This is a genomic window from Microbispora sp. CSR-4 (assembly GCF_008033685.1).
Taxonomy (GTDB): Bacteria; Actinomycetota; Actinomycetes; order Streptosporangiales; family Streptosporangiaceae; genus Microbispora.
The window spans coordinates 1-52,836 of sequence record NZ_VJVX01000059.1 but is presented as its reverse complement, the minus strand read 5'-3'; the positions used below and the strand labels follow the sequence as shown (position 1 = coordinate 52,836).

General features: G+C 72.6%; 54 protein-coding genes, 1 pseudogene and 1 riboswitch. Of the genes and pseudogenes, 28 read left to right on the top strand and 27 right to left on the bottom strand.

The window, feature by feature from the left end; all coding sequences use genetic code 11:
* Window positions 1-360: 360 nt before the first annotated feature.
* From FLV34_RS32505 to FLV34_RS32495, 3 genes are all read right to left on the bottom strand, one after another.
* Entirely contained in the window at window positions 361-678 is a 318-nt protein-coding gene (locus FLV34_RS32505; RefSeq protein WP_147944905.1) for a DUF952 domain-containing protein, read from the bottom strand.
* On the bottom strand, window positions 675-1,352 hold the full coding sequence (locus FLV34_RS40860) for a TetR/AcrR family transcriptional regulator (protein WP_168066420.1): 678 nt from the start codon (window positions 1,350-1,352) through the stop codon (window positions 675-677). Before FLV34_RS40860 ends, FLV34_RS32505 begins: the two co-directional genes overlap by 4 nt.
* A gap of 106 nt (window positions 1,353-1,458) precedes the next feature.
* Entirely contained in the window at window positions 1,459-1,782 is a 324-nt protein-coding gene (locus tag FLV34_RS32495; RefSeq protein ID WP_142650994.1) for a multidrug efflux SMR transporter, read from the bottom strand.
* A gap of 64 nt (window positions 1,783-1,846) precedes the next feature.
* Here FLV34_RS32495 and FLV34_RS32490 point away from each other — a divergent pair, with 64 nt between their 5' ends.
* The 3 genes from FLV34_RS32490 to FLV34_RS32480 all read left to right on the top strand — a co-directional run bounded on the left by FLV34_RS32490 (window position 1,847) and on the right by FLV34_RS32480 (window position 5,652).
* Entirely contained in the window at window positions 1,847-2,758 is a 912-nt protein-coding gene (locus tag FLV34_RS32490) for a hypothetical protein (RefSeq protein WP_142650995.1), read from the top strand.
* Between the two features lie 396 nt (window positions 2,759-3,154).
* Window positions 3,155-4,231, top strand: a complete 1,077-nt coding sequence (locus tag FLV34_RS32485; RefSeq protein WP_147944904.1) for a radical SAM protein — start codon at window positions 3,155-3,157, stop codon at window positions 4,229-4,231.
* A 272-nt stretch (window positions 4,232-4,503) separates the two neighbouring features.
* A complete protein-coding gene (locus FLV34_RS32480) occupies window positions 4,504-5,652 on the top strand; it encodes an epoxide hydrolase family protein (RefSeq protein ID WP_142650997.1) in 1,149 nt (382 codons plus the stop codon).
* A 157-nt stretch (window positions 5,653-5,809) separates the two neighbouring features.
* Here the strand turns inward: FLV34_RS32480 and FLV34_RS32475 are convergent, their stop codons facing one another.
* The gene (locus FLV34_RS32475; RefSeq protein WP_142650998.1) at window positions 5,810-6,694 is read right to left on the bottom strand and encodes a sigma-70 family RNA polymerase sigma factor; all 885 of its coding nucleotides are present in this window, start codon (window positions 6,692-6,694) and stop codon (window positions 5,810-5,812) included.
* An 82-nt stretch (window positions 6,695-6,776) separates the two neighbouring features.
* On the opposite strand from FLV34_RS32475, the gene FLV34_RS32470 reads away from it, so the two are divergent.
* The 4 genes from FLV34_RS32470 (at window position 6,777) to FLV34_RS32455 (ending at window position 9,071) form a co-directional block, all read left to right on the top strand.
* Window positions 6,777-7,226 carry a carboxymuconolactone decarboxylase family protein gene (locus FLV34_RS32470; RefSeq protein WP_147944903.1) on the top strand — a complete coding sequence of 150 codons (450 nt, stop codon included), beginning with the start codon at window positions 6,777-6,779 and terminating at the stop codon, window positions 7,224-7,226.
* A gap of 137 nt (window positions 7,227-7,363) precedes the next feature.
* A complete protein-coding gene (locus tag FLV34_RS32465) occupies window positions 7,364-7,804 on the top strand; it encodes an Hsp20/alpha crystallin family protein (RefSeq protein ID WP_142651000.1) in 441 nt (146 codons plus the stop codon).
* Between the two features lie 62 nt (window positions 7,805-7,866).
* Window positions 7,867-8,184, top strand: a complete 318-nt coding sequence (locus FLV34_RS32460; protein ID WP_142651001.1) for a MerR family transcriptional regulator — start codon at window positions 7,867-7,869, stop codon at window positions 8,182-8,184.
* 125 nt (window positions 8,185-8,309) lie between these two features.
* Window positions 8,310-9,071 carry a mitomycin antibiotics/polyketide fumonisin biosynthesis protein gene (locus FLV34_RS32455; RefSeq protein ID WP_142651002.1) on the top strand — a complete coding sequence of 254 codons (762 nt, stop codon included), beginning with the start codon at window positions 8,310-8,312 and terminating at the stop codon, window positions 9,069-9,071.
* 113 nt (window positions 9,072-9,184) lie between these two features.
* Here FLV34_RS32455 and FLV34_RS40855 read toward each other — a convergent pair whose 3' ends face one another.
* Window positions 9,185-9,331 carry a hypothetical protein gene (locus FLV34_RS40855; RefSeq protein ID WP_168066422.1) on the bottom strand — a complete coding sequence of 49 codons (147 nt, stop codon included), beginning with the start codon at window positions 9,329-9,331 and terminating at the stop codon, window positions 9,185-9,187.
* 15 nt (window positions 9,332-9,346) lie between these two features.
* Window positions 9,347-9,784 (bottom strand): MerR family transcriptional regulator, encoded by a 438-nt coding sequence (locus tag FLV34_RS32445; RefSeq protein WP_142651003.1) that lies wholly within the window; start codon window positions 9,782-9,784, stop codon window positions 9,347-9,349.
* 70 nt (window positions 9,785-9,854) lie between these two features.
* On the opposite strand from FLV34_RS32445, the gene FLV34_RS32440 reads away from it, so the two are divergent.
* On the top strand, window positions 9,855-10,475 hold the full coding sequence (locus FLV34_RS32440) for a class I SAM-dependent methyltransferase (protein WP_221890001.1): 621 nt from the start codon (window positions 9,855-9,857) through the stop codon (window positions 10,473-10,475).
* On the opposite strand, the gene rox is transcribed toward FLV34_RS32440, so the two are convergent.
* On the bottom strand, window positions 10,470-11,969 hold the full coding sequence (gene rox, locus FLV34_RS32435; RefSeq protein WP_147944902.1) for a rifampin monooxygenase: 1,500 nt from the start codon (window positions 11,967-11,969) through the stop codon (window positions 10,470-10,472). The genes FLV34_RS32440 and rox overlap by 6 nt on opposite strands.
* Window positions 11,970-12,236: 267 nt before the next feature.
* On the opposite strand from rox, the gene FLV34_RS32425 reads away from it, so the two are divergent.
* Window positions 12,237-12,416: a hypothetical protein gene (locus tag FLV34_RS32425; RefSeq protein ID WP_142623945.1), complete on the top strand. Its 180-nt coding sequence runs from the start codon at window positions 12,237-12,239 to the stop codon at window positions 12,414-12,416.
* Between the two features lie 15 nt (window positions 12,417-12,431).
* On the opposite strand, the gene FLV34_RS32420 is transcribed toward FLV34_RS32425, so the two are convergent.
* From FLV34_RS32420 to FLV34_RS32400, 5 genes are all read right to left on the bottom strand, one after another.
* Window positions 12,432-13,337 carry a TIGR03620 family F420-dependent LLM class oxidoreductase gene (locus FLV34_RS32420; protein WP_142651007.1) on the bottom strand — a complete coding sequence of 302 codons (906 nt, stop codon included), beginning with the start codon at window positions 13,335-13,337 and terminating at the stop codon, window positions 12,432-12,434.
* A 101-nt stretch (window positions 13,338-13,438) separates the two neighbouring features.
* Window positions 13,439-13,771 carry a helix-turn-helix transcriptional regulator gene (locus tag FLV34_RS32415; RefSeq protein WP_142651008.1) on the bottom strand — a complete coding sequence of 111 codons (333 nt, stop codon included), beginning with the start codon at window positions 13,769-13,771 and terminating at the stop codon, window positions 13,439-13,441.
* A gap of 59 nt (window positions 13,772-13,830) precedes the next feature.
* Window positions 13,831-14,985, bottom strand: coding sequence for an Ig-like domain-containing protein (locus FLV34_RS32410; protein WP_260617479.1), 1,155 nt, complete (start codon window positions 14,983-14,985; stop codon window positions 13,831-13,833).
* Between the two features lie 208 nt (window positions 14,986-15,193).
* Complete coding sequence (locus FLV34_RS32405; protein WP_147944901.1) at window positions 15,194-15,982, bottom strand: isocitrate lyase/phosphoenolpyruvate mutase family protein; 789 nt, start codon at window positions 15,980-15,982, stop codon at window positions 15,194-15,196.
* The gene (locus FLV34_RS32400; RefSeq protein WP_147944900.1) at window positions 15,979-17,091 is read right to left on the bottom strand and encodes a cytochrome P450; all 1,113 of its coding nucleotides are present in this window, start codon (window positions 17,089-17,091) and stop codon (window positions 15,979-15,981) included. The genes FLV34_RS32405 and FLV34_RS32400 overlap by 4 nt, the downstream gene beginning before the upstream one ends.
* A gap of 315 nt (window positions 17,092-17,406) precedes the next feature.
* Here FLV34_RS32400 and FLV34_RS32395 point away from each other — a divergent pair, with 315 nt between their 5' ends.
* Window positions 17,407-18,498: a hypothetical protein gene (locus FLV34_RS32395; protein ID WP_142651011.1), complete on the top strand. Its 1,092-nt coding sequence runs from the start codon at window positions 17,407-17,409 to the stop codon at window positions 18,496-18,498.
* A gap of 53 nt (window positions 18,499-18,551) precedes the next feature.
* Here the strand turns inward: FLV34_RS32395 and FLV34_RS32390 are convergent, their stop codons facing one another.
* Together FLV34_RS32390 and FLV34_RS32385 are read right to left on the bottom strand one after the other, a co-directional pair.
* On the bottom strand, window positions 18,552-20,798 hold the full coding sequence (locus tag FLV34_RS32390) for an ATP-dependent RecD-like DNA helicase (protein WP_147944899.1): 2,247 nt from the start codon (window positions 20,796-20,798) through the stop codon (window positions 18,552-18,554).
* A 73-nt stretch (window positions 20,799-20,871) separates the two neighbouring features.
* Window positions 20,872-22,308 carry a serine hydrolase gene (locus FLV34_RS32385; protein ID WP_222709698.1) on the bottom strand — a complete coding sequence of 479 codons (1,437 nt, stop codon included), beginning with the start codon at window positions 22,306-22,308 and terminating at the stop codon, window positions 20,872-20,874.
* Between the two features lie 89 nt (window positions 22,309-22,397).
* On the opposite strand from FLV34_RS32385, the gene FLV34_RS32380 reads away from it, so the two are divergent.
* Complete coding sequence (locus FLV34_RS32380; protein WP_261985981.1) at window positions 22,398-23,228, top strand: AraC family transcriptional regulator; 831 nt, start codon at window positions 22,398-22,400, stop codon at window positions 23,226-23,228.
* Between the two features lie 65 nt (window positions 23,229-23,293).
* On the opposite strand, the gene FLV34_RS32375 is transcribed toward FLV34_RS32380, so the two are convergent.
* Window positions 23,294-23,884, bottom strand: coding sequence for a TetR/AcrR family transcriptional regulator (locus FLV34_RS32375; protein WP_142651013.1), 591 nt, complete (start codon window positions 23,882-23,884; stop codon window positions 23,294-23,296).
* Window positions 23,885-24,109: 225 nt separating this feature from the next.
* Between FLV34_RS32375 and FLV34_RS32370 the strand changes: the two genes are divergently transcribed.
* From FLV34_RS32370 to FLV34_RS32345, 5 genes are all read left to right on the top strand, one after another.
* The gene (locus FLV34_RS32370) at window positions 24,110-25,054 is read left to right on the top strand and encodes a chlorophyllase (RefSeq protein WP_147944898.1); all 945 of its coding nucleotides are present in this window, start codon (window positions 24,110-24,112) and stop codon (window positions 25,052-25,054) included.
* A gap of 287 nt (window positions 25,055-25,341) precedes the next feature.
* Window positions 25,342-25,779 (top strand): MarR family winged helix-turn-helix transcriptional regulator, encoded by a 438-nt coding sequence (locus FLV34_RS32360; protein ID WP_142651014.1) that lies wholly within the window; start codon window positions 25,342-25,344, stop codon window positions 25,777-25,779.
* Between the two features lie 101 nt (window positions 25,780-25,880).
* Window positions 25,881-26,621, top strand: coding sequence for an alpha/beta fold hydrolase (locus FLV34_RS32355; protein WP_168066424.1), 741 nt, complete (start codon window positions 25,881-25,883; stop codon window positions 26,619-26,621).
* 162 nt (window positions 26,622-26,783) lie between these two features.
* A complete protein-coding gene (gene add, locus FLV34_RS32350; protein WP_187280791.1) occupies window positions 26,784-27,731 on the top strand; it encodes an adenosine deaminase in 948 nt (315 codons plus the stop codon).
* Window positions 27,732-27,835: 104 nt separating this feature from the next.
* The gene (locus FLV34_RS32345) at window positions 27,836-29,188 is read left to right on the top strand and encodes a serine hydrolase (protein ID WP_147944896.1); all 1,353 of its coding nucleotides are present in this window, start codon (window positions 27,836-27,838) and stop codon (window positions 29,186-29,188) included.
* Between the two features lie 4 nt (window positions 29,189-29,192).
* Here FLV34_RS32345 and FLV34_RS32340 read toward each other — a convergent pair whose 3' ends face one another.
* The 4 genes from FLV34_RS32340 to FLV34_RS32325 are packed head-to-tail and all read right to left on the bottom strand — an operon-like array spanning window position 29,193 to window position 32,750.
* On the bottom strand, window positions 29,193-30,389 hold the full coding sequence (locus FLV34_RS32340) for an ABC transporter permease (protein WP_147944895.1): 1,197 nt from the start codon (window positions 30,387-30,389) through the stop codon (window positions 29,193-29,195).
* Window positions 30,386-31,177, bottom strand: coding sequence for an ABC transporter ATP-binding protein (locus tag FLV34_RS32335; RefSeq protein ID WP_142651018.1), 792 nt, complete (start codon window positions 31,175-31,177; stop codon window positions 30,386-30,388). The genes FLV34_RS32340 and FLV34_RS32335 overlap by 4 nt, the downstream gene beginning before the upstream one ends.
* Window positions 31,174-32,238 (bottom strand): efflux RND transporter periplasmic adaptor subunit, encoded by a 1,065-nt coding sequence (locus FLV34_RS32330; RefSeq protein WP_260617481.1) that lies wholly within the window; start codon window positions 32,236-32,238, stop codon window positions 31,174-31,176. Before FLV34_RS32330 ends, FLV34_RS32335 begins: the two co-directional genes overlap by 4 nt.
* Window positions 32,235-32,750, bottom strand: coding sequence for a hypothetical protein (locus tag FLV34_RS32325; RefSeq protein WP_142651019.1), 516 nt, complete (start codon window positions 32,748-32,750; stop codon window positions 32,235-32,237). Before FLV34_RS32325 ends, FLV34_RS32330 begins: the two co-directional genes overlap by 4 nt.
* A gap of 156 nt (window positions 32,751-32,906) precedes the next feature.
* Here FLV34_RS32325 and FLV34_RS32320 point away from each other — a divergent pair, with 156 nt between their 5' ends.
* Together FLV34_RS32320 and FLV34_RS32315 are read left to right on the top strand one after the other, a co-directional pair.
* Window positions 32,907-33,560 carry a response regulator transcription factor gene (locus FLV34_RS32320; RefSeq protein WP_142651045.1) on the top strand — a complete coding sequence of 218 codons (654 nt, stop codon included), beginning with the start codon at window positions 32,907-32,909 and terminating at the stop codon, window positions 33,558-33,560.
* Window positions 33,557-34,732: a cell wall metabolism sensor histidine kinase WalK gene (locus FLV34_RS32315; RefSeq protein ID WP_260617482.1), complete on the top strand. Its 1,176-nt coding sequence runs from the start codon at window positions 33,557-33,559 to the stop codon at window positions 34,730-34,732. The genes FLV34_RS32320 and FLV34_RS32315 overlap by 4 nt, the downstream gene beginning before the upstream one ends.
* A 37-nt stretch (window positions 34,733-34,769) precedes the next feature.
* Here the strand turns inward: FLV34_RS32315 and FLV34_RS32310 are convergent, their stop codons facing one another.
* A complete protein-coding gene (locus FLV34_RS32310) occupies window positions 34,770-35,342 on the bottom strand; it encodes a TetR/AcrR family transcriptional regulator (RefSeq protein WP_142651020.1) in 573 nt (190 codons plus the stop codon).
* A gap of 126 nt (window positions 35,343-35,468) precedes the next feature.
* Between FLV34_RS32310 and FLV34_RS32305 the strand changes: the two genes are divergently transcribed.
* From FLV34_RS32305 to FLV34_RS32290, 4 genes are all read left to right on the top strand, one after another.
* Complete coding sequence (locus tag FLV34_RS32305; protein ID WP_142651021.1) at window positions 35,469-36,368, top strand: SDR family oxidoreductase; 900 nt, start codon at window positions 35,469-35,471, stop codon at window positions 36,366-36,368.
* A 322-nt stretch (window positions 36,369-36,690) separates the two neighbouring features.
* Window positions 36,691-36,824: riboswitch (cyclic di-AMP (ydaO/yuaA leader) on the top strand.
* Window positions 36,825-36,838: 14 nt separating this feature from the next.
* The gene (locus FLV34_RS32300; protein ID WP_142651022.1) at window positions 36,839-37,513 is read left to right on the top strand and encodes a CHAP domain-containing protein; all 675 of its coding nucleotides are present in this window, start codon (window positions 36,839-36,841) and stop codon (window positions 37,511-37,513) included.
* A gap of 148 nt (window positions 37,514-37,661) precedes the next feature.
* On the top strand, window positions 37,662-38,009 hold the full coding sequence (locus tag FLV34_RS32295; RefSeq protein ID WP_142651023.1) for a helix-turn-helix transcriptional regulator: 348 nt from the start codon (window positions 37,662-37,664) through the stop codon (window positions 38,007-38,009).
* Window positions 38,010-38,101: 92 nt separating this feature from the next.
* On the top strand, window positions 38,102-38,863 hold the full coding sequence (locus FLV34_RS32290; RefSeq protein ID WP_147944894.1) for an SDR family NAD(P)-dependent oxidoreductase: 762 nt from the start codon (window positions 38,102-38,104) through the stop codon (window positions 38,861-38,863).
* A gap of 300 nt (window positions 38,864-39,163) precedes the next feature.
* Here FLV34_RS32290 and FLV34_RS32285 read toward each other — a convergent pair whose 3' ends face one another.
* The 4 genes from FLV34_RS32285 to FLV34_RS32270 all read right to left on the bottom strand — a co-directional run bounded on the left by FLV34_RS32285 (window position 39,164) and on the right by FLV34_RS32270 (window position 43,508).
* Complete coding sequence (locus FLV34_RS32285; protein WP_147944893.1) at window positions 39,164-41,554, bottom strand: excinuclease ABC subunit UvrA; 2,391 nt, start codon at window positions 41,552-41,554, stop codon at window positions 39,164-39,166.
* A 138-nt stretch (window positions 41,555-41,692) separates the two neighbouring features.
* Window positions 41,693-42,103, bottom strand: a complete 411-nt coding sequence (locus FLV34_RS32280; RefSeq protein WP_147944892.1) for a VOC family protein — start codon at window positions 42,101-42,103, stop codon at window positions 41,693-41,695.
* A gap of 5 nt (window positions 42,104-42,108) precedes the next feature.
* Window positions 42,109-42,558 carry a helix-turn-helix transcriptional regulator gene (locus tag FLV34_RS32275; RefSeq protein ID WP_147944891.1) on the bottom strand — a complete coding sequence of 150 codons (450 nt, stop codon included), beginning with the start codon at window positions 42,556-42,558 and terminating at the stop codon, window positions 42,109-42,111.
* Window positions 42,559-42,860: 302 nt separating this feature from the next.
* Window positions 42,861-43,508 (bottom strand): TetR/AcrR family transcriptional regulator, encoded by a 648-nt coding sequence (locus tag FLV34_RS32270; RefSeq protein ID WP_142651027.1) that lies wholly within the window; start codon window positions 43,506-43,508, stop codon window positions 42,861-42,863.
* Between the two features lie 67 nt (window positions 43,509-43,575).
* Here FLV34_RS32270 and FLV34_RS32265 point away from each other — a divergent pair.
* Window positions 43,576-43,740 (top strand): annotated as a pseudogene (locus FLV34_RS32265) (NADPH-dependent FMN reductase); the annotation flags it as partial.
* A 102-nt stretch (window positions 43,741-43,842) separates the two neighbouring features.
* Here FLV34_RS32265 and FLV34_RS41875 read toward each other — a convergent pair.
* A complete protein-coding gene (locus FLV34_RS41875) occupies window positions 43,843-44,028 on the bottom strand; it encodes a hypothetical protein (protein ID WP_222709699.1) in 186 nt (61 codons plus the stop codon).
* A 155-nt stretch (window positions 44,029-44,183) separates the two neighbouring features.
* On the opposite strand from FLV34_RS41875, the gene FLV34_RS32260 reads away from it, so the two are divergent.
* Window positions 44,184-45,038, top strand: coding sequence for a hypothetical protein (locus tag FLV34_RS32260; RefSeq protein WP_222709696.1), 855 nt, complete (start codon window positions 44,184-44,186; stop codon window positions 45,036-45,038).
* Here FLV34_RS32260 and FLV34_RS32255 read toward each other — a convergent pair.
* Window positions 44,995-45,924 carry a LysR family transcriptional regulator gene (locus tag FLV34_RS32255; RefSeq protein WP_142651028.1) on the bottom strand — a complete coding sequence of 310 codons (930 nt, stop codon included), beginning with the start codon at window positions 45,922-45,924 and terminating at the stop codon, window positions 44,995-44,997. The genes FLV34_RS32260 and FLV34_RS32255 overlap by 44 nt on opposite strands.
* A gap of 122 nt (window positions 45,925-46,046) precedes the next feature.
* Between FLV34_RS32255 and FLV34_RS32250 the strand changes: the two genes are divergently transcribed.
* The 4 genes from FLV34_RS32250 (at window position 46,047) to FLV34_RS32235 (ending at window position 51,119) form a co-directional block, all read left to right on the top strand.
* Window positions 46,047-47,426, top strand: coding sequence for an MFS transporter (locus FLV34_RS32250; RefSeq protein WP_261985980.1), 1,380 nt, complete (start codon window positions 46,047-46,049; stop codon window positions 47,424-47,426).
* A gap of 197 nt (window positions 47,427-47,623) precedes the next feature.
* Entirely contained in the window at window positions 47,624-48,829 is a 1,206-nt protein-coding gene (locus FLV34_RS32245) for a cell wall metabolism sensor histidine kinase WalK (protein WP_187280790.1), read from the top strand.
* 52 nt (window positions 48,830-48,881) lie between these two features.
* Window positions 48,882-49,823, top strand: coding sequence for an RNA polymerase sigma-70 factor (locus FLV34_RS32240; protein WP_147944889.1), 942 nt, complete (start codon window positions 48,882-48,884; stop codon window positions 49,821-49,823).
* Window positions 49,824-49,916: 93 nt separating this feature from the next.
* The gene (locus FLV34_RS32235) at window positions 49,917-51,119 is read left to right on the top strand and encodes an NAD(P)/FAD-dependent oxidoreductase (RefSeq protein WP_147944888.1); all 1,203 of its coding nucleotides are present in this window, start codon (window positions 49,917-49,919) and stop codon (window positions 51,117-51,119) included.
* Window positions 51,120-51,144: 25 nt separating this feature from the next.
* On the opposite strand, the gene FLV34_RS32230 is transcribed toward FLV34_RS32235, so the two are convergent.
* Window positions 51,145-52,341, bottom strand: coding sequence for a hypothetical protein (locus tag FLV34_RS32230; RefSeq protein ID WP_147944887.1), 1,197 nt, complete (start codon window positions 52,339-52,341; stop codon window positions 51,145-51,147).
* Window positions 52,342-52,836: the final 495 nt, after the last annotated feature.

The following is a 52,836-nucleotide window of genomic DNA, read 5'->3' as shown; positions in this document are numbered from 1 at the left end:
CGCCGACCTGTACAAGGAACGCAACACCGTCGAGCGCCTGATCAACAAGCTGAAGGCCTGGCGAGGCATCGCCACCCGCTACGACAAACCCCCTGCGAGCTACCTCGCCGGCCTCCACCTCCGCGCCGCGATGATCTGGATTAAAGACCTCACCCAGGCCACCCCTTGATCACAACCAAATACACGCCCTAGTGGAGGAGACCTTCTCCGAGGTCCCCGCCGCGCTCGCCTGCCCCGCCTGACGATCTCGTGCGACCACGCCGGTGACGTGGGGCTCGGCGAAGGCGGGGCAGGCGGCCGTGCCGGTCACGACCGAGGACCACGGCGGGCGGTGGCCGGACGTGTCGGGACGCCGGCGGGTCAGTGGGAGAAGGGCGTGACGGCCGTGACGGCGGCCACCGGGATCGGCCCGTAGATGTGGGGGAACGCCTCGTCGGCCCCCTCGGGCACCTCCAGCCTGACCGGGCAGCCGAGCCGGTCCTCGTCGATCTCCAGCAGCACCAGGGGCTCGGTGACGTGCCCGTAGTTGCGGCCCGCCACACCGCGCGCCTGGCCGAGGTCGGCCGAGGCGTGGATGAAGCCCTCCTCCTCCAGCGTCCGGCCGAGGGTGGAGACGCGGTATTCGCCCGCCGGGACGGCCGCGTCCCAGTCGGCGGCCAGCGCGAGATGGAAGATCATGAGCCGACCCTAGCGGGCGGGGCCAGCGCGGCCAGCGCCCGGGCCACCGCCTCCCGTGCCCGCTGCCTGCCGTCGGGGCGGGCCTCGACGACCTCCTCCACCCACAGTCCCGACAGCAGCCCGGCGACGAAACGCACCTCCCCGGGCCCGCAGGGGTAGCCGGCGCCGCCCAGCACCGCGGCGACGATGTCGTCGCAGCCGTCGGTCCAGGCGCGGGCGATGGCCTGCAGCGCCGGGTCGCGGCCCGCCTGCAGGTACAGCTCCCACAGGCCGAGCTGGCGCAGCCGGTCGGAGGCGTACACGCCGGTGAGCGTCTCGGCGACCGCGAGCGGCGTACGGCCGGCGAGGTGGTCCACCGCCGCCCGCATGCGGGCCAGTTCGCGCTCGACCAGCAGGGCGAACGCCTCGGCCAGCAACTGGTCGCGGCTGGTGAAGTAGTAGGAGGTGGCGGCGAGGGGCAGCCCGGCCCGGCGGGCGACGGCCCGGTGCGTCACGGCGGCGAACCCGCCGTCGCCGAGCAGGTCGACGGCGGCGTCCAGCAGCGCCTCCCTGCGGCGTACGGCACGCTCCTGCGGGCGCCGCGGCTGGGACGAGACGGGCGCGACGGCCCGCGCGGCGACGCCGCGTGAGCGGGCCGCCGCCGGGACGGGTGCGGGCCGGTCCTGATCGGGCACGCCGTGTTCCTCCCCTGGATCGTCGGGGCTCCCCGCGGGCCGGGGATCCGTAGGGATCACGCTTAGCGGGCACGCGCCGCCGGGTCAAACGACCGGCGCCGATCGATCAGTGGGCGCCGGCGAGGTTGAGGACGGCGACCCCGGCGATGATCAGGGCGATGCCGGCCGCCTTCACGAGGTTCATGTTCTCGCCGAGGAACAACGCGCCGATCAGCGCGATCGCCGCGGTCCCGGTGCCCGCCCACACCGCGTACGCGATGCCGACGGGCATGCGGAGCTTGAGCGCCCAGGCCAGCAGCAGGAACGAGGCGATGTAGCCGACGGCGACCACGATGGTCCAGCCCCAGCGGGTCAGGCCGTCGCTGAGTTTGAGCGCGGAGGTGGCCAGGACCTCCGAGGCGATCGCGCCGACGAGCAGGAGCCAGGCCATGGGAACCCCATTGATAAAAACGGTACGCTTGTCCCAATTTTACGCTCCATGGCGCGGCAAAGCCATGGGCGGGCCGACCAGGGGCTCCAGGCTTGTCGGCCCGATCCCGCTGCTGCTGTCGTTCGTGCTGTTCCCCGCCGCTGTCGGGATCGCGATCGTGCGGCACGGGCTGCTCGACATCCGGCTCGTGCTCTCACGCGCCCTGCTGTACGGCCTGGCGGTGTCGGCCGTGATCGCCGCCTATGCCGGGATCGTCACCGGACTGTCGCTGCTGGTGCCCGCCAACGCCGATCGCGGCGTGTCGATCGCGGCGGCCATCGTGGTGGCGATCGTGGTGGCGATCGGATCCACACCGGTACGGCCGGCCTTCCAGCGCCTGATCGACCGGGCCCTGTACGGGCTGCGTTCCGAACCGTGGACGGCCGCGGCCAGCATCGGCGAGCGGCTGCAGCACGACGACGACCTCGCCGCAGCGCTCGACAGAACCCGTACCGCGCCGCGGCTGCCCTGGCTGGCCCTGCACGGGCTGCCCGAGCCGGTCCCCTCGGGAACACCCGCCGCCGAGCACGCCGAGCTGCCCCTGCTGTACGGCGGCCAGACCGTCGGCACCCTGGTGGTCGGGTTACGCGCGGGCGAGCACGCCCTGCACGCCGCCGACCGCCGTGCTCTCGACCTGGTCGCGACCCCACTGGCGGTCGCCCTGCACGCCACCATGCTCAGCCGGCAGGTCTCGCAAGCCCGAACCGCCGTGGTGGAGGCGACAGCGGCCGAACGAGTCCGGCTCCAGCGCGAGCTGCATGACGGCCTGGGGCCCGACCTGACCATCACCGTGCGCGACGACGGCACCCCGGCGTCGTCGTGGCAGCCCGGCGTCGGCCTGCGCTCGCTCGTCGAACGGGCCGAGGAGGTAGGCGGCCGGGCCAGCGCGGGGCCCACGCCGTACGGCTGGCAGGTCAGGGCCACGCTCCCGCTGTAGCTCACGTCACTGTGCCTGATTGCCGCCCTACGCCACCGCCACCCGGATCTGCTGGGCTTCCCAAGCCGGCTGGACCAAGGCGGCGCCGAAGCCATCGCCACACTCCTCGAAGGCTGACCCCTCCGCGGCCCCGGGCGCCGCGCCGCGCCGACCGCCACGCCCGACCGCCTCGCCAGGCCGCCGTGCTCCAAGCGCCGAGCTTCGACCCCCCCCGCCGGCCCCGGCCGTCGCGGGGCCTGCACGGGCGGGGCGCGTGCGGGCGTGGACACTTGGCGTGAGCGTCGAATGCGTGTTCTACTGAACCTCATGCGTCGCGACGCCACTTCCCGTGCGGAGGACCAGCCCGCTGCGCGGCCACGCGGGCAGCAGCAGACGGTGCAGGAACCCGGGCAGCCCATGCGACAACCCGCACCGTCCGAACAGCACCAGACCCGGCACCCTGCGCAGCCCAGTCCCCGGCCTGGACAGTCGAGACGGTCCGCGCAGGCCGGGCAGCCTGAGCAGCAGTCGCTCGTCGTCGAGGGGCCCGCACGCCCGCGCATCGAGCGGCAGGCCGTCACCCGCGTCTTCGACGGCATCACCTGCTATGAGGTGCCGGCACGCGTGGCGATCGAGCGGGTCCCCGAGGCGGCCGAGCTGCCCTTCATGTACGGCGCGAGCCCCTATCGCGGCTGCGAGTCGGGCTGCGGCTACTGCACCGCCCGGCGCGGCCACCGCTACCTGGGGCTGGATCCGGGCCGCGACTTCTCCACGAAGATCGTCGTCAAGACCGACCTGGCCCGGCGGTTGCGGCGCGAGCTGGGCTCCCCGCGCTGGAGCGGCGAGCCGGTCGCGCTGGGTCTCACCGGCGACTGCTACCAGCCGGCCGAGGAGATCTACCACCTGATGCCCGGCGTCATCCGGGCCCTCGCCGACGCGGCCAACCCGTTCACCGTGCTCACCAAGAGCCCCCTCGTCCTGCGTGATCTCGACCTGTTACGCGACGCCGCGAAGGTGACCCAGGTCGGCGCCCTGGTGTCGGTCGGCTTCGTCGACGACCGCCTGCGGCGCGCCGTCGAGCCGGGGGCCGCGACACCGCAGCGGCGCCTGGAGATCTGCGCGACGCTGAACGACGCAGGCATCCCCTGCGGTGTGCTGATGGCGCCGATCCTGCCGCTCATCACCGACTCCACCGATCACCTCATGGCGACCGTACGGCGGGCGGCCGAGGCGGGCGCGGTCAGCGTGACGCCCGTCGTGCTGCGCCTGCCCGCGGGCGCGCGGGAGTGGTACATGGGGTGGCTGGAGCGTGAGCACCCCGGTCTCGTGCCGCGTTACCAGGCGCTGTACGGCAAGGGCCAGGTCGCCGAGGACGGCTACCGGCGGCGGATCGCCGAGCAGGTGCGCGTCCTCGCCGAGACCTACGGCATCGGCAGGGACGCCCGGCGGTGGCGGCGGCGCCGGTCCCCCGCCCGCCAGCTCGCCCTCGTCTGACTCCCCAGGCGGCCCGGGCCACCGGTCCCGTACCGCCCGGGGCCGTGGCAGCACCAGGCCGTGGCAGGACCGGGCCGTTCAAGCGACGGGACGGACGACGCGTTGTGGACGACCCGTTGTGGACGACCCGTTGTGGACGGCGTCGGAAATCGGCACGCTTGCCCGCATCGCCCCGGCCCGCGGTCAGAGCGTCCCGGCCGTGGCGTTTTTCATCCGCTTCGTGCCGGACGTAGAGGACGGTGGCTGTCCTCCACGCGGGGCAGGCTGACGCCGTGAGCACACCACGACCGTTTCGCATCGACATCCCGCAGGCCGATCTCGACGACCTGGCCGGTCGTCTGGCCCGCACTCGCTGGCCCGACGAGCTTCCCGGCGTCGGCTGGTCCTACGGGGTGAACAAGGACTACCTCATGGGGCTGGTCGACCACTGGCGCACCGGTTATGACTGGCGCGAGCACGAGGCCCGCCTCAACGAGGTGCCGCAGTTCACCACCGAGATCGACGGCCAGAACGTCCACTTCCTGCACGTACGCTCCCCCGAGCCCGGCGCCACCCCGCTGATCGTCACGCACGGCTGGCCGAGCACGGTGTACGACTTCCTGGACATCCTCGGGCCGCTGACCGACCCCCGGGCGTACGGCGGGGATCCGGCGGACGCCTTCCACGTCGTCGCGCCCTCGGTGCCGGGTTTCGCGTTCTCCGGGCCGACCCGTGAGACCGGCTGGGGGGCCGCCCGCGTCGCCCGGGCCTGGGCCGAGCTCATGCGGCGCCTGGGATACGAGCGGTACGGCGCTCAAGGGGGCGACTTCGGCAGCATCGTCTCCCCCGAGCTCGGCCGGATCGCGCCGGAGCGCGTGATCGGCGTGCACGTCAACGCGCTGGCCACCGCCTCGACACCGATCGGCCCCGGCGAGCTGGACAGGCTCACCGATGACGAGCGCGAGCAGGCCAGGTCGAACCAGGCGTGGTGGTACGGCCGCTCCGGCTACGCCACCCAGATGTCCACCCGGCCGCAGACCCTGGCGTACGCGCTCAACGACTCCCCGGCCGGCCAGCTCGCCTGGAACCTGGAGTGGTTCGTCGACTGGGATCCCACCCGCACCGAGCGAACCCCCGTCGACCGCGACACCATCCTGACCAACGTCACGATCTTCTGGCTGACCGCCACGGCGGGGTCGGCCGCGCGGATGTACCTGGAGACCGCGTCGGAGGCGTGGGGCCGGCGGCCCGCGCCCCCGCCGGTGCCGACGGGAGTGGCGAACTTCCTCGGCGACCGGGCGATCCGCGGGCTGGCCGAGCTGTCCAACACCGTCGTCCACTGGTCGCGGTTCCCCCGCGGCGGGCACTTCGCCTCACTGCAGGCACCGGACCTCCTGGTCGCCGACATCCGGGACTTCTTCCGGAAACTCAAGGCCCGGTAGGCGGCAGGCGGGTACGGCCGCGCGCGCCGCGGACACCTTGCGGCCCGAAGACACACAGCGCAGCGAAGACACAGCGCAGCGAGGACACACAGCGCAGCCGGACGACGCCGCGCAGCCGGAAGACACAGCGCACGTGGAGCCGATCTCCGGTGGGGGCTCACTCCGGCTGCGGCAGGTCGATGGCCGCGAGCTTGGCCGGGTCGGCCACGATCGCGATGTCGGTGATCCGGCCGCCGGTGATGGTGAACGCCATGACCGACAGCGGGGCGCCGTCCTCGCGCCATGCCACGTACCCGGGGAGGCCGTTGACGAGCACCGCCCGGCCTCGCACGGCCAGGCCTGCGGCCATGCGGCTCTGCGCGCCGGCGGCGACCTCGGTGGCGCCGAGGACGACGACCACACCGTGAGAGAGATCGGCGGTCAGCTTCACCTCGGGGTCGAGCACCCGCAGCAACCCCTCGAAGTCGCCGTCGCGCGCCGCCGCGAGGAACGCCTGGACCACCTCGCGCTGCTCTCGTCCGCCGGCAGCCGGATGCTCGGCCGTCTGCACCTTCCTGCGGGCGCGGCTGGCGAGCATCTTGGCGGCGGCGGTGGACCTGCCGAGGATCTTGCCGATCTCGTCGAACGAGACCGCGAACAGGTCGTGCAGCACGAACGCCAGCCGCTCGCTCGGCCCGAGCGACTCCAGGACGACGAGGAGCGCCAGCCCGACCGAGTCGGCGAGCGCCACGTCGTCGTCGGGCGCCGGGCCGGCGTCGACCGTCACGACGAGCGCGGGCAGCCGGTCGTCGTAGGACGCCTCGGGCCGGGCCTGACGCGACCGCAGGACGTCGAGGCTGATCCGGCCGACCACGGTGGTCAGCCAGCCGGCGACGTTGTGGATGGTCGCCGTGTCCTGGCGGGACAACCGCAGCCAGGCCTCCTGGACCACGTCTTCGGCGTCGGCGTGCGACCCGAGCATGCGATAGGCGACCGCGCGCAGCCGGTCGCGCTGGGCTTCGAACGCCTCGGTCACCGGGTCCGCGGGGCTGGTGTCGGACATGTTGTTACCTCCCTCGGATCTGCTCCGTCATGGGGATGACGGGCCCGGACGGGCCGAGGTAACCGACGAAGGAGCACCACCGATGGAAGCACGCATGAAGAGCCCGGCGAACCCCGACGTGACCACCGCGATCCAGCACCTGTTCAAGGCCGTCCACTCCAGCGGCGTGGACCCGCGCGTCCTCGAACTGGTTCACCTGCGGGCCAGCCAGATCAACGGCTGCAGCGCCTGCGTGTTCGCCGGGGTCGCGTCGGCCAAGAAGCACGGGGAGACCGACGAGCGGCTGCACAACGTGGTCGCCTGGCGCGAGGCGCCGTTCTTCACCGAGGCCGAGCGGGCGGCGCTCGCGCTGACCGAGGCCGCCACCCGGATCCAGGACGGCGCGCCGGGCGTGACCGACGAGATCTGGGACGACGCTACCGCCCACTTCGACGAGAGTGAGCTGTCGGCGATCATCTTGAACATCGCGCTCACCAACTTCTTCAACCGGATCAACCGTACGGTCCGGGAGCCGGCCGGCAAGGCCTGGTGACGCCGGGCGGAGACGCCGCTGCGGCGCGAACCCGAGGTCGCGGCGCCGCCGTCCGGACAGCTTGCATCCTGCGCGCAAGTAACTTATAAATGAAGTAGAAGGTTTCCTCCTATGGGAGTAACAAGAAGGAGGTTGCGATGCTGCTCACGTCGATCGACCCCTTCGTCCAGGAGTTCGAGCGGCAGTTCGACCGCATCGCCCGCTCCGCGTTCGGTGCGACCGACGGCGGCGGGGGTGTGATGCCCCTGGACGGCGTCCGCCGCAAGGATGACGTCGTGCTCCGGTTCGACCTTCCGGGCGTCGATCCCGACAGCATCGACGTCACCGTCGACCGCGGCGTGCTGACCGTCAGCGCCCGCCGCGAGGAGGAGCTCGGCGACGACGACCGGGTGTTCGTCAGGGAGCGCACGATGGGGCAGTTCACCCGCCGCGTCTACCTGCCGGAGCACCTGGACAGCGAGCGGATCGAGGCCGGCTACCACAACGGAGTCCTGACGCTGCGGATCCCGGTCCTGGAGCAGGCCAAGCCGCGCAAGATCGAGATCAGGAGCGGGGAGCGCAGGGCCATCAAGGCCTGAGCACCCGACCACCCGCGGGCCGGCGTCCTTGGTACGCCGGCCCGCCGCCGTACCCGGAGGTGATGATGCCCCGCCTGCCCATCGACGACGAGCACGCGCCTCTGTATTCGGTCGGCCAGGTCGCCGAGATGCTCGACGTCCAGCAGGCGTTCCTGCGCCGGCTGGACGAGTTCGCGGTGGTCCGGCCCCGCCGGTCGGCCGGCGGGCAGCGGCGCTACTCCCGCCACGACATCGGACAGGTGCGCTACGTGGTGGGCCTCGTCACCGAGGGCATGACCCTCGCGTCCATCCGCCGCATCCTCGAACTGGAGCGGGAGGTCGCGCGCCTCACCGGCGAGCTGGAGGCGGCCCTGCGCCGCCTGTCCGAGCTCGGCGGATGAGGCGCCGAGCGGTTCAAGCCGAGGGGTTCCGCCGATGGGCTCACGCCGAGGGGTTCCGTCGATGGGCTCACGCCGGGGGGTTTAATCGGTCGACATCGGTCGCCGGGCCTCGCTAGCGTCCCGCCATGGTTGCTTTCACCGACGCCGACCTCGACCGTTTCGTCACCGAGGGCTTCCTCAAGATCGAGCAGGCGTTCCCGCGCGAGACCGGCGACCGGATCAGAGACCTGCTGTGGCGGCAGATCGGGCTGTCCCCCGACCGGCCGGAAGACTGGACGAAGCCGGTGGTGTGGGCCGCCCCCGACCCCGCGGGGCGGGGCCCGTTCGGAGAGGCGATGCGCGCCCCGGCACTCGCCGAGGCGCTGGACCTCGTGGCGGGCAAGGACGGATGGGCGCCGCGCGGCACCATCGGCAACACGCCGGTGCGCTTCCCCCACCCCGACGACGCCGGGGACACCGGCTGGCACATCGACCAGAACGACCCCGGACCGGACGGCGCCTGGGGGAAGGTCGTTCTCGCGTCCCGCACGATGCTCGTGCTGGCGCTGCTGTCGGAGGTCGGTCCCGGCGACGCGCCCACCCGCATCAGGGTCGGCTCCCATCTCGACACGGTCCGCGTCCTGGAACCGTACGGCGAGCAGGGGCTGGAGTTCTTCGCCTCCGGCCCGGTGCTGGACGAGGCGAGCGCGCACCGCCCCGAGGCACTCGCCACGGGACTGCCCGGCGATGTCTACCTGTGCCATCCGCACCTCGTCCACGCCGCTCAGCCTCATCACGGCACCCGGCCGCGCTTCATGTCCCAGATGCCGTTCTTCCTGGCCGAGCCGCTGACCGCCGGCGACGCCACCCCTCTCGCCCGGGCCGTACGGCTCGGCCTCGGCGGCTGACCGGCCGCGACGGCCCGGCCCGCCGATGCGATGCCGGCCGGGCAGACCCACACCGGCCGGGCGGGGTCGCCGCAGGACATCGCCGAGACCGTGCACTGGCTCGCCTCGCCAGGTCACGCGAACGCCGCGAGCAGCTTTCCGATCTGCTGCGCGAGCTGCTCGCCGGACTCGGCGGCCCGAGCCTGACCGGGCAGGTGGGGGGGCCGACCCCGCACCAGTTCCTGCGGTGAGATGATCCCGGAGGTCGTCGAGCGGGCCATCGTGAGCGGCGGGAGTCAGTCCGAGTGGATCTGTTCGTGGACCTCTTTGAGAGTGCCTCCCGCGAGGATCGCCTCGATCCCCTTGGCGAAGTTGGGGCACTCGAAGATCTTCTCGTGCGGGCAGGCCAGGCCGTGGGCGATGGCGGTGCGTGCCACCTGCGCCCGGGCGATCCGCTGGTCCAGCTCGGCGAGCTTGCGTTCGTACAGTTCCCGCCAGCCGTCGTCGTCCAGGGAACGGGAGTCGACGAACGCCTTGGCCTCCCGCAGGGTGAACCCGACGTCCTGCAGCATCAGGATGAGGCCGACCAGCCCGACCGCCGAGGGCGGGTAGCGCCGCTGCCCCGAGACCCGGGCGGGCGGCGGCAGCAGGCCGAGCTCCTCCCAGTAGCGCAGCGCGGAGGTGGCGACGCCCGTGCGGCGCGCCAGCTCGCCGATCGTCAACTGCTCGTCCATTGACTTCAAGCGTACTTGAAGCCGTTGACTGGCGGGCATGCGGACAACAGGGACATCTTTCAAGCAACGCGTGATCGGATATCTGGTGGGCCAGGCGCATCGCCCGAGGGGCGTCGTCGGGTGGGCGAACGGGTGGCTGTTCGCCCTTCGCCCCTCCAACCGCAAGCGCAACGTCTGGGCGGTGGCGTTGCTGGACGTGCGGCCCACCGACCGGGTGCTGGAGATCGGCTTCGGCCCCGGCATCGCCATCGCCGCGTTCGCCGCCCGCGCCGTGCGGGGCCAGGTCTTCGGCGTGGACCACTCGCAGGCCATGGTGCGGCAGGCGGCCCGCCGCAACGCCGCCGCCATCCGCGCCGGCCGCGTGCACCTCACGCAGGCATCCGTGGCGGAGTTGCCGAGCTTCGGCGACCCGCTGGACGCGATCCTCGCGGTCAACTCGGTGGGGTTCTGGCCCGAGCCGGTGGAGCGGCTCGGCGAGCTGCGCCGCCTGCTCCGCCCCGGAGGGCGCATCGCGCTCGTCAGCCAGCCCCGCTGTCCCGGCGCCACCCGGGACACCACGGCCCGGGCCGCGCAGGAGCTGGGGGGCCTGCTCACCCGGGCCGGGTTCACCCGTCCGCGGGTCGAGACCCTCGACCTCGACCCGCCCGCCGCGTGTGTGCTCGCCGTCAATCCGGCCGGCGGGCCGTCATGACCGGTCCCCACGTGAGCCGGCGGGCTCGCCGAACCAGCGGCGGAGGTGGACGTCCAGGTCCCGCTGGTCGTCGCCGATCCAGGCGACGTGGCCGTCGGGCCGGAGCAGGACACCCGGAACGTCCAGCGCCGCCGCAGGATCGGCGAGGTGGTCGACCCGGTCCGGCCAGCCGCCGGCGGTCAGGCGTCCGGTGCGGTCCAGCAGCAGGCCGCGCCCGCGACGCAGCAGGTCGTAGAGGCGGCCCTGTTTCACCTCGATGTCGGGCAGACGGCGGCCGAGCAGGCCGGGGCCCTCGCCGAAGTCGTAGCGGACGCCGATCGCGGTGATCTTCTCGATGAGATATCGGTTCACCTCCTCGAAGTCCATCAGCTCGGTGAGCAGCCTGCGTACGGCCTGCGCGCCCGGCTCGGGGGACATCAGTTCCCGCTGGGCGCGGGTGTTGTCCAGCACGTCCGCGGCGACCGGGCGGCGTTCGGCCTGGTAGGTGTCGAGCAGGGTGTCCGGCGCCCAGCCGCGGACCTGCGCGGCCAGTTTCCAGCCGAGGTTCACCGCGTCCTGGACGCCGAGGTTGAGGCCCTGCCCGCCGATGGGCGGATGGATGTGCGCCGCGTCGCCGGCCAGCAGCACCCGCCCGGCCCGATAACGCTCGGCCAGCCGGGTGGCGTCGCCGAAGCGGGACAGCCAGCGCGGGGAGTGCACGCCGAAGTCGGTTCCGGCGATGGCGCGCAGCGCCTGCCGGAAATCCTCGAGGGTGGGCGGTTCCGCCCGGTCACCGGTTCCCAGGGCGGGGACGAGGACGCTGTAGACACCACCGCCGAACGGCCTGAGCCAGAACGACCTCGGGGTCTCGCGGATGCCGGCCATCGTGGCGGTGATCTCCTCCTGCGGCACCCCCACGTGCATCTCGCCCATCAGCGTCTCGTTCCGCGAGGGTTCGCCGGGGAAGCCGACGCCGAGCAGTTTGCGCACCGTGCTGCGCGCGCCGTCACAGCCGACGAGATAGCGCGAGCGCAGCCGTAGCCCGTCGGACAGCTCGACGGTCACGCCCTCGTCGTCCTGCTCGAAACCGGCCACCGCACAGCCGCGCCGGACCTGCGCGCCCAGCTCGGTCGCGTGTTCTTCGAGCAGGCGCTCGATGACCGGCTGCGGGATGCCCAGCAGATAGGCGTGCGCGGAGTCCAGGCCCGTGGGCGCGGGTTTGTCGATGGCGGCGAAGAAGCCGCCCGCCGGGCGCCGTCGCCCGTGCGGGAGGATCCGCTCCAGCAGTCCGCGCATGGCCATCAGCTCGATGCTGCGGATGTGCAGGCCGACGATGCGGACGAACGACTTGGGCTCTGTCTCCTTGTCCACGACGAGCACCCGCACGTCGTGGAGCCGCAGCTCGGCGGCCAGCATCGCGCCGGTCGGCCCGCACCCGGCGATGACCACGTCGTACGCGGGCGCGTGATCGGCATCGGAGGCGGGAGACGGGTCGCCGGTGAATGAAGTACGCATAGGTGGTGCCTTTCGGGAGTGCCTCGGCGCTCCCGGCGACACCTACGTCGATCGCCCGGCCGTGACGGGAAGGGGGAGCACCCACATCGATACAGCGTTCATGGGTCTCACCTCCTCGGGCGGTGTCACGGTCGACGGCACGCTACAAGCCCGATCACGATCTCGTCCAATCCTTTTCCCCGCCCTCTGATCACGACCCGGCCGCGGCGGCCCGCCGCTCCCGGTGATCGGAGATGGGCCGGGCGGCACGGGTAGTAATCTGCCTTCATGTTCCACCGCAAACCCATCGAAGAGCGCATCGCCGAGCGCGTGGCGAAGCGGCCTCCGTTGAAGGAGGGCAAGCACTTCGAGCACCGCCCCGCGCTGATCGTGTTCTGCGTGGTCATCGCGCTCGTCGCGCTGAAGATCGTGGGCGCCTTCGCCCTCATGAAGTGGGGCGTGCAGTAGGACCCCGGCCGCCCCTCAGGCCGTGCGCCGTACGCCGGCCTGCTGGGGCAGCAGCGCGTCGCCGAGCATCCGCCAGTGCGGCATCGCGGATTTCCCCGGCTCGACGCCGATGACCTGGATCGCGACGTGGTCGGCTCCGGCGTCGCGGTGGGCGCCGAGCTTGGTCACGATCGTGTCGAGGTCCCCCCAGAACACCAGGTCGTCCACGAGGCGGTCGCTGCCGCCGCCGGTGAAGTCCTCGTCCGTGTAGCCCAGCCGCCGGAATTTGGCGATGTTGTACGGTGTGTTCAGGTAGCGGTGGAGGTGCTCGCGCGCGGTCGCGCGGGCCCGTGCGGGATCGGATTCGAACAGCACCGCGTGCTCGACGCCCAGGAACGCGTCCGGCCCGAGAATCTCCCGTGCCCGGGCGGTGTGCGCCACCGTGACGTGGTAGGTGAGGGCGCCGGCGGAGCGCTCACGGGCCAGCTCGAGCATCTTGGGCCCGTACGCCGCCAGGATGCGGCGCATCGGCGTGCGCGGCAGCGGGTTGGGCGTCGTCAGCGCGTCCATCTCGTCGAGATATCCGGCCATCGCCGCGAGCGGCGTGGTCCCCGGCCGTGGCACGCCGCCGAATCCCAGGCCGAGCACGTGCCGTCCGGGGTAGGCGTCGGCCAGGAGCAGCGCGGCGCCGTACGCCCGCGGGGCCTCGCGCGACCAGATCTGCGCGATGCCGTTGATCACGGTGATCCGCCGGGTGCAGGACAGCAGATAAGCGGCGTGTGTGAACGCCTCACGCCCCACCAGCTCCGGGATCCAGAACGCGGGCCATCCTCGATCCTCCAGTTCCTGGACCGACTCGCGAATCAGCGCGGCGGGCTGATGCTCGAAGTCGAAGGTGTAGATGCCGAACCCGCCCAGGTCCAGGCCGCCGAGGTCGCCCATCGGTGATCTCCTCACGCTCGCCTCATATCAACATATCGAAGTATCGCAGATCTTCGATATGAAGGTCCACGCTAGGGCCACGCCATCCGGCGTCACGGTTTCTAGAGGGTCTCTCCGAGCGTGGCGACGAGCCGGGCGATGCGCTGCTCGTCGCGCTTGTAGTGGGTCCACTTGCCGACCCGCGTGGCCTTCACCAGGCCCGCCCGCTGCAGCTCGGCCATGTAGGCCGACACCGTCGACTGCGCGAGACCCGTCCTGGCCTGGATGTGGCTCACGCACACCCCGACCTCGGCCGGGTCGGCGATCGCCTCCTCCAGCGGGAAGTGCCGCTCGGGCTCACGCAGCCACATCAGCAGCTGCAACCGCATCGGGTTCGACAGCGCACGCAACGCCTCCACCAGCCCGGGATCCGGCAATGCCACGGTCTCCGCCATGAACCCAGGCTACCGCCCACCCACCGAGGTATCGGGATTCCTCGATGCAAGCGAGGGCATCACGATTCGAGGGCGCTACCCTGCTGCCACTTGCTGAACGGCATCTGCCAGAAGCCCCAGCCGTTGTTCCACTCCAGGATCCGGTTCGTACCGACGATCTTGACGACGTCGCCCCGGTGGAAGTTGTCGTAGAACCACTTGGCCTGGGAGGGGCTGGCGTTGATGCACCCGTGGCTCACGTTGGCCCGGCCCTGCGAGCCCACCGACCAGGGCGCGCTGTGCACGTACTCGCCGCTGTTGGAGATGCGCACCGCGTGGTTGACGACCTCCTTGTAGTAGCCGGGGTCGCCCTCCTTCTTGCCCGGGGAGATCATCGTGACCGGGTTGCCGCGTTCCATGGTCAGGTGGATGCCGCTGGTGGTTGTGTACTCGCGGGTGGTCGCCATGCCGGCGCTGATCTTCATGGTCTGCACGACCTTGCCGTCGCGCCGGACCACCATCATGTGGGTCTTGGTGCTGACCGAGCTGATCCAGGCGGCGCCGATCTTGATGGTGGTGCTGTGGTCCTCCATGCCGTACGTGTCCGGCCCGGCCTTCACACCGGTCAGGTGCGCGGTGAACTTGACCTTCTGGTGCGCGGGCCAGTATTTGGCGGTGCGGTAGATGACGTACCTGTCGTCGATCCACCGCCAGGCGCCCTTGACCGGCTTCTCCGCGTCCACCTCCAGGGCCTGCTCCACGGCGGCCTTGTCCTGCACCGGCGCGTTGAACCTGACCATGATCGGCATGCCGACGCCGACGGTCTCCCCCTTGATGCCGGGGGTGACGTCCACGACCTCCAGCCCGACCTTGGGTTTGAGCGTGGTGAAGCGGCTGGTCGCGGTCGCCGGGCCGCCCTCGCCGGTGGCCTTGGCCGAGACCGTGTATTTGGCGGAGGGCTTCAGCGGTTCCTTGGAGGTCCACTTGGTGTGCGTGGAGTCGAACTCGCCGTCGAGCGTCTTGCCGCCCGCCCTGACGGTGACCTCCTCCAGCTCGCCGTCCGAGGCAGTGACGACCACGGTCTTGTCGGGGCGCACCTTCGCGCTGCCCGTCGCCGGGCTGATCGTGATTTTCGGGGCCGGGATGGCGGGCGCGGCGTCGCCGGAGTTCCCGCCCGTCGAGTCCGGCGTGCTGGATCCACCGGAGCATGCCGACAGAGATGCGGCCAAGACCACGGCGACTCCGGCGATCGGCCACCTCGAACGACTTCCAGTGCTCAGCACAACTACTCCCCCATGAGCGCGAAGGGCACCATAAGACCTTATTCGGGGTTGCCTCCTATGTTGGCATTTTCTCCGGTGCTTAGGTCACATTTCGGTCGCTGTTCACTGTGCCCGTCCCAAGAAACGGTAAGGTGCGCGTCAAGTCTGATCAAGCGGCGGGTCATGCGCCCGTCGTGGCGAGGACCTGCACGTCCTCGTACGAGGGAAGGCCTGTGGGGATCCGCTCACCCGTGGCGACCGCCCGGGCGGTCTCGGCCACCGCGTGCAGTGCGGCCCGCAGCAACAGCGATCCGGTGCTGATCCGGCGCACGCCGAGCGCGGCCAGACCCGCGACGGTGTGACGGCCGGGCAGGAACAGCACGTTGAGCGGCAGGTCGACCGCCTCCACCAGCGCCCGGATGTCGTCGCCGCCGGCGACCCCGGGGACGAACACCCCGTCGGCCCCGGCCTCGGCGAAGGCCCGCAGCCGTCCGACGGTCGCGGCCAGGTCCCCGGCGCCCAGCCAGTAGGTGTCGGTGCGGGCGTTGACGAACAGCCCCGGCGCCTTCGTCTTGACCGCCGCGATCGTCTCGCACCGCTCGCCGAGGTCCGCCAGCGTCCCGTCCGGCCGGCCGTCCTCGATGTTGACGCCGGCCACGCCGAGCCCGGCCAGCTCGGCGGTGATCTCGGCCACCCCTTCCGGCGTGTCCGCGAAGCCGCCCTCGATGTCCACCGACACCGGGCACGGCAGCCCGGCCAGCCGCCGGGCCAGCGCCAGCGTCTCCGCCGCGGTGGCGCCGGTCGCGTCGGGCTTGCCCGCGGCCGCGGCGACACCGAGGCTCGTGGTCCCGATCGCGGCGAACCCGGCGGCGGCCATGACCGCCGCCGAGGCGTGATCCCACGCGTTGGGCAGCACCAGCGGCTGGTTCGCGTGGTGAAGGGCACGGAAGGTTTCGGCGTGGGTGCTCATCGGGGTCCTTTCACGGTGGCGGCGCTCTCCAGGTGGAGGCAGGCGGGGACGCGCAGGTTCGGCGACGGCTCGTAGGGGATCTCGGGGTCGGCGAGGCGGTGCGCGAGAGCGGCCTCCACGACGCCCGCCGCCAGGGCGAGCGCGGCCCCCTCCCCCGGGCAGGGCCGGATCCCGCTGCCGAACCCCAGATGCCCGCCGCCCCGACCATCCGAGTCGACACGGGCGGGATCGACACGGGCGGGATCGAAACGGTGCGGGTCGGGGAAGACCTCGGGGTCGCGGTTGGCCGCCGCCAGGTCCAGCACGACGACGGCACCCGCAGGCACGAGGACTCCTCCGGCCGTGGCGTCCTCGGCCGCCACCCGGCGCGTGAGCCGTACAGGCGGGTCCCATCGGAGGGTCTCGGTGAGCAGCGCCTCGACCGGCCACCGTACGGACAGGTCGGCGGGCAGGCGGGTCACGACGGCGAGGGTGTTGCCCACCAGGCCGGCGGTGGCGTCGCACGCCTGGATCAGCGCCGCCGCCACCGCGGCCAGCAGGCCGGGGTCCGGCTGTCGCCCGTCGCCCAGCCCGTCGCCCAGCGCGCCGGCCAGCACGGCCACCGCCGCGTTGTCAGGAGACACAGCCCCGGGAGACACAGCCCCGGGAGACGCAGCCTCAGGAGACGCGGCGCCGGTCGTCGTACTGGGCGCGGGAGGGAGGTGGTAGGCGGCGGCCATGGCCGTCACCGCCTCGGCCACCTCCTCCCGCCGGCCCTGCGGTACACCGAGCGCGGTGGCGAGGACGCCGACCGGGACGCGGCGGGGGATCCTCGCCATCACGTCCACCCGGGCGCCGCCCGCCAGTTCGGCCACGGCCCGCTCGCGGGCCTCGCGGCGCAGCCGTACGGGGTCGAGGGCGTCGATCAACTCCGCGACACGCGCGCGGCGGTGGGCGTGCTCGGCTCCGTTGCTGAATCTGCTGACCGCTCCCCGCAGCCACGCCATCCCCGATCCCGGTTGCGCGGCGGGGGCGGCGGGGACCAGGAAGCGGGGATCGGCGAGCACGGCGCGCACGTCCGCGTGCCGGGTGAGCCGCCGTTCCGGTGTGGCGGGCTGATCTGCTGTCATCGGTGGCCGGGGGCGCGTGGAGGCCGCCCCCTCCCCCCTTCCGATGGTGGTCGTCGTCTCCCCGGCAGGCTAGGGCCGTGATCTTTCGGCGACCGTCGAAAGATGAACGTTTCACGCCTAAATGTGCGATGTGCGAGGTCTGGGCCATTGGGTCTTCTCAACGAGCGGTCCCCGGGTTATCACAGGGCGGGAGGCCGCTGGTGATCCCCGCGCCCCACTAGAACGTTCCACGGCTCCACGAATGGGCACCACGCGCCGGAAACCCGGCGTCGACATCTCGTACGCCCACTGGGCACCACCGCGATGGAGGACGGCATGCGTCTGTTACACTCCGTGTTCACCCGATTACTACTGTTGTGCGCGCTGGTCGGCGGCGGCGCCGTCGCCGGGGCGGGGGCCGCGAACGCGGCGGTTCCCGACGTGTGGGGGTTCGCCTACGTCGACACCAGCTCCGGCGTGCCGAACCTGTCCTACCAGGCCGGCAGCTGGACGTCCGGCGCGGTCACCGTCTCCCCCGGCGTCCCCGGGGAGTACTACGTGCGGTTCCCGAACATCGGCATCCCCACGGGCGGAATCGCGCACGTGACCGCGATCTCGCAGACGGCCGAGTGGTGCCAGATCGAGAAGTGGGGCCAGTCCGGCCCCGACGAGATCGTCGTGGTGCGGTGCTACCGGTTCGGCGGAGGCCCGGCCAAGGCGCTGTTCTCTCTCGTCTTCGCCAGCAGCAGCGGTGCGCTGTCCTCGGCCTCGCAGGCGTTCGGCTACGTCTACTGGGACGGCAGCTCCATCGCCTCCGACTACAACTCCTCGCTCGGCGCCAACGCCGTCTTCCCCGGCTCTACCGGCGTGTGGACCGTCTGGCTGCCCGGGCTGGGCTCGTCCGTGGCGGCGGGCGACATCCAGGTCACGGCGGTGGACTCGACCCAGCCGGCGCGGTGCAAGGTGGGCGCCTGGAGCTGGGCGCCGTCCGGGCAGAAGATCCAGGTGCTGTGCCACGACGCCACCGTCAACCCGCTCGACACCGGCTGGACCCTCACCTACCAGCGTGAGCGGGCCATCACCGGAGCGTTCGCGCCGCCGAAGCTGTTCGCCTACACCTTCGACAACGTCCCGGCCAACCCCGGGCCGTACGCGCCGGTTCCCCCGCAGATCAACTTCAACTACCCCGGCGCGGTCAACACGGTCCAGTCGGCCGGCCTCGGCCTGCGCCTGGTGACCTTCCCCAAGGTCGGGGCGCTGCCCAACAACGTGCAGGTCACGGCGTACGGGCCAGGTCCTGAGTTCTGCAACCTGCTCACCCTGTGGACGACCGCGGGCTCCGACGTCTACGTCCGCGACGTCGCCTGCTACAAGGCCACCACCAGGGTCAACGAGGCGTCGTTCGTGACGTACACCTCGGTGTACTGACCAGGCAGGGGCGGGCGCGCCGGCCAGGCCGTGAGAGATCAGGGCACGGCGGATCAGGGCACGCGGAGGCGGTGGGTCAGCCCCGTGTGGCGGCGGCCCGCCCCCCGCGTGCGTACGGCCTGGCCGAGCGCCCGCCGCGACCCGACGATGACCACGAGCTTCTTGGCACGCGTGATGGCGGTGTAGAGAAGGTTGCGCTGCAACATCATCCAGGCGCTGGTGGCCAGCGGGATGACGACCGCCGGATACTCGCTGCCCTGGGAGCGGTGGATGCTGACCGCGTAGGCGTGGGCGAGTTCGTCGAGCTCGTCGAAGGAGTAGTCGACGTTCTCGTCCTCGTCGGTCAGCACGGTCAGCTTGCTCTCCTCGGGGGTGATGGCGGTGACGACGCCGACCGTGCCGTTGAACACCCCGGCCGCGCCCTTGTCGTAGTTGTTGCGCAGCTGGGTGCCCTTGTCGCCGACGCGGAAGACCCGCCCGCCGTAGCGGCGCTCCGGCATGCCCTCGCGGGAGGGGGTCAGCGCCTCCTGCAGGGCGATGTTGAGCGCGCCGGCGCCGGCCGCGCCGCGGTGCATGGGCGCCAGCACCTGGATGTCCCTGCGCGGGTTGAGCCCGAACTTGCGGGGAATGCGCCGGGCGACCACGTCCACGGTCAGCGCGGCGATCTCCTCGGGCTCCTCGCAGGAGAACAGGAAGAAGTCGGGGAACTCGCGGACCAGCGGGTGCTGGCCGGTGTTGACGCGGTGCGCGTTGACGACCACGCCCGACTCCTGCGCCTGGCGGAAGATCTGCGTCAGGCGCACCCGGGGGATGCCGGGGGCGGCCAGCAGGTCGCGCAGCACCTCTCCGGCACCGACCGAGGGAAGCTGGTCGACGTCGCCGACGAACAGCAGGTGCGCGCCCGGGGCGACCGCCTTGGCCAGCTTGTTGGCCAGCAGCAGGTCGAGCATGGACGCCTCGTCCACGACGACCAGGTCGGCGTCGAGCGGGTTGTCGCGGTCGAAGGTGGGGTCGCCGCCGGGGCGGAGCTGGAGCAGCCGGTGCACGGTGGTGGCCTCGTGGCCGGTCAGCTCGGCCAGCCGCTTGGCCGCCCGGCCGGTCGGGGCGGCGAGGATGACCTTGGCCCGCTTCGCGCGGGCCAGCGTCACCACCGAGCGCACGGTGAAGCTCTTGCCGCAGCCGGGGCCGCCGGTCAGCACGGCCACCTTCTCCGTCAGCGCGAGCCGTACGGCCTCGGCCTGCTCGGGCGCGAGGTCGGCGCCGGTGCGGCCGCGCAGCCAGTCGAAGGCGGCCGGCCAGTCCACGTCGGCGAACGCCTTGAGCCGGTCGTGGCCGGCGGTCAGCAGGGTGCGCAGGGTGCCGGCCAGCGACAGCTCGGCGCGGTGGAAGGGGACGAGGTAGATCGCGGGGACGGTGCTCTCGTCGTCTTGCTCGCCGTTTCCCCTGGCGGGGATCTCCTCGCGGACCACGCCCTCCTCGGCGACGAGCTCCTCCAGGCAGGCGGTGGTCAGGTCGGGCGGCACCTCAAGGATCTTGACGGCGTCGGCGACCAGGTTGGGGGCGGGCAGATAGCAGTGGCCGTCGTCGGCGGCCTGCGACAGCGTGTAGCGCAACCCGGCCTTGACCCGCTCGGGGCTGTCGTGCGGGATGCCGACGGCCTGGGCGATGGTGTCGGCGGTCTTGAAGCCGATGCCCCACACGTCGTCGGCGAGCCGGTAGGGCTCCTTGCGGACCACGTCGATGGAGTCCTCGCCGTACTGCTTGAAGATGCGCACGGCGATGGAGGTGGACACCCCGACGCCCTGCAGGAAGATCATCACCTCCTTGATGATCTTCTGCTCCTCCCAGGCCGCGGCGATCATCTTGGTCCGCTTGGGCCCGAGGCCGGGCACCTCGACCAGGCGCTTGGGCTCCTCCTCGATGACCCGCAGCGTGTCGGTGCCGAAGTGGTCCACGATCCGCTCGGCCATCTTCGGGCCGATGCCCTTGATCAGCCCGGAGCCCAGGTAGCGCTGGATGCCCTGGATCGTCGCCGGCAGGACGGTGGTGTAGGACCACACCTCGAACTGCCTGCCGTACTTGGGGTGGGAGCCCCAGCGGCCGGTGAGCCGCAGCGACTCGCCCACCTGCGCCCCGAGCAGCGGGCCGACGACGGTCAGCAGCTCGGTGCCGGACCGTTCGGTGGCGACCCTGGCGATCGTGTAACCGGTCTCCTCGTTGGCATAGGTGATCCGCTCCAGCACGGCGTCGAGCTGGACGCCGGGCGGCCTGCCCGCGGCGCCCCCGGGAGGATTCGTCATGGGTCGCATTGTCTCCCACCCGGCGGCCCCCGCCGGACGCGACCGCAGCCGCGGGGGACGAAGCGCGGGCCTCCTACGCGACGTCGGGCCGGGTCATCAGCGGCGACCGCACGTGGACCGCCAGATCGGGGCCGGTCAGGGGCACGATGTTCCACGTCGCCACCGCCGTCCCCGCGCCGGCGTCGACCACCAGCCGCACCCGGTGAGGAGTGGTGATGACGAAAAGGTCGGCGACGAACGTGTCGCCCTGCCAGGCGCCGGCCGCCACGACAGGGCGGCCGAGCGGCGAGCTCTCCCGCCATGCGCCGTGACCGGCCTCGACGTCGAGCGCCGGCCCCACCCGCAGGAGCCAGCCACCGTCCACGGGATCGACGGTCACCGTGGTGCCGCCGGGCAGCGGCGAATCCCCGGCGGATGCGTCGACCTTCGCCGTGACGCCGCGCTGCGGGGCGGCCGATCCCGGCACCGGCGCGAACGACAGCCGCCGCAGCCGCTCGGCGAGGATCTCGTCGTCCCGGGCGCTGTCCGCCCGGTCCACGCCGGAGATCAGGCACTCCCAGATCGGGTCGAGTATCTGCGCCCCCTCCGTCGCGGCGGCGGTGACGGCGACCACGAGATCATGCGACGGGACGACCACGCACAGCTGGCCGAACGCGCCGTCGCCTCGATAACCGTGCTGCGACATCCAGAACTGGTAGCCGTATCCGCACAGCGTGTCGAGGCTCTCCGACCAGCCCTCGACCTGCTGGGTGGCGATGTGCCGCCGGGTCGCGAGCTCCACCCACTCGCGCGGGACGAGCCGCCGGTCGCCCCACAGTCCTCCGCGCAGCAGCAGTTCGCCGAAGGCGGCCACGGCCTCGGTCGTGAGGTGCAGCCCGTGGAACCCGAAGGCGGCGCCGCTCGCCACCCGGTCCCATTCGGCGTGGTCGACGCCCATCGGCCCGAAGAGACGCTCGTCGAGCAACTCGGGGAGGCCGCGGCCCGTGACCCGTTCCACCATCCGGGCCAGGACGAAGGTGGTCGGATTGTCGTAGGCGTGCCGGGTGCCCTCGGGCTCGGGGAACGGCACGCGCAGGAAGCCCTTCACCAGGTCGCCCGGTTCGAGCTCCCACGCCTCGGCGAGGCTGTCGTCGCGGTGCCCGGCCGTCATGGACAGCAGGTGGTGAACGGTGATGCGGCGTCCCTGCTCGCAGACGCCGGCCGGAACGTGGTCGGGCAGCACGTCGACCACCCGGTCGTCCAGCGCGAGCAGCCCGTCGCTGATGGCGAGCCCCACGGCGACCGAGGTGAACGACTTGGTCAGCGAGTAGAGAAGGTGCGGGCGTCCGGCCGAGTACGGCGCCCACCACCCTTCGGCGACGACGTGACCGTGGCGTACGACCATGAGGGAGTGGCACTCGACGAATCGTCCGTCGAGCCGGTCCAGCAGCGCGGCGATCGAGCGGGACGACATCCCCGAGGCCGCCGGTGCCGAGCGCGGCAGCAGGGCGCGCTGAGAGGGGGAGGGCATGCGGACACCGTAACAAGGCCGCGCAAGCGGATTCCGGGACCGGGCGAGGCCCGCCGATCATGCGGCCCGGGGGTGATTAGGCTGGTCGTATGCCGTCGGCGGGGACGTCATACGACTGGGCGTGGGTGGACGTCGCGGTCCCGCGCATGCCGGGCCGGCTGCCGGGGGTGAGCATGGCCGGGTTCCGCCAGCGCTCCCCCGCACTGTGGGACATCCGCATGGTCGCCTATCCGTTCGTCACCCTGTTCGTCGACCTGAGCGACACCGAGACCGTCGTCTACGACGCCCGTGGCCGGACCCGGCGCGGCAGCGTCGTCGCCGGGCTCCTTCCCGGCGACTTCCGGGCGGCCGGTCGCCGGGTCGAGTGCCTCCAGATCCGGCTGGAGCCGATCGTGGCGGCCGCCGTGTTCGGGGGATCGGCCGAGCTCAGCGGGGCGGTGCTCGCTCTGGAAGACCTCTGGGGACGCGACGCCGCCCGCGCCGAAGACAGGCTGCGCGCCACCACGTCGTGGGACGAACGGTTCACGATCGCGAGGGACATCATCGGCCGGCGGCTGGAGGCCCGTCCGCAGGTCGATCCGGAGGTCGCGCACGTCTGGCGGCGAACCCTCGCCCGCCGGGGGCGGGTGCGGGTCGACGGCCTTGCGGACGAGGTGGGCTGGAGCCGCAAGCGCCTGTGGTCGCGCTTCCGGTCCCAGCTCGGCATCACTCCCAAACGCGCCGCCCAGCTGGTGCGGTTCGACCACGCCGCCCACCTGCTCGCGGCGGGGCACGGTGCGGCCGGTGTCGCCGCGGAAAGCGGCTACGTCGACCAGTCCCACCTCACCCGCGAGGTCAAGGCGTTCGCCGGGCTCACGCCCGCGGCCGTGGCCGAGGCGCCGTGGCTCGCGATCGACGACGTCGCCTGGCCGTCGCACTGAGCACATCGCACCGGGCACATCGCACCGGGCACGTCGCACTGGGGACGTCGCGGCACGGACATGACCTAGCCCGGCAGGCGCAGCCCGGCGATGAGCAGCCCGGCCAGCCGTCGGGCGTCGTAGTGGGGATCGTGCTCGGCGCCGATGCAGAGGTTCCCGACGCCGTGCATGAGCTGGAGGGCCGGGACGTCGGAGCGGATCTCACCGGCGGCGGCCGCGGCGTCCAGCAGCCGGGTGCACACGGGCACGAGCCGGTCGAGGAAGTAGGCGTGCAGCGCCTCGAACCCGGGCTCGTCGGAGCGCAGCACGGCGGCCAGCCCGTGCTTGGTGACCAGGAAGTCGACGAACAGGCCGATCCAGCGTCGCAGTGCTTCGTAGGGCGTCGCGCTGGACTCCAGCAGGGCCGGTCCGGCCTCGGCGCAGGCCTCCACCTGGTGCCGGTAGACGGCGATGATGAGATCCGCCCGCGTCGGGAAGTGGCGATAGATGGTGGCCGTCCCGACGCCGGCCTTGGCCGCGATGTCGCGTACGGGCGCGTCCACGCCCGATGCGACGAAGACCTCGGCGGCCGCGTCGAGCAGGGTCTTCTCGTTGCGCCGTGCGTCCGCCCGTCTGGGCCGGGCCGCCCGTCCCGCGCCCCGGTCGCTGTCGTTCATCGCGCGGCTCCCTCCATCGACTTGCTAAACGGGACATGGTTCCGTATCGTCAAAACGGGACACGGTCCCGTTTGCTCATGATGCCAGAGCAGCGGGCCTGCGACCAATCCATGCGTCCTCCCCGCACTTCCCTTTCCGCCCGGCCGCCGTCGGCGCACTCATCCCGCGCCGCCGGTGGCGCCGGCGACCCCGTTGAGATGTGGCATCTGAGAGGAAGACCATCCCATGAGTGAGACAACTGTGGCGGTTCCCGGCCTGGCCGTCGGCACCCCGTCCCCGGTCATCGCGGTGCGGCCGGTCGTGCTGCCGGCCCCCGGCCGCGGCGAGGACCTGCGCGTACGCGTGTCCGCGCCGGCGACCGGAAACGAACTGCCGGTCATCGTCTTCTCGCACGGTTTCGGGGAGTCGATGGACGGCTACGCCCCGCTGGTCGACTTCTGGACCGCCCACGGCTTCGCGGTGATCCAGCCCACCCATCTCGACTCGAGGACGCTGAACCTCCCTCCCGACGACCCTCGTACGTCTCTGATCTGGCGGCTCCGCGTCGAGGACCTCACGCGCGTCCTCGACGGGCTGGATTTCGTCGAAGCCGCCGCTCCCGGCCTCGCCGGGCGGCTCGACCGGAGCCGCATCGCCGTGGCCGGGCACTCCTGGGGCGCCCAGACGGCGAGCATGCTCCTCGGGGCGCGTGTCCTCGGCCCGGAAGGCGAGCCGGGAGAGGACCTGTCCGACCCGCGGATCACGGCGGGTGTGCTGCTCGCCGTCCCCGGCACGGGCGGAGCCGACCTGACTCCGTTCGCCGCCGAGCACTTCCCGTTCATGAACCCGGGCTTCGCGGAGATGACCACACCGGCCCTCGTGGTCGCGGGAGATCACGACCAGTCCCTGCTGTCGGTCCGGGGGCCAGACTGGTTCACCGACGCGTACGTCCAGAGCCCACACGGCAAGAGCCTGCTCACTGTGTTCGGTGCGGAACACTCGCTTGGCGGGATCTCCGGCTACAACGTCACGGAGACCACGGACGAGAACCCCGAGCGGGTCGCCCTGATCCAGCGGCTCACCTGGGCCTACCTCCGCACCGCGCTCGGCGTCGACGGCTCCGCCTGGCCGGCGGCGCGTGCCGCTCTGGCCGCGGCCGGCGATCCGCTGGGCCGGATCGAGTCCAGGTGATTCCCCGGGCGGGCGGCCGGACCGCCGCTCCGGCCGCCCGCCCGGCAGAAGGGACGCCCCAATAGGGGGACGCCACGTTGTTCTCGGCCCAGCGCTTCTCGGCGTCGGAGCCCGCCGGAGGCGGCGCGATCCCGTCGATCAGTGAACTGCGTGGCCAGGTGATCGCCACTCACCCCCGGCCGCATCGGACGGCGCACCGACCGGTACCGCGCCGTGAGAGGTCTCCAGACGCTCGCTCGCGTAGCCGCATCTTGCCTTAGCTAAGTTAGCTTGTTAAGTTAGCGGGCATGGAGCGGAACCTCAGCCTCAACCTGCATGTGCTCACCGCTCGGCTGGACCGGGCCGCCGACCGCATACTCCGGGCGGAGCACGACATCTCCTACAGCCGGTTCCTGGCCCTGACCCTGGTGGGGGAACTGGGGGCCTCGACACAGCGGACCCTCGCCGAATACCTCGGCGTCACCGAGCCGTCGGTGAGCCGCATGACCGGCGTCCTGGCCGCCGACGGTCTCCTCGACGTCCAGCCCGACCCCGCCGGGGGCAACCGGCGGCGACTGAGCCTCACCGACGAGGGAAAGCGGCTTGTGGCCTCGATCCGGCAGGAGTTCGAAGATCGGCTCGCCGCCGTCGTCGCCGAGAGCGGCGTGCCGTACGCCGAGTACGCCGAGCACACCGCGCGGCTGCTGACCACGTTCGACCGGCTCGAGCGGGAGGCGGGCAAGTGAGCCGGAACACCGATACTCCGCCCTTACACGAGCACACGGCAGTTTCGGCCGATGGCACGGCGATCGCTTACCGAACCCTGGGCGCAGGACCGGACCTGATCGTGGTCGGCGGCAACCTGAGCACCTCCGACGACTACCTGCCGCTGGCCCGCCTGCTGGCCCGCTCCTTCACCGTGCACGTCGTCGACCGGCGCGGACGCGGCGCCAGCGGCCCCCAGGGATCGGAGTATTCGCTGGCCAAGGAAGTCGAGGACCTGCACGCCGTCCAGGCCGCGACCGGGGCCCGCCTGGCCTTCGGGCACAGTTATGGCGGGCTCGTCGTCCTGGAGGCCGCACGCTCCTTGCCGCTGTTCGACCGCATCGCGGTCTACGAGCCGGGAGTGCCCTGCGCCCCCGTCCCCACCGCGTGGATGGCGCCGTTCCGGGAACGGCTGGCCGCAGGCGACCACTACGGCGCGTTCGTCCACTTCATCCAAGGCTCTGGCGGAGCGCCGGCCTTCATGGCCAAGCTGCCGCACTGGTATCTGCGCACCGTGATGCGCGTCGTGTTGCGCGGGCCGAGATGGGAGCGCATGCGATCCCTGCTGACGGCATGCCTGGCCGAGCACGAGCAGCTCGCCGCCCAGTATGGCCGGCTCCCCGAGTTCGCCGATGTCACCGCCCCGGTGCTGCTCCTCGTCGGCGGCCGCTCCAGGCCCGAGCACCGAGCGGAGTTCACCATGCTCCGCGACGCCCTTCCCGACGCCAGTCTCGAAACCGTCGACGGCCTCGGCCACCTGTCACCGACGGAACCGAAATCGGGCCCCGTCGTGGTCGCGCGGGCACTGCCGTTCCTCCTGTGACGATGAGGCGGACGCTCGGTCGCCGGATCACGCTCGGAATCAACGAGCAGGCTCCGCTGCCCAGCACGTTGCCCACAGCGACCGCCGCCCCGAGCGGGGTCGCCGTCGCCGCGCTGGAAAATGTGTGGGTGCCGCGGGCGCCGATTGCCTAGGGTGCTGCCGGTGAGAGACCTCCGCCTGCTGCCCAAGGCTCACCTGCACACTCACCTGGAAAGCACCGTCCGTCCCGCGACGATCCGCGAGCTGGGCGGCGACCCACCGGTGCAGGACCGGCCGTTCCGGGACTTCCGGGAGTTCGCCGACCAGCGTGCCCAGGTGCGCGCGCTGCTGCGCGAGCCCGGGCACTTCCGCCGCATCGCCGAGGAGTTCTGCCAGGACGAGGCGGCCCAGGGCGTCCGCTACGCGGAGGTCACCTTCACCGCGGCGGCCCACGGCGAGCGGGTCGGCGATCCGGACATGCCGCTGGAGGCCGTGCTGGAGGGCCTCGCCGCCGGTGCGGAGCGGTACGGCATCCGGACGCGGGTGATCCTGGACCACTCCCGCCGCCGTCCCGCCGAACGGCTGTGGCACAGCCTCAAGCTGGCCGTACGGCACCCGCAGGTGGTGGCCATCGGCCTGGCCGGGGACGAGTCCCACCCGGCGGCGCCGTTCGCCGAGGTGTTGCAGGCCGCCCGCGAGGCGGGGGTGCACCTGGTGCACCACGCCGGGGGGACGGCAGGACCGGCCAGCGTGCGGGAGGCGTTGACGGTGGGGCACGCGGAGCGGATCGGCCACGGCATCCGCGTGCTGGAGGACCCGGAGCTGGTGGCCGAGCTGCGGAGCCGCCGCGTGCCGCTGGAGGTCTGCCCCTTCTCGAACGTCCTGCTCGGGCTGGTCCCGTCGCTGGCCGAGCACCCGCTGCCGCGCCTGGTCGAAGCCGGTCTGACGGTCACCCTGAACACGGACGGGGAGACATCGCTGGCCGCGGAATACCAGCGCGCCCGGGAGGTCTTCGGGTGCAGCGACGCCGAGCTGGCGGACCTGGCCCGCGCCTCGGTCGAGTGCGGCTTCGCCCCTGCGGAGGTGAAGGCGCAGGTCTGTGCCGAGATCGGCCGGTGGCTCGACGGCTGAGAACCCGGCTTCTTTGGGGCGATGCGCGGCCTGGGCCGAGTCCCGGGCCGCGCGGGCACAGGAACGCTAGCCTGGTGCGGATCACGGAAAGGGGACGACCAAAAATGGTGCTGGAGGGGACGGCCCGCGCACTGCTGCGCCGGCTGGCGGCCGAGCAGGCCGAGGCGCGGCTGCCGTCGGTGGTGGCGGCGATCGTGCGGGACGGCGAGATCGCCTGGTTCGGGGCGCGCGGCCGGGTCGGCGGGGAGCCGCCCACGCGGGACACCCAGTACCGCATCGGGTCCATCACCAAGACCTTCGTGGCGGTCGTCGTCATGCGGCTGCGCGACGAGGGCAGGCTCGACCTGCTGGATCCCCTGGACAAGCACGTCCCCGGCACGCCGCTGGGCGACGTCACGGTCGCCCAGTTGCTGTCGCACAGCGGCGGGCTGACCGCCGAGTCTCCCGGCCAGTGGTGGGAGCGCACCCCGGGCGTGCCGGTGGCCGACCTGATCGCCGCGCTCGGCCCCGAGTCGTCCCGGCACCGGCCCGGCCGCCGCTACCACTACTCCAACCTCGGGTTCGCCCTGCTCGGCGAGCTGGTCGCGCGCAAGCGGTCGGCGCCGTGGGACGAGGTCGTACGCGAGGAGATCCTGGAGCCGCTCGGCATGCGCGACACCACCCCGCGCCCGCGCGCGCCGCACGCCACCGGGTATGCCGTGCACCCGTGGGCCGACACGCTGCTGCCGGAGCCGGAGAACGACCACGGCGCGATGGCCCCGGCCGGGCAGATGTGGTCCACGGCCGCCGACCTGGCCCGGTGGGCGGCATTCATCGGCGGCGACACCGGCGAGGTGCTGCGCCCGGCCACCGTGGCCGAGATGCGCGAGCCGGCCGTCGTGGACGACGGCGACACCTGGACCCGCGGCTACGGGCTGGGCCTCCAGCTCGCCCGGCACACCGGGCCCGGCGGCCCGCGCCGGCTGGCCGGTCACACCGGGTCGATGCCCGGTTTCCTGGCCACCGTGTGGGCCGACCCCGCCGACGGCACGGCCGTGCTGTGGATGGCCAACACCACCTCGGGCGTGCGCAACCTCGACACCTCCCTGCTGGACATCCTGGCCGAGCACGAGCCGCCGCTGCCGGCCGAGTGGTCGCCCTCCCCCGTGGACGAGGACCTGCTGGCGCTGACCGGGCCCTGGTATTGGGGGCCGACGCCGTACGTGCTGCGGGTCCTGCCGCAGCGGGGCCTGTCGCTGACCCCGGTGAGCGGCCAGGGGCGGGCCTCCCGGTTCACCGCCCGGCCCGACGGCACCTGGCTGGGGCTCGACGGCTACTACGCCGGGGAGACCCTGCGGGTGGTCCGCTCCCCCGGCGGGGTGACCCACCTCGACCTCAACACGTTCATCTTCACGCGTGAGCCGTACGACCCGGCGGCGCCGGTGCCGGGCGGCGTCGACCCGGACGGCTGGAGGTGACCCGTCAGGTGGTGGCCAGCGCCACCGTCGGCGACAGACGGGCCGCGCGCATCGCCGGGTAGAGACCGGCGAGGGTGCCGATGACGAGCGTGGCGCCGACGGCGCCCGCGAACGCCCAGGGCGGGACCACCGCCGGCCAGCCGCGCGACAGCGCGTAGCCGGCGGTGGCCAGGCCGCCCAGCACCGCGCCCGCCACCCCGCCGAGCGCCGACAGCAGCAGCGACTCGGCGAGGAACTGCAGGCGCACCTGGCCGCGGGTGGCGCCCAGCGAGCGGCGCAGGCCGATCTCCTTGCGCCGCTCCAGCACCGAGATCACCATGGTGTTGGCCACGCCGACGCCGCCGACCAGCAGCGCGACCGCGCCGAGCCCGAGCAGCAGGTTGGTGAACGCGCTCGCGGCCGCCGCCCGGGCCGCCAGCGCGTCGGAGGGCCTGCTGACCGTGACCTCCTCCGGGTTCTCCGGGTTGACCGTGCGCGGCAGCACGGCGCGTACGGCCTCCACCGATTCCTCGGCGGACCGCTCGTAGATGGTCGTCGGGTGGCCGTCGAAGCCGAGGTATTTCTCGGCGGCGGGGAACCCGACGAGCGCCGAGCGCTCGATCTCCGGGGCGAGCGGCATCGCGCCGAGGACGCCGACGACGGTGAACCACCGTTCGCCCATCCAGACCTGTACGCCCGTCCTGGTGATGCCGAGCCGCTCCGCGGCCTTGGCGCCCAGCACGACGGCGGGCCGCGTCTCGGTGGCGGCGTTCAGCCAGGCGCCGGTGACGACCCGGCCCTCCAGCGTGGTGAGCAGGTCGGCGGTCGCGGCCTGGACGGCGATGCCGCCGGTCACGGCCTTGGGGATGCGGTCGGTGCGCCGGATCGTGGTGTCGACCGTGCCGGTGGCCGAGGCGGTGCGCACCGGCCCGATGCGCCGGACCATGCCGAGCGCCTCCTCGGGCAGCTTGGCCTGCTCGCCGAACATCGTCTGCCCCGGCGCGACGGTCAGCAGGTTGGTGCCGAGCCGGTCGAGCTGGCGCAGCAGTTGCTCGCGGGAGGACGACGAGATGCCCAGCACCGCGATCATCGTGGCGATGCCGATGGCGATGCCGAGCGCGGACAGGATCACCCGCGCGGGGCGGGTGCGCAGCCCGGCCGCGCCGGTCCGCAGGATGTCGGACGGCCCGAGCCGGGCGGGGGTCAGCCGCTGACGGGTCATCGTGGTGCTCCCTTCGCCGCCCACGCCGTTTCGGGGCCGGCGGGGGCTTTCGGGCCGGCTTTGGGGTTGGGCCCGGGTGGCCGGCGTCCGGCGCCCGCCCCGGCGTCGGCGACGACCCGGCCGTCGCGTACGCGCACCTGTCGGGGGCACCACGCGGCGATCTCGGGGTCGTGGGTGATGACCACGATCGTGGTGCCTGCGGCGTGCAGGTCGCGCAGGACGTTCAGCACCTCGGCGCCCGCCGCCGAGTCGAGGTTGCCGGTCGGCTCGTCGGCCAGCAGCAGCGGCGGGTCGCCCGCCACGGCGCGGGCCACCGCGACCCGCTGCTGCTCCCCGCCCGACAGCTGATCGGGCCGGTGGCCGAGCCGGTGGCCGAGGCCCACCCGTTCCAGCGCGGCGGCGGCGCGTTCGCGCCGCGCCCGCAGCGGCGTGCCGGTGTAGAGCAGGCCGTCGGCGACGTTGTCCAGCGCGCTCACCCCCGGTGCGAGGTGGAACTGCTGGAAGACGAAGCCCAGGTGGCGGGCGCGCAGCGCGGAAAGCTCCCGGTCGGACAGCCCGGCCACGTCGTGCCCGGCGATCCGTACGGTGCCCGTGGTGGGCCGGTCGAGGGTCCCGATGAGGTGCAGCAGGGTCGACTTGCCGGATCCGGACGGGCCGGCGACGGCGACCAGCTCGCCGCGTCCGACCAGCAGGTCCACGCCGCGCAGGGCCCGCACGCCGGCGCCGTACACCTTGGTCACCTCGCGCAGCTCCACCACGGCGGGCTGCTCGGGCTGCGGGATGCTCATGTGGCGGGCACCCCGACCTTCATGCCCTCGGCGAGGCCGGCGCCGGTGATCTCGACCATGCCGCCGCCGAAGGCGCCGAGCTCGACCGGGACCACGCGGGTGGAGGCGCCCTCGACCACCTCGACGCCGAAGCCGCCCTCGCGCAGGGCCAGCAGCGCCTCCACCGGCACGGCCAGCACGTTCTCGCGCCGCTCGCTGACCAGCTCGACCTCGACCGGGGCCTTGTCGAGCCGTGTCTTGGGCGGCTTGCTCAAGGTGATGTCGACGTCGATGGTGCTGCCCTGGTCCTGGCCCTGCCCGGACGAGACGGCCTTGGCCACCGTGCCGACCGAGGTGATCTTCCCGGTGACCCGCTCGCCGCCCGGCAGTTCGACGGTGACCTTGGCGCCCTTCCTGGCCAGCGACTGGTCGTCGGTGGACAGGTCCACGTGCACCAGCCGCCGTACGCCCGTGACGGTCAGGACCGGACGTCCGGGAGTGCTCCTGTCGCCGACCTCGACCCTGGCGTCGGTCACCCGGGCGGCGGCCGGCAGGAAGACCACCTGGGAGGCGTCCACCTGCCCGGTCTCGGGGAGCCCGGCGGCTTCCTGCCACTCCTTGACGGCCAGATAGGTGGCGTAGCTGAAGTGGTCGTCCACGGTCAGGTCGTCGCCGTAGCCGAGGACCTTGAGGTTGCGTTCGAGCTGCTCGACGTCCGGGCCGTCGTCGACGCCCTGCCGCAGCGGGCGATACATGGGCAGCGATCCGTACATGAGGACCACCGGCCTGCGGTCGATCTTGAGCAGCGGGCGGCCGCGCCGGACGACCGCGCCCTCGGCGGGCGTCCAGGTCACGGTGCCGGCGGCGTCGGCGGTCACCTGCCGCTCGCCGGAGTAGGTCAGCGCCCCCTCCACGGTCTTGGTGTCGATCAGGTCCTGACGCGTGATCGACGCGGTGGCGGGCACCGGGGGCGGGGACGGCTCGGCCGCTCCCGCGCCGTCGCCGCCCGCCATGGCGACGGCCGTTCCGGCGGCGGCCAGGGCGAGGACGCCGGCGCCCGCGATCACCAGGCCCTTCCTCACGGCTTCCTCCCCGGCGCGAACTCCTCGCAGGCCTTCTGGGCCTCTTCCAGCGTCTTCCGCTGACCCGGCTTGATCTTGATCTGGATGCCCTGGCCGGGGGCCGGGTCGGGCATGTCGATGCCGTGCTCGCGCATGCACTGGGCGAACTTGACCATCCGGTCACGCGCCTCGGGATCGCCGCCGCCGGCCTTGTCGCCGATCGCGTCCTTCATGAAGTGCCGGCAGTCCTGCATGGCCTTTTCCGTCGCGGCCTGGTCGCCCTTCTTGCTCGTGATGCGGATGCGGCCGTCCGGGCCGGGGTCGGGCATGTCCACGCCGTGCTCGCGCATGCACTGGGCGAACTTGAGCTGGGCGTCCTGCCGGTCCACCGGGGCCGACGCCGATGCCGCCGGTCCGGCCGTGGCGCCGCCCGCGCTGGCGATCCCGTCGTCCGCGGGGGCCGCGCCGCAGCCGGCCAGCGCCAGTGCGAGCCCTAATGCCGGGCCCAGGGCGCGCAGTGGTCGTGAGCGCATAGGTCCTTCCTCCTCCGTCGCTTCTCCTCGTCCGGGGCGTTCGCCCGGGACGGGGCCCAACTCCAGCGGAGGCGGTGCTAAACGCGGATAAGCGAGATCGGCTTATCCATGGCTAACACCGGCTGCGCCACCCTCGAACCCGAGCGGGAGGTTCGGATGCGGGTGCTCGTGGTCGAGGACGAGGAACAGCTGGCCGAGGCCGTCGCCCGGGGGCTGCGGCTGCACGCCATCGCGGTGGACGTGGCCTACGACGGTCAGGAGGCGCTGAAGCTGGCCTCCTACGTCGACTACGACGTGGTCGTGCTCGACCGCGACCTGCCCGAGGTGCACGGCGACGACGTGTGCCGGGAGCTGGTCACGGCCGCCGGGGCGAGCCGCATCCTCATGCTGACGGCGGCCGGGCGGGTGCGTGACCGGGTCGGGGGCCTGTCCCTGGGCGCCGACGACTACCTGGTCAAGCCGTTCGCGTTCGCCGAGCTGGTGGCCCGCATCCGGGCCCTGGCCCGGCGCTCGCCCCGGGCGGTGCGGCCCGTGCTGGAGCGGGCCGGGATCCGGCTCGACCCCGCCCGCCGTACGGTGGTGCGCGACGGGCGGCAGGTGGCGCTGGGCCGCAGGGAGTTCGACGTGCTGCACGAGCTCATGCGCGCCGGCGGAGGGCTGGTCAGCTCGGCCCGGCTGCGCGCGAGCGTGTGGGACGAGCACGCCGACGCGGGCACGGGCGTGCTGCGCGTCACCATCACCTCGCTGCGCCGCAAGCTGGGCGAGCCGCCGGTGATCGAGAACGTGCCGGGCCGGGGGTATCGGCTGTGAGGCGTGTGCTGTCCCTGTGGAGCAGGCTCGGCCTGCGGATGCGGCTCACCCTGCTGTACGGCGGGCTGTTCTTCCTGGCGGGGTCGGTGCTGCTGTGGTTCACCCACCTGCTGACCGCGCGGGCGCTCAACCAGCGGTTCGTGGTGGCGGTGGCGTCGAAGGTGACCGGCGTCGGCGCCCCCGGGGCCGTCATGGGGACCACGCTGCCCGACAGCGACACGCTCGCGCAGCGGGTGCGCACCAACGTCGAGCAGGGGGCGGCCGACGTGCTGAGCGACGTGCTCCGCTCCTCGGTGGTCGTCATGGTCCTCGTCGGCGCCGTCGCGGTGGTGGTGGGCTACCTGGTGGCCGACCGCGCGCTGCGCCCGCTCGACCGGGTGACCGAGACCGCGCAGCGGCTGTCGGAGAGCACGCTGCACGAGCGGATCGCGCTGCGCGGCCCCCAGGACGAGGTCAAGCGGCTCGCCGACACCTTCGACGCGATGCTCGACCGGCTGCACCGGGTGTTCGACGCCCAGCGCCGGTTCATCGCCAACGCCTCCCACGAGCTGCGCACCCCGCTGGCGATCAACCGTACGGTGCTGGAGGTGTCGCTGGAGGAGCCGGCGGCCTCGGAGGACCTCAAGGCGCTGGCCCGCGCGCTGCTCGGCACCAACGCGAGGTATGAGCGGCTGATCGAGGGCCTGCTCATGCTGGCGCAGTCGGAGCAGGAGGTGACCGCGCGCAAGCCGGTCGACCTGCGGCAGGTCGTCCGTACGGCGATGGAGCAGATCGACCTGCAGCCGCGCCGCAGGAAGGTCATCGTGCACGAGGACCTGTGCCCGGTGGTCGCGCACGGCGATCCGCTGTTCCTCGAACGCTGTGTGTTCAACCTGCTGGAGAACGCGATCAAGTACAACGTGCGGGACGGGGAGGTCTGGGTCCGCTTGCGGGAGGACGAGGCGGGGGTGAGCGTGACGGTGGAGAACACCGGGCCGCCGGTTCCGCCGTACGAGGTGGACGACCTGTTCGAGCCGTTCCGCCGGCTCGGGGGCGACCGGGTCCGCTCCGCCCGCGGGGCGGGCCTGGGCCTGTCGATCGTCCGGGCCATCGCGGTGGCACACGGCGGCGGGGTGGAGGCGCTGGCCCGGCCCGAGGGCGGCCTGGTGGTGACCGTACGCCTGCCGAAGTAAGCCGTGCGGCCGTGCGCGCCGTGACCCCGCGGGTCGCTCAGGCCTGGTCGCGGGTCAGGGCCAGCAGTTCGCGCAGCATGTCCTCCGCGAGGGCGGCGAGGGAGCGCTGCTCGTCCTCGCGGAGCCACTGAACGAAAGCGATCTTGAACACGGTGACGCCCGACTCCGCCGCCAGGGTGGCCGCGGGCTCGTCCACGCCTCGCGCGCGCAGGGCGCCCGCGACCGCCTCGGCGAGGGTGGCGAGCTTGTGCCGCTCGCGTTCCTGCAGCGCGGGGTTCTGGTCGATCACGGACTGCCGGGTTCGCGAATGATGCCGGCGCTCGTCCGGGAAGAAGGACGTCGCGGACCGCAGGGCGCAGGCGACGATCTCGATCGGCGACGCGTCCGGCGGCGCGGCCTCCACACCGGCGAGGAACGCCTGGGTGAACAGGTGCTGGTTGTGGAAGAGGACCTCGCGCTTGTCGCTGAAGTGGCGGTAGAAGGTGCGCTCGGTCAGGCCGACGGACTGTGCGATGTCCGTGGCGGTCGTCTGCTCGAACCCGTGGGTCGCGAACAGTTCGAGCGCGGCCTCCTGCAGCCGCTCGGCGGCCCCGGGCGCCCAACGCGTCATGCGATCAAGTGTAGTGATGACGGCCACGAAGGAGTACCGTGATGTCTGTGACTGACGTCAGTCACAGACATCAGTTTTTCGGGAAGTCGCTCCGCCCTGCCGGCGGTGCGCCGAAGGAGATTCCTCATGCGTGTTTTCGTCACCGGAGCCTCCGGATGGATCGGCTCCGCGGTGACCGATGAGCTGCTCGCCGCCGGTCACGAGGTCATCGGACTGGCGAGGTCGGACGCGTCCGCCGCCGCCCTGGAGGGCAAGGGGGCCCGGGTCCGCCGCGGCGACCTCGACGATCTCGACGGCATCCGCCTGGGCGCCCGGGACGCCGACGCCGTCATCCATCTCGCGAACAAGCACGACTGGTCCGACCCGGCCGGCACGGCGGCGACCGAACGAGCCGCCGTGCAGACCATCGGCGAGGCGCTGGAGGGAACCGGTCGTCCGTTCCTGCTCGCCTCGGGACTCGCCGGTTTCGCCCCGGGCCGGCCCGCCACCGAGGACGACCCGTCGCCGTTCCACGGCCCCGATTCGCCCCGCGGCGGGAGCGAGAACCTGGCGCTGGAGTTCGTCGAGCGTGGCGTGCACACCGTGAGCCTGCGCTTCGCGCCGACCGTGCACGGCACCGGCGACCACGGCTTCATCGCGATCCTCGCCGCGATCGCCCGCGAGAAGGGCGTTTCGGGTTACCCGGGCGACGGCGCCAACCGCTGGTCCGCCGTGCACGTGCGCGACGCCGCCCGCATGGTCGCACTCGGCCTGGAGAAGGCGCCCGCGGGCGCGCGGCTGCACGCCGTCGCCGAGGAAGGCGTCCCGACCCGCGTGATCGCGGAGGCGATCGGCCGCGCGTTCGGCCTTCCCGTCGCCTCGATCGCCCCCGGAGACGTGCCGGACCACTTCGGGTGGATCGGCAACTTCTTCGGCATGGACCTCGCGGCGACCAGCACCGCGACGCGCACCCTCCTCGGGTGGACGCCCACCGGCCCGGCCCTCGTCGACGACCTCGACACGGGCGCGTACGCGATCTCCCGTTGACGACGCCGCGACCAAGGGCGCGTCAAGCGAGGCCGGGAGATTTTTCCGGGTCCCGGCGCGGGGGTAGCGCCCCCGCGCCGGGCCCGCGGCGGAGGGCGGGGCAGGGCGGGATCGCCGTCAGGGGCGGGGTCCCGCTGATCGGGGGCCGCCTCACCGTACCCTTGCCGTCCGCTTTGTACCGGACTTGACGGGTAAAATCCCTCTTGTAGTTACTTGACCGGTCTGACCTGGTCTATTAGCTTTTAGGCAGCTCAGGGCGCACTTGCTCATCTCAATGGTCAAGAAGCCCTCCTCAGACCGACGCGGCCGGCCATCCCGGCCTGCCGCCCGGCCGCCGAGTCCGCGTCCGCGCGGAGCCGGGGACCCACCTCTCCTGGGGTGAATCGGCATGCGTGCCGTAGGGCGACTTCCAGCCCGAACCCGTCAGCTAACCCGGTAGGTGGCATGGAAGTAAGGGAGAACGCCCCACCATGCACGTCTTCACCACTTGGGTCCGCGCTGCCCTCGCGGGCGGAGCCCTCGCCTCGGCCGTGCTGATCGCGGCGCCCGCGGCGCACGCGGACAACCCGGCGACCGGGAAGGGTCCGGCGACCGCGCAGTCCATGCCGGAGATCGCCGCCAGGCTGCCCAAGATCACCTCGGCCGACGTGCTGAAGCTGGCCAGGAGCCAGATCGGGATCAGCGAGAACGCCAAGGGCGGCGGCACCAAGTTCCAGGAGTGGTACATGTCCACGCCGCGCGCCCGCGAGACCCTCGCCCGCGACGGCGGCAAGCTCGCCGACTACCTCAACGCCCCCTGGTGCGACATGTTCGTGTCCTGGGTGGGCCAGCAGCTCGGCATCGGCCCGGTGATGGGCGCCGACGCGTACACCGTGAAGCACGCGCAGTGGTTCGCCGACCACGGCCGCTGGGGTCACACGCCCAAGCCGGGCGCGGTGGTGTTCTTCGCCTGGAGCGGCAGCAAGCACATCGACGACATCAACCACGTCGGGTTCGTCGTCAAGGACAACGGCGACGGAACGATCCAGACCATCGAGGGCAACACGGGCGACGGCGGCGCCGTCGAGGCCCGCACCCGTCCCACCTGGCAGGTGGCGGGATACGGCTACCCGATGTACCCCGGGGACCTGTCCGCCTCCTCCTGACGGACGGCCTTCTGGCGGACGATCCATCGTCGTTCCGACGACGGCCCACAAGCGCGCCGGTGATCCCGGCGCGCTTCGCCGTCCCGGCCGGGAGCGTACGGCTCCTGCCGAATTGACCTACGCGAGCGCGAGCTGCGAGCCTGACGGCATGCACGCGTTCGACGTCCTCGGCGATCCGGTGCGCCGCCGGATCCTGGAACTGCTCGCGGAGGGCGAGCGCCCCGCCGGGGAGATCGGCGCGATCGTGCAGGAGGAGTTCGGGATCTCCCAGCCCGGGGTGTCCCAGCACCTGCGCGTGCTGCGGGAGAGCGGTTTCGCGACGGTCCGGGCCGAGGGCACCCGGCGCCTTTACGCCGTCGACCCGGCGCCGCTCCGCGAGGTCGACACCTGGCTCGACCACTTCCGCCGCTTCTGGAACCAGCGCCTCGACGCCCTGGGCACCGAACTGGCCCGCGGCAGGCGCGAGCGCCGACTCCGGGACGACGCCCGTCCGTAAGCCGTGCGCGTGCAGATCGCCGCATTCTGCATTATTGGCTCAGAATCACCTGGTCGGCAGGAGTCACGCCGTGGTCATAGCGCTGCTGGGCGCTGGTTAGCGGAGCCGGCCGGGGAATCGGAGCCGCGACCGCGCTCGAGTTGGGCCGGCTCGGCTATCACGTGATAGTCAACTATCTGAGAGACGCCGACTCCGCGGAGCTGGTGGTCAAGCAGATCGGCGCCGCGCAGGCGGTACAGGCCGACGTGACCGACGAAGCCCAGGTGACCACGCTGGTGGACCGGGTGGTCGCCGAGCACGGGCGGATCGACGTGCTTGTGGGCAACGCCCACACCGCGGCGCCGCCTTTCGGCCCGCTGGAGCATGTGCCGTGGGAGGCGTTCGCAGCCAAGATCAGCGATGAGCTGGCCGGCATCTACCACCTGACCCGGCGGGTGCTGCCGGTCATGCGCCGGCGGCGGTCCGGCCGGATCGTCTACGTCTCCGCTACCGCGGCCGAGCTGATCATCGGCAGTGCCGCCCAGTCCACTGCCAAAGCCGCGGTGAACGCCTTCGCCCAGCAGATCGCCGGCGAGACCATACGGGACGGCATCACCGTCAATGCCGTCGCCCCTGGCGCGGTTCGTACCGATGCCACCGCTGAGGTGTTCACCGATGGCATCCGGCGCCACTTCGGTGACCGGTCGGTGACCGGCACGATGCTGCGGCCGCAGGATTTGGCTCGCCCGATCGCCGCGCTCGTGGACGGCGCGTTCGCCACGGTCACCGGCCAGGTGATCCGGGTCGATGGCGGATACGGGCTGCTGAGTCAGTTGCTGGACGGCCTACCGGCCCAGTTCTCCACGGCTTCGTGACCCTCAGAACAGGGAGTGCGGCTCAAACCCCAGGTTGATGACGTCGACCCAGGTCACAGCCCGGGGGAATACGCTGATGAGGCGGTCGCGCTCATGTCCGAGCTCCACCGGCCGACGGGCCTGCGGTTGTCGGCGGGCCTGCGCGCTTAGAGAGTTGCGGTACACCGTCGCCATTCCGATGGCGAACCCATCAGGTCGGCGACGGTGATCGCATGTGGCACGCGCACTGGTTCGGCCTGCTGTCGCGTGCTCAGCTTGGGCGAGCCTCGGGCCCGGACCGGCATTCGCGACAGGCCGAGGTCAGGCGCCGACGTAGGCCGCGAGGTGCTCGCCGGTGAGGGTGGAGCGGGCGGCGACGAGGTCGGCCGGGGTGCCTTCGAAGACGATCCGGCCGCCGTCGTGACCGGCGCCGGGGCCCAGGTCGATGATCCAGTCGGCGTGCGCCATGACCGCCTGGTGGTGCTCGATCACGATGACCGACTTGCCGGAGTCGACCAGCCGGTCGAGCAGCCCGAGCAGTTGCTCGACGTCGGCGAGGTGGAGACCGGCGGTCGGCTCGTCGAGGACGTAGACGCCGCCCTTGTCTGCCATGTGGGTGGCGAGCTTGAGCCGCTGCCGTTCGCCGCCGGACAGCGTGGTGAGCGGCTGGCCGAGGGTGAGGTAGCCGAGGCCGACGTCGGCGAGCCGGTCGAGGATGGCGCGCGCGGCGGGCGTGCGGGCCTCGCCGGAGCCGAAGAACTCCTGTGCCTCCGACACGGGCATCGCGAGCACCTCGCTGATGTCGCGCCCGCCGAGCTTGTGCTCCAGCACCGCCGCCTGGAACCGCTTCCCCTCGCACTCCTCGCAGGTGGTGGACACTCCGGCCATCATCGCCAGGTCGGTGTAGATCACGCCGGCGCCGTTGCAGGTGGGGCAGGCGCCCTCGGAGTTGGCGCTGAACAGCGCCGGCTTCACGCCGTTGGCCTTCGCGAACGCCTTGCGGATCGGGTCGAGCAGCCCGGTGTAGGTCGCCGGGTTGCTCCGCCGCGAGCCGCGGATGCCGCCCTGGTCGACCGACACCACGCCCGCGCCGGCCGGGACCGACCCGTGGATGAGCGAGCTCTTGCCCGACCCGGCGACTCCGGTGACGACGACGAGCACCCCGAGCGGGATGTCGACGTCGACGTCGCGCAGGTTGTTCGCCGTCGCGCCGCGGATCTCCAGGGTGCCGGTGGGCGTGCGCACCGTTTCCTTGAGGGCCGCCCGGTCGTCGAAATGGCGGCCGGTGACGGTGCCGCTGGCCCGCAGCCCCTCGACGGTGCCCTCGAAGCACACCGTGCCGCCCGCCGTGCCGGCGCCGGGGCCGAGGTCGACGACGTGGTCGGCGATCGCGATCATCTCCGGCTTGTGCTCCACGACCAGCACCGTGTTGCCCTTGTCCCGCAGCCGCAGCAGCAGGTCGTTCATCCGCTGGATGTCGTGAGGGTGCAGGCCAGTCGTGGGCTCGTCGAAGACGTAGGTGACGTCGGTGAGCGAGGAGCCGAGGTGGCGGATCATCTTGACGCGCTGCGCCTCGCCGCCCGACAGCGTGCCCGACGCCCGGTCGAGGGACAGGTAGCCCAGCCCGATCTCCACGAACGAGTCGAGAAGCTGCCGCAACGTGGCGAGCAGCGGCGCGACCGACGGCTCGTCGAGGTCGCGGATCCAGGCGGCCAGGTCGCTGATCTGCATCGCGCAGGCGTCGGCGATGCTGATGCCTTTGATCTTGGACGACCGCGCGGCCTCGCTGAGCCGGGTGCCGCCGCACTCGGGGCAGGTGGTGAACTTCACCGCCCGCTCCACGAACGCCCGGACGTGCGGCTGCAGCGCCTCCTTGTCCTTGGACAGCATCGACTTCTGGATGCGCGGGATCAGGCCCTCGTAGGTGAGGTTGATGTTGTCGACCTTGATCTTGGTCGGCTCCTTGTAGAGCAGGTCGTCGAGCTCGGTCCTGGTGAAGTCGCGGATCGGCTTGTCCGGGTCGAAGAAGCCGGAGCCGCTGAAGATGCGGCCGTACCAGCCGTCGACGCTGTAGCCGGGGATCGTGAGCGCGCCCTCGTTGAGCGACTTGGAGTCGTCGTAGAGCTGGGACAGGTCGATGTCGGAGGTGCGGCCCAGGCCCTCGCAGCGCGGGCACATGCCGCCGGTGATGGAGAACTCGCGCCGTTCCTTCACGGTCTTGCCGCCGCGCTCGAACTTGACCGCGCCCGCTCCGGTGACCGAGGCGACGTTGAAGGAGAACGCCTGGGGCGAGCCGATGTGCGGCCGGCCGAGCCGGCTGAACAGGATGCGCAGCATCGCGTTGGCGTCGGTGACCGTGCCGACCGTGGAGCGGGGGTTGGGGCCCATCCGCTCCTGGTCGACGACGATCGCGGTCGTCAGCCCGTCGAGCACGTCGACCTCGGGACGCGACAGCGTCGGCATGAACCCCTGCACGAACGCCGAGTAGGTCTCGTTGATCAGCCGCTGCGACTCGGCGGCGATCGTGCTGAAAACCAGCGAGCTCTTGCCCGAGCCGGAGACTCCGGTGAACACCGTGAGCCGGCGCTTCGGGATCTCGATGCTGACGTCCTTGAGGTTGTTCTCGCGCGCGCCGTAGACGCGGATCAGATCGTGGGTGTCGGCAACGTGCGGCGCAGGGGTTTGCGTGTCCGTCCTCGTGGCCATGCTCATCGTGCTCTCCAAAACGTCAGGCGGGGTCGCCTAGGGGGTCTCCGTCGGCGTGGCAGGGCTCGATCCAACCGGCTTCGAGCGGTGCGCCCGGCTCTTTCGGCGACGCAGGGGACGCAGGGGGACTGCGGCGCCGCCGGCTCAGCGCAGCTCGTTGATCCGGATCATGTTGCCGGCGGGATCGCGGATGGCGCAGTCGCGCCCCCCGTACGGCTGCTCGACCGGCTCCTGCACGATCTCGGCGCCCTGGTCCTGCAACCGCCGGAAGAGGCCGTCGAGGTCCCCGGTGGACAGGGTGATCATGGCGAAGGTGCCCTTGGCCATCATCTCGGCGATGGTGCGGCGCTCGTCGTCGGTGACGCCGGGATTGCCGCCCGGCGGGGACAGGACGATGGACGTGCCCGGCTGACCGGCGGGGCCGACGGTGATCCAGCGCATCCCTCCGTAACCGGCGTCGCCCCGGACCTCGAAACCGAGGACGTCGCGATAGAAGGCCAGCGCCACGTCGGGGTCGTCGTGCGGGAGGAAGGCCGAGTGAATGGTGACGTCCATGACAGTCACGCTAGCTGCGGCTGGGCCGCGCGTGCTTCTCGATTCCTGACGGGCCTGGTCACCTGCTTCGCCACACACGGCGGCATCCCGGCCGTCGCGCTCGCCGCCTGCCGCCGGTAGGCGCTGGGCGGCATGCCCACCAGCTCGGTGAAGCGGGTGCTGAAGCTGCCCAGCGACGAACAGCCGACCGCGAAACAGACCTCGGTGACGCTCATGTCGCCCCGGCGCAGCAGCGCCATCGCGCGTTCGATCCGCCGTGTCATCAGATAGCTGTACGGCGACTCGCCGTAGGCGAGCCGGAACTGGCGGCTGAGGTGCCCGGCGGACATGTTCACCCCGCGGGCGAGCGCCTCGACGTCCAGCGGCCGGGCGTACTCCCGGTCGATCCGGTCACGGACGCGGCGCAGCAACGCGAGGTCGCGCAGGTGCTGTTCGGAGGCGGGTTTGCTGCTCACCCGGCAAGAGTACGCCGTGCCACCGACATTCCAGCCTGCCGGGCACCCGGGGCCCCTGCCTGACCTGCGGCGGGTCCGGGTCGCCGCGCCCTGCTCACCCCGATCGGCTCACCTCGATCGGCTCACCCCGATCGGCTCACTGCGATTCGGCCCTGCCCGTCGGGCCGGGCGTGCCGTGCAGGGCGGCGGTCGCGCCGGCCCAGGCGGAGTCTCCGGGGTAGAGCGCGGTGCGGAGACAGGCCCACACCAGCGCCCGCGGGACAACCCGTCGTGCGGCGCGGCCACGCGTCACGGGCCGGCGCTCAGCCGTCCGTCCTGCGGTAGCCGTCCAGGAAGGCCCGTACGCCCGCGGTCACCATGTCCGTGATCTGCTCGCCGGTGAGCGGCCCCCCGGCCGACCGGATGGAGACCTCGAACGTCGCCAGAGCGGTGAAGTGCAGCGCCGCGCGCTCGGGGTCGGCGATGCGGAGCAGGCCCTCGGAGGCCAGCTCCTCCAGGCGGCGGACGACCTCGCCCCTCACGCGCAGCGGCCCGGCCTCCTGCCACTCCCCCAGCAGTTCGCGGGGGAAGTGCGGGCCCTCCACGTCGATCATCTGCACGAGCGCGAAGTGGTCGGGGAAGTCGACGCGATGGGCGACCAGTGCGCGGCCGACGGCGACGAGCCGCTCCTCCGGCCCGCTCGCCTCGCGCAGCCCGCGCTCGACGTACTCGGCGAAGGCGTCGGCGACCCGGGTCGCGCTCTCGGCGAGCACGACCGAGAACAGCCGCTCCTTGCTGCCGAAATGCTTGTAGAGCGTGCGGGTCGAGACACCCGCCTCACGGGCGATGGCGTCGGTGGTCGTACGGGCGTATCCGTCGCGTCCGAAGACGGCACGGGCGGCCCGGATGATGGCCGCGTCCTTGGCCGGCCTGCCCCGCCTCGGCCCGTCCGTCCGGCCTGACCCCTCCACATGTCCTCCATCGGGCTTACGCTAATTTTTGCCGTACACGGTTTACTTTATCTTGGAGGGGGATGTCATGCAGCCCGAACTCACCGTCGCCGTCATCGTGGGAAGCGTCCGGCCGGGCCGCCGGGGCGAGGCCGTCGCACGCTGGGTGCAGGGGCGGGCCGCGCGCCGCGAGCGCCTCGCGGCCGAGCTCGTCGACATCGCCGAATACGACCTGCCGGTGCTCGACGAGCCCTGGCCCGCCGCCTACGGCCGCTACGACAAGCCGCCTTCGACGGCGAGGACTTCGCTCCCGGCCCCGGACGTGACCGGGAGCTGGACGTCCTGCTCGACCAGCTCACCGTCTGGGGCACCGCGCTGCGAGGCGTCCGGCGACCGGCGGCGGCGTGATGGCCGCTCCGCCCACCGCGAGGGCCGCCGGCGCGCCCATCACCTGGCCCGTCTGGCGGCTCGCGCTGGTGATGGCGTTCGGCGCGTTCATGAGCCAGCTCGACACCTCGGTCGTCAACGTCGGCCTCGACACGATCGCCACCGATCTGCGTGCCGGCCTCGGCGCGGCCCAGTGGGTGGCCAACGCGTACCTGATCGCCCTGGGCCTGTCGCTGCCCGCGTGCGGCTGGCTCGTGCGGCGTCACCCTCCCCCTCGGCGCGCTCGCCCTGTGGCTCGGCCTGCGTCACGTGCCGCGCGAGCGGCCCTCCGTACACCCGGGGAGTCTCGACTGGCCGGGGCTGCTGCTCGTCGCCGCCGGCGTCCCGCTCCTGATCTACGGCCTGAGCGCGTGGGGCGAGCGCGGCGGCGCCTCAGGCCGATCCGGCGGCGGACTGGGCGGCACGCTCGGGCCGGTCGCCGCCGGCGCCCTCGCGCTCGCCGCGTTCGCCTGGCACGCGCGCCGCACCGCACACCCGGTGCTCGACCTGCGGCTGTTCGCCAACCCGGCGTACGCCGCCGCCACGGTGACCGCCGCCCTCACCGGGGCCGCGATGTTCGGCTCCACGCTGCTGTTCCCGCTCTACTTCCAGGTCGGCAGGGACACCGGGGTGACCGCGACCGGGCTGGCGCTGATCCCGCTCGGCCTCGGCACCGCCCTGCTCCTGCCGGTCAGCGGCCGGCTCACCGACCGTTTCGGCGGCGGCGTCGTCAGCGCGTACGGCGGCCTCGCCGCCGTGGCCACCACCGTGCCGTTCGCGGTGCTCGGCACGGACATGAACACGGCCGCGGTGGAGGGCCTCCTGCTGCTGCGCGGCATGGCCCTCGCGCTCGCCGTGACGCCGGTCGGCATCGCGGCCTACCAGGCGGTCACGCCCGAGCAGCTCGCCGACGCCACCACGCAGGTCAACATCCTGCAACGGCTGGGCGGCGCGCTCGGCGGCACCGTGTTCGCCGTGGTGCTCACCACCCGGCTGCCCCTCGGCGTGGAGGGCGCCTTCCACGCCGCCTTCCGATGGCTCACCGCCGCATCCGTGCTCGGCCTGGCCGGGGCGGCCTGGCTCACCGTGGCGCAGCGCCGTCGCCGGCGGGCGGAGGGAGGCTGACCCCGTCGGAGGCGGCGCTGGCGTAGAGGATCTCGCGCATGCCCGGCAGCGCCTCGCGGTCGGCCCGCCACACCAGGCGCAGGTTCAGGCCGGGGACGTCGAACGCGAGCCGCGCAAGGGCGCCGGCCGCGACCCGGTCGGCGACCGCGAACCACGGCAGCAGCGCGATCCCGAGGCCGCGCTCGGCCCAGGCCCGCATGACGGGCACGCCGCCCGCCCGCACCCGCTCCACCCGGTCGCCCAGCAGGCGCTCGCCCGCCAGCCAGAACGAGCAGGCGGGCACGTTGACCAGCAGCCTCTGGCCGTACAGGTCCTCCCTGCGCAGCCGGGACGCGGCGGCCAGCGGGTGGTCCGGCGCGGCGACCAGCGCCAGCGGCACGGGATCGAGGTCGAGGAAGGCCAGCGGCGCGGCCGGCGCGCCGAAGCCGAGCCCGCCAAGATCGTCTCCCGCGTCCAGGAGCAGCGCCGCGTCGAGGTCGGCGGCGGCGACCGCGTCGAGGAGACGGTCGCGGACCCCGTCCGAGCGCACCTCCACCACGAGGTCGGGACGCCGCTCGGCCAGCCGGGCCAGGAGGGCGGGCACGTGCACGGCGGCGATCGTCTCCAGGGCGCCGAGCCTCATCACCGGGCGGGCCTGCGCGACGTCGCGCCTGGCCTGGTCGGCCTGGTCGAGCAGACGGCGTGCCCAGCCGCGCAGGCGCTCCCCCGCCGCGGTCGGGCGCATCCCCCGGGGTCCCCGTTCGAAGAGCGCGACCCCGAGGTCCCGTTCCAGGGCCCTGATCTGCTCCGACACCGACGACGGCGCGAGATCCAGGGCGACGGCGGCGTCGGTGACCGTCCGATGGGCCACGACCGCCTCGAAGGTGCGCAACTGCCGCAGTTCCATGCCGCACCGAACGGACCCGGAGCGTTCGGTTATTCCGAACGCGGCCTGCGGCCCGGCCGGTGGAGCCGTCCGGCCGCCGACGCCACAGTGACCCCCAGGTTGTCCATCTCCTGGAGTTGTTCGTGACGTCGACTGTTTCCGCCGCTCGCCCCGCCGCTTCCCCTGCGCCGCCCGGCCGGACCCGCGCGCTGGCCGGGATCGCCCTCGGCTATTTCATGGTGCTGCTCGACACCACCGTCTTGTCGGTCGCCGAACCCGACCTCGCCCGGTCCTTCGGCGGCGCGGGCGTCACCGGGCTGCAGTGGACCGTGACCGGCTACACCCTCGTGTTCGGAGCCGCGCTGCTGACGGCCGGATCGGTGGCCGACAGGTACGGCGCGCACCGCGTGTTCCGGGTGGCCGTCGCCGCCTTCGGCCTCGGCAGCCTGCTGAGCGCGCTCGCGCCGTCGCTGTGGGCGCTCGTCGGGCTACGGGCGCTGCTGGGCCTGGCGGCGGCGGGCTGTGTCCCCGCGTCCATGGCGATGATCGCCCGGTTGTACCCGGTGCCCGCCGAGCGGGCCAAGGCGGTGGCCGTCTGGGCGGCGACCAGCGGCGCCGCGCTCGTGGCGGGCCCGGTGGCCGGAGGGGCGCTGCCCGCCCTGGCGGGCTGGCGGGCGATCTTCGTGATCAACGGCCCGCTCGCCGCCGTCCCCCTCGCCCTCACGGCCGGGGGGGCCGTACGCTGCCCGCGCGGCGACCGCCGCATCGACTGGGCGGCCCCGATCCTGGCCTGCGCGGCGGTGGCGCTGCTGACCGACATGCTGATCGCGCTCGGCGCCCGCTCCTTCGTCCACGCCGCCTGGTCGGCCTGCGCGACGGCCGTGGCGGTGTGCGCCTTCGCCGTACGGGAGCGGCGCGGGCATGCGCCGGTCCTGGCGCCCGCCGTGCTGCGGGCGCCCGGCGTCCCCGGCGCGCTGCTGGCGGGGGCGGCGGGCAACTTCGCGATGAGCGGGGGGCTGTTCGTGCTGCCGCTGCTCTTCCAGCAGGAGCTGGGCCTGACGCCGGGGAAGATCGGGGCGGCGCTGCTGCCCATGACGCTGCCCTTCGCCGTCAATCCGCTGCTGACCGGCAGGATCGTCGCCCGGTCGGGGCCGCGGCCGCCGGTGTTGGCCGGGCTCGGCCTGCTCGCGGCCGGCGGCGTCGCGTTCGGCGCGGCCGTCTGGGCGGGCGCCTCCTACCCGTTGCTGCTGGCCGGGCTGGTCGCCACCGGGTTCGGCGTGTCGTTCGCGCTGCCCGCCCTGGCCACGTTGATCGTCACCGCGGCTCCCGAGGGCACCGCCGGTGTGGCCGGTGGGCTGCTCAACGCGGTCCGGCAGTGCGGCGCGACGATCGGCGTCGCCATCACGGGCGCGTTCATCACCGTCGGCGTTCCCGATCACCACGGCGCGGCGTACGCGCTGGTCGTGCCGGCCGTGGTCTGCGCCGCGGCGGCCGTCGCCGTCGCCCGGCGTCCGGCAGGGTGAGACGGCAGGGCGAGGCGCTCCTGATGGACGGCCGCCGTGATGGCCGCGGGCGCGTTCATCGCATTTTCCGTCGCCTGTTCGGGGCCGTACGCCCTTGACCCGCGTTCCTGCGGGGATGGGACACAGTGACCGGTTTCGGACGGGCGGCCTGTCATGCCGACGGCGGGGTCCGGAAGGCGGGGTGTGGGATGGGCGCCGTGGTCACGAGGCCAGAGGTCGACTACGAGGCGGTGTTCCGGGTGAGCCCGGCCCTGGCGATTCTGCTGGCCACCGACTTCACCGTGCTCGACATGAACGACTCCTGTCTCAGCCTGGCCAGGCGCCGCGCGTGCGACGTGGTCGGCCGCAGCCTGTTCGACGTCTTCCCGGCCAATCCCGCCGCGCCGCCGGACGCCGGCGATCAGGGGGCGCGGGTGCTGCAGACCTCGCTGGAGCGGGTGATGAAGACCCGCCGCCGCGACTTCATGCCCCTGCAGCGGTACGACATCGAGTTGGTGGACAGGCCAGGGGTGTTCGAGGAGCGCTACTGGAGCACGGTCAACACGCCCGTGCTCGGGGAACACGGCGAGGTCCGGATGATCGCCCTCACCAGCGAGGAGGTCACCGACTTCGTCCGCGCGATGCGGCGCCCCGGCGGAGGCGGCGAGCACTCCCTGGCCCAGCACCTGCAGATCCTCAACGACCAGCTCAGGCGGGCGCACCTGGAGCAGTGCGAGACCACCTCGGCCCTGCGCGAGGCCGTCGTGCGGCAGCGACGGCTGGTCTACGAGGCCTCCCACGACCTGCGCAACCCCATCACGGGCCTGCTCACCGAGCTGGAGGTCGCGCTGTCCGACCCCGGCACCGACCTGCAGCGGATCCTGCGCACACTGCTGCGCGACGCGGAGCGGCTCAACGACATCGTGGCCGACCTGCTCGACCTCGCCCGCGTCGACAGCGAGACCCACGACGACGAGCGCCTCATCGACCTCGTCGGGTTCGTCAGCGAGGAGCTGGACCGCCGCCCCCCCCCGGGCCCCGCCGTCCGCCCCCGCCTCGACCCCCACGTGTACGTACGCGCCTCGACGATCCGCCTGGCCCGCCTGCTGAACAATCTGCTGGCCAACGCCGAGCGGCACGCGCGGTCCACGATCGAGATCGTGGTCACCGCCGACCCTCCCGACGCCGTCCTCGAACTCATCGACGACGGTCCCGGCATCCCGCCGGAGGACCGCGAACGCGTCTTCGAGCGCGGCTACCGCTCGGAGGAGGCCCGCGAACGGGATCCCGGCGGGTGCGGGCTCGGCCTGCCCATCGCGCGGGAGATCGCCCAGGAGCACGGCGGCCGCCTGTACGCCGCCGAACACCACGGCGGAGCCCGGATCGTCCTGCGTCTCCCCCTCGTCTCCGGGCGCTGCCCCTGAGCGCGTCCCGCCTGCGGCGGCGGTTGGACATGGCCCGCTCTAGGATCGGGTCATGCCCTTGACCATGAACGACGTCGACCGGTTCGAGGCCTCCAGGTCGCGCCTGGAGGCCATCGCCTACCGGCTCCTGGGGTCCGCCGGTGAGGCCGAGGACGCCGTGCAGGAGACGTTCCTGCGCTGGCAGGCCGCCGACGTCGACCACGTCGAGGTGCCCGAGGCCTGGCTGACCAAGGTCCTCACCAACCTGTGCCTCAACCAGCTCACCTCCGCGCGGGCGCGCCGCGAGACCTATGTGGGCCAGTGGCTTCCCGAGCCGCTGCTCGCCGGTGACCCGATGCTCGGCCCGTCCGACACCGCCGAGCAGCGCGAATCGGTCTCCTACGCGGTGCTCACCATCATGGAGCGCCTGTCCCCCAGCGAGCGGGCGGTGTACGTGCTGCGGGAGGCCTTCGACTACCCGCACCGGGAGATCTCCCAGATCCTCGACATCACCGAGGCCGCCAGCCAGCAGATCTTCCACCGCGCCAAGAAGCACGTCGCCGACGGCAAGGCCCGCACCTCGGCCGACAGGGCCGCCGCCCGGCGCGTCGTCGAGGAGTTCCTGGCCGCCGCCACCACGGGCCGGATCGAGCCGCTCGTGGGCCTGCTCACCGAGGACGCCGTCGCGATCGGCGACGGCGGCGGGAAGATCCCGGCCCGCGCCAAGGCGTTCACGGGCGCCGTCGCGGTCGCGAAGTTCCTGCGGGGCCTGTTCAAACCCGGCGAGGCCAAGCAGGCCCTGGTCGGCGGCGAGTCCCAGATCTACCTCTGGACCGCCAATGACGAGCCCGCCATCGTGGCCGTCGTGGACGGCCGGGTCGTCGGCATCATGTGCCTGGAGGTCACCGCCGAGGGGATCGCCGGGGTGCGCACCCAGGTCAACCCGGACAAGCTCGAACGCGCGACCGCGCAGTGGGCCGCGGCCGACCACGGGGAGCCCTTGTTCACGGTGTGAGCTCATATGTGATGTACGTCACATCGCCTCCCTGTCAGGAAACCGCGTGCTGCCCGGTTCAGGTGGCAGATCGCGTTAGACAGGAGCAAGGCAATGCAACACCACATCGTCGTCCTCGGAGGCGGATACACCGGAGCGACCGCAGCGGGCCGCCTGGCCAGGCGGCTCCACCGCGATGACGTCGCCATCACCCTCGTCAACGCCGAGCCCGACTTCGTCGAGCGCGTCCGGATGCACCAGCTGGCGGCCGGCCAGGACCTCAAGCCCCGGCCGTACAGCGAGATGTTCGCCGGCACCGGCGTCGAGCTGAAGCTCGCCAAGGTCACCGGCCTCGACGCCGACCGCAATACCGTCACCGTCTCCGGCGTGAACGGCGGACGGACCGAGGAACTGTCCTACGACACGCTCGTATACGCCCTCGGCAGCGGGTGGAACTCCCAGGGGGTCCCCGGGGTCGCCGAGCACGCCTACGAGATCGCCGGCCGGTCCGGAGCGCTTCGGCTGCGCGAGCGCCTGGCCCGCCTCGGCGCCGGGCAGACCGTGGTCGTCGTCGGCGCCGGACTCACCGGCCTGGAGGCCGCCACCGAGATCGCCGAGGCCCGCCCCGACCTCGACGTCGCGCTCGCCGCCGACGGCGTTCTCGGCGGCTGGCTGTCGCCCAAGGGCCGCGCGTACCTGCGGAAGGTCTGCCGCACGCTCGGGATCACGGTGCACGAGAACACCGCCGTCACCGGCGTCGAAGCCGGCCGCGTCACCACCGCCGGCGGCACGGCCATCCCCGCCGCGGTCACCGTGTGGGCCACCGGCTTCGCGGTCAACCCGATCGCCGAGGCGACCACCCTGGAGGTCACCGGCACCGGGCAGATCGTGGTCGACGCGACCATGCGCTCGGTCTCGCACCCGGACGTGTACGCCATCGGCGACGCGGCCCACGCGATGGGCCCGGGCGACAAGCCGCTGCGCATGTCGTGCGCCTCCGGCACTCTGACGGCCTGGCAGGCCGCCGAGGCGATCGCCGCGCGCCTGACCGGCGGGAAGCTCCCGAACGTGCCGATCCGCTACTTCAACCAGTGCATCTCGCTGGGCCGCAAGTACGGCCTGATCCAGTACGTCACCGCCGACGACCGCTCCGTGGGGGCGGTGCTGACCGGACGGCTGGCCGCCGTCTACAAGGAGCTGATCTGCAAGAGCGCGGCCTGGAACGTCGCCAACCCGACGTTCGGGCTGCCGGTCCGGCGCCGTCGCGTCACCGGCAAGCCGGCCGCGGCGGGCTCGGCCGTCGAGGCGGCGGCATAGCGCGCAGCGGGCGGCCGGGTCGCCGTCACGGCCCAGGTGGTCGTTCCGGAGGCTCCTGGCGCAGCCGCAGCTCGGCGGCGACCGCGCGTTCGCGCAGCTGGGCCGCCTCGGCCCGGGCCACGTCGAGCTGCGCGCGCAGGTCGGCCAGCCGGGCCCGTTCCAGCGACAGCTCCGCCTGGAGCCGCTCCCGCTCGGCCGCGGCGTCCCGGGCGTCCTGCTCCGACCGGGCCGCGGCCGCGACGGCCGCACCCGCGCGCGCCTCGGCCTGCGCCGCCTCCGCGCGCAGCCGGGCGGCCTCCGTCACGGCCTGCTCCCGGGCCGCCTCCGCCGCCTCGGCCCTGGCCAGCATCCGGTCACGCTCGTCGTGGGCCTGCGCCACGGCCCGGTCGCGCTCGGCCTCCGCACGCGCGACCGCGCGGTCGCGTTCGGCCTCGGCCGCCTGGGCGCGGGCCAGCGCGGCGGCGCTGGACTGCTCGGCCTCGCGATGCGCGCGGCGGGCCAGCTCGGCCTCCGCCCGCGCCGCCCGCGCGTCGGCCTGCGCCTCGTCGCGTTCCTGGACGGCCTGCCCGGCCTGCTCCCGGGCCAGGCGGACCTCGGCCACGGCCCGGTCCATCCGGTCGGCCAGTTCGCGTACGGCCTGCTCACGGGCGGTCTCGGCCGCCTCGGCCCGGCGTACGGCCTGGTCTGCTTCCTGCCTGGCCCGCCGTTCGGTGCTCGCGGCCTCCCGCAGCGCGGCCAGGGCCTGCTCGCGGGCGGTCTCCGCGTCGGCGAAGGCGGTGTCCCTCTCGGCGTAGGCCTCCTCCGTACGGCGGCGGGCCTCCTCGGCCTCCCGCCGGGCCTCTTCGGCGGCCTCGCGGGCCAGCCGTACCTGTTCCAGCGCCTGCTCGCGCTCGGCGCGGGCGATCGCGACGCTCGTGTGCGCCTCGGCCTGGATCGCGCTCAGCTTCGCCTCGACTCCCGCCGGGCTCAGCTCCTGGGCGAGCACCTGCGCCAGCGGCTCGATCGCCGCCGCCAGGCCCTTTTCCATGCGTTCGTACAGGTCTTCCACCCGCGCCAGCGCGCCCTCCAGGCCCGGTGTGGCGCGGCGCAGCTCCCGCTCCCGCTTGGCCGCCGCCTGGCAGTCGCCGTCCGGGCAGTATTCGCGCGGCCTCCCCCGTCGGACGGGCTGCTCGATGGGCGCGCCGCAGTGCTTGCACGCGGTGATGGTCACGGACGTCGTCACGGCGGCCCAGCCTACCGATTTTCTGAATTTCTGGAAATAGAAAATAGAAAACGAGGATCTGTTGCGTGCCGAGCCCGGCCGGATAGCTTGGGAGATGGGTAATTCTCGCAAGCTATCCGAACCCGCTCCACCGCCCCGCGCGTCGGCGGTGAACGCCAGGTTTCTGTGACCGCAAACACCAGGTTTTGTCACTGGCAGGGCGTGAGGGGCCGGCGACCCGTGTGGGGGGCGGGCTGGCGACGCTGTTGAGCGCCAGGTTCTGTCACCAGCCCCACGAGCTCTCCCCAACAGGAAAGCTCCGGAGTCCCAACTAAGATCATCAGCTTGAAGGCGATCTAAGCAGGTCAACGCACCCTTAGAGGGAGAGGCGGAGCCTCCCAGTGACAGAACTTGGCGCTAGGGCGCGTATCGGGTTGTGATCAATTTGTGGGATTCGCCTGTCCGTCGTGGCCTGATCCGGTAGATCGGCGTGTGTGACGCGTGCGCAGCTGACGG

Excerpts from the sequence above, each read along its gene's own strand:
- FLV34_RS32505 (WP_147944905.1), bottom strand. The coding sequence starts at position 678 with ATGATCTTCCATCTCGCGCTGGCCGCCGACTGGGACGCGGCCGTCCCG.
- FLV34_RS32495 (WP_142650994.1), bottom strand. The coding sequence starts at position 1,782 with ATGGCCTGGCTCCTGCTCGTCGGCGCGATCGCCTCGGAGGTCCTGGCC.
- FLV34_RS32490 (WP_142650995.1), top strand. The coding sequence starts at position 1,847 with ATGGGCGGGCCGACCAGGGGCTCCAGGCTTGTCGGCCCGATCCCGCTG.
- FLV34_RS32485 (WP_147944904.1), top strand. The coding sequence starts at position 3,155 with ATGCGACAACCCGCACCGTCCGAACAGCACCAGACCCGGCACCCTGCG.
- FLV34_RS32475 (WP_142650998.1), bottom strand. The coding sequence starts at position 6,694 with ATGTCCGACACCAGCCCCGCGGACCCGGTGACCGAGGCGTTCGAAGCC.
- FLV34_RS32470 (WP_147944903.1), top strand. The coding sequence starts at position 6,777 with ATGGAAGCACGCATGAAGAGCCCGGCGAACCCCGACGTGACCACCGCG.
- FLV34_RS32465 (WP_142651000.1), top strand. The coding sequence starts at position 7,364 with ATGCTGCTCACGTCGATCGACCCCTTCGTCCAGGAGTTCGAGCGGCAG.
- FLV34_RS32460 (WP_142651001.1), top strand. The coding sequence starts at position 7,867 with ATGATGCCCCGCCTGCCCATCGACGACGAGCACGCGCCTCTGTATTCG.
- FLV34_RS32455 (WP_142651002.1), top strand. The coding sequence starts at position 8,310 with ATGGTTGCTTTCACCGACGCCGACCTCGACCGTTTCGTCACCGAGGGC.
- FLV34_RS40855 (WP_168066422.1), bottom strand. The coding sequence starts at position 9,331 with ATGGCCCGCTCGACGACCTCCGGGATCATCTCACCGCAGGAACTGGTG.
- FLV34_RS32445 (WP_142651003.1), bottom strand. The coding sequence starts at position 9,784 with ATGGACGAGCAGTTGACGATCGGCGAGCTGGCGCGCCGCACGGGCGTC.
- rox (WP_147944902.1), bottom strand. The coding sequence starts at position 11,969 with ATGCGTACTTCATTCACCGGCGACCCGTCTCCCGCCTCCGATGCCGAT.
- FLV34_RS32425 (WP_142623945.1), top strand. The coding sequence starts at position 12,237 with ATGTTCCACCGCAAACCCATCGAAGAGCGCATCGCCGAGCGCGTGGCG.
- FLV34_RS32420 (WP_142651007.1), bottom strand. The coding sequence starts at position 13,337 with ATGGGCGACCTCGGCGGCCTGGACCTGGGCGGGTTCGGCATCTACACC.
- FLV34_RS32415 (WP_142651008.1), bottom strand. The coding sequence starts at position 13,771 with ATGGCGGAGACCGTGGCATTGCCGGATCCCGGGCTGGTGGAGGCGTTG.
- FLV34_RS32405 (WP_147944901.1), bottom strand. The coding sequence starts at position 15,982 with ATGAGCACCCACGCCGAAACCTTCCGTGCCCTTCACCACGCGAACCAG.
- FLV34_RS32400 (WP_147944900.1), bottom strand. The coding sequence starts at position 17,091 with ATGACAGCAGATCAGCCCGCCACACCGGAACGGCGGCTCACCCGGCAC.
- FLV34_RS32395 (WP_142651011.1), top strand. The coding sequence starts at position 17,407 with ATGCGTCTGTTACACTCCGTGTTCACCCGATTACTACTGTTGTGCGCG.
- FLV34_RS32390 (WP_147944899.1), bottom strand. The coding sequence starts at position 20,798 with ATGACGAATCCTCCCGGGGGCGCCGCGGGCAGGCCGCCCGGCGTCCAG.
- FLV34_RS32385 (WP_222709698.1), bottom strand. The coding sequence starts at position 22,308 with ATGCCCTCCCCCTCTCAGCGCGCCCTGCTGCCGCGCTCGGCACCGGCG.
- FLV34_RS32380 (WP_261985981.1), top strand. The coding sequence starts at position 22,398 with ATGCCGTCGGCGGGGACGTCATACGACTGGGCGTGGGTGGACGTCGCG.
- FLV34_RS32375 (WP_142651013.1), bottom strand. The coding sequence starts at position 23,884 with ATGAACGACAGCGACCGGGGCGCGGGACGGGCGGCCCGGCCCAGACGG.
- FLV34_RS32370 (WP_147944898.1), top strand. The coding sequence starts at position 24,110 with ATGAGTGAGACAACTGTGGCGGTTCCCGGCCTGGCCGTCGGCACCCCG.
- FLV34_RS32360 (WP_142651014.1), top strand. The coding sequence starts at position 25,342 with ATGGAGCGGAACCTCAGCCTCAACCTGCATGTGCTCACCGCTCGGCTG.
- FLV34_RS32345 (WP_147944896.1), top strand. The coding sequence starts at position 27,836 with ATGGTGCTGGAGGGGACGGCCCGCGCACTGCTGCGCCGGCTGGCGGCC.
- FLV34_RS32340 (WP_147944895.1), bottom strand. The coding sequence starts at position 30,389 with ATGACCCGTCAGCGGCTGACCCCCGCCCGGCTCGGGCCGTCCGACATC.
- FLV34_RS32335 (WP_142651018.1), bottom strand. The coding sequence starts at position 31,177 with ATGAGCATCCCGCAGCCCGAGCAGCCCGCCGTGGTGGAGCTGCGCGAG.
- FLV34_RS32325 (WP_142651019.1), bottom strand. The coding sequence starts at position 32,750 with ATGCGCTCACGACCACTGCGCGCCCTGGGCCCGGCATTAGGGCTCGCA.
- FLV34_RS32320 (WP_142651045.1), top strand. The coding sequence starts at position 32,907 with ATGCGGGTGCTCGTGGTCGAGGACGAGGAACAGCTGGCCGAGGCCGTC.
- FLV34_RS32310 (WP_142651020.1), bottom strand. The coding sequence starts at position 35,342 with ATGACGCGTTGGGCGCCCGGGGCCGCCGAGCGGCTGCAGGAGGCCGCG.
- FLV34_RS32305 (WP_142651021.1), top strand. The coding sequence starts at position 35,469 with ATGCGTGTTTTCGTCACCGGAGCCTCCGGATGGATCGGCTCCGCGGTG.
- FLV34_RS32300 (WP_142651022.1), top strand. The coding sequence starts at position 36,839 with ATGCACGTCTTCACCACTTGGGTCCGCGCTGCCCTCGCGGGCGGAGCC.
- FLV34_RS32295 (WP_142651023.1), top strand. The coding sequence starts at position 37,662 with ATGCACGCGTTCGACGTCCTCGGCGATCCGGTGCGCCGCCGGATCCTG.
- FLV34_RS32285 (WP_147944893.1), bottom strand. The coding sequence starts at position 41,554 with ATGAGCATGGCCACGAGGACGGACACGCAAACCCCTGCGCCGCACGTT.
- FLV34_RS32280 (WP_147944892.1), bottom strand. The coding sequence starts at position 42,103 with ATGGACGTCACCATTCACTCGGCCTTCCTCCCGCACGACGACCCCGAC.
- FLV34_RS32255 (WP_142651028.1), bottom strand. The coding sequence starts at position 45,924 with ATGGAACTGCGGCAGTTGCGCACCTTCGAGGCGGTCGTGGCCCATCGG.
- FLV34_RS32240 (WP_147944889.1), top strand. The coding sequence starts at position 48,882 with ATGCCCTTGACCATGAACGACGTCGACCGGTTCGAGGCCTCCAGGTCG.
- FLV34_RS32235 (WP_147944888.1), top strand. The coding sequence starts at position 49,917 with ATGCAACACCACATCGTCGTCCTCGGAGGCGGATACACCGGAGCGACC.